This window comes from Laspinema sp. D2d (assembly GCF_025370755.1).
GTDB lineage: Bacteria > Cyanobacteriota > Cyanobacteriia > Cyanobacteriales > Laspinemataceae > Laspinema.
Map to the genome: position 1 here is coordinate 1 of NZ_JAMXFC010000027.1, position 57671 is coordinate 57671.

Sequence of the window (57671 nt, forward strand, 5' to 3'; positions counted from 1 at the left end):
ACCCGCTTTTTTACGACTTCTTCATTATCTCAAACAATTGCCCCGTATGGGTTTCCCCTGCCTTGTCACCCTCTCAGCTTCTACCCAGTCCCGTAGTCAAAGATTTATGAACTCTTTAGCCTCCGCATCAGAGAATCCCCCCAAATGGCCCCATTCTTGCTCGGGGTGGGTTTGGGCTGACCCGATTGCTCTTGCAGCACTTATATTTTGTGACCTAACTCCGTTTGTCTACCTTCTCCTGTACTCACCTCCTAGCCAAAAATATAGGTGGATCAGATCGGATCGTATCATCGGATTCAGTTGCCAGTAAACCTATTGAATAGTTCCCAACTCCACTAAAGCCTATCTAGCGGTTCCCAGTCCAGTGAGGTACAGATTTGAGGCTTTAAAATATGAATTTGGTCTCCAGCGAGTAAGTTACAAAGCCTACGGCCTAGCCTCGATTACCGCCCTCTAAAAATGTAGGGGAATAACTGTGGGAACCGCTAGAGTAATCTTAAATAAGTGGTAACAAAGCCAGGGATCATCGGGTTTGTTAGTTGGGTTATCCATGATTGAGGAGGGCGATCGCTAGATTTAAAGAAGGGGGTTTTAAAATAAAAGTTATGTAAAACAAATTTTATTGATGCTGGGAAGGTAATCCTAAATATGGACTATCATTGCATCCGCAAAAGTTGGTTCTCAGCAGCCGGATGGCAAGCAAGGAGCAGGATTGTACAATCTTAAAAGTTTCTAGTAAAATGAAACCCCTAAATGATTCTAGTCTGGGATGCTCATCCCGCAATAGGAGAATCGAATTGAGGCGATTAGGGGGTAACTTGGCTCATTCTTTGCCCCTTGGGGAGTCAGGTTGATCCAGGGCAGCATATTCGGGTTGCTCGACTCAGAAAGGTGGCTTCCGAGGTGATGGGAATCCGATCGCCGCTTTCAAGAAGGGGAAAGTCCCGAAAGGGTGGGAAAAACCACTCTTTTGGTACAGGGCGACTCACGGCGATGCCCTGTTAGGCTATGAATTGATGAAAGGGTTGCACCCGAAACCTTGACCTGCACTAGATTAGAAGAAATCCCCTCGGGTTTTGAGGGCCTCTCTCTAATCCGGGATAAATGAAGTACAGTAAAGATTGAGGAGATGGTAGGAGTCGGAAAGTTCAGGTGGGTTCGCATAGGGTGTCAGAGGCGATCGCCTCAAACCTGAACAGTTTTCCAAGTCCCTAGGTCATATAGACAACCGTCGAAGCGATGGGCAAGGGTAAAAGGGGTGAGGTTCTGTGGGTACAATTCGTTAACTTATTTTGACTAGAGGTTGACAGATTACCCCAGCTTTTATGCTTATTGTCTAGTGGGAAATTTTACTCTTTTTTGTTAAGAAACATTACATTTAAAGGGGTTGGGGCAATCCTTTAAATACTCCGGAGGAGTTAGGGAATCATTAACTTAGGCAACGCCAAAATTGAACAAATCGGCCCAATTCTCTCTAAAACTATGGAAACTCTAAATTCTAAAATAAATATGAATCATCGGTTACCCAGCCAAATTATCCTATATTTGGACCGCGAACATTTGTTCTCTTTATTTCAACTGCTGCGCCATGCCCTAGAAAGTAGTGGTTGGTTACGGGCTTTATTAGTAGTCGGAGATAATTTAGAACGGTGTCAAAAGCTACAAGAAATGTGGTATAAAACTGGGCAGAGGATTCCAGAGAAGGTGGAATCTGAAGTGGTGACATATCCGGTAAAAACAGCAATCACGCCTAGTCGGTTCTCCGTAGCTGAAATGGAGGTGCAATCCATGCCCCATGCCGCCAGCCCGCCCAACTATTCCCTAAGTAAGCCCCAACGATTTGCGCCGGTTCCGGTGATTGCCCTAGGGGGAGTGGAAACGAGCATTCTGGCCCTGAGTTCTCATCTGAATGTCTGGATTCAAGTGGAACTGAATCAAGCTTACACAGAGGAAGAATTTGCAGCCGTTGAGGAAGGGAATGAACCCCGTACTCGGGTATCGGTGGTGTTCGATCCCGGGGCGATCGTTAAATTGCTCCGAAGCTCAACCCTGGCGACAGCAGTCCCTCATTGTTCCGGCTTGGAAGCAGTGGATTTAGAGAATGATGAGCGGGTTTTGCGGCGGTTTTGGTTACATACCCTCCATTTAATTTCTTCCCAAGACTCATCGATCGCTGTTGCTCAAGAGCGTCCCAACCTCGGCGAGTCTAACCCATTAGGAGAGAGGACGGCTCAAAACCGGCGATTTTCCCGGGGGAGAGAGGCGGTGCGATCGCCCGCTTATAATTCTCTACCCCCGGAGTCACCTTCCGACGGCATCGAGCAACCCTCCTCCTGGATCTCGTTTCCAAATCCCGGCTTTGATGGGCTGTTTTGGGACTGTCCCACGGGAATTGTTTACCACAGCATGGATGGCGGAATCCTCAAAGCCAATCCCGCCTTTTGTCAAATGACCGGGTATAGTTCCAGTCAACTGCGCTATTTAGATTACCGGGCAATTTCCCATCCTGAAGATTTCGCAGCCTTGTTGCGACTGATTCAACAAATGGTGCGAGAGGGAGTCAAACGGCAAACCCTCCGCCAGCGCTATATCTGCGCCAATGGTTCCCTATTGGCAGCAGAGGTGACCCTCTGCCTCGTGGGGGAAGAAGAGGACGATAGCTATTTTATGACCTTTGTTACGGATTTGAGCGATCGCGCCCGAGCTGAACAGGAAATTCAACAACGGCGATCGCGGGAAATGCTTCTGAGCCGAATTTCCGCTAAAATCCGCTCCACTTTTGATCTGCCCACCATTTTAAAACTCGGGGTTCAGGGTCTCCGACAAGCCCTAGATACTGATCGCGCCCTTGCCTTTCAGTTTTTGGCGGATGGCAGTGGGGTTTGTATCGCTGAAGATGTGCAAACGCCTTATCCATCCATCAAAGGACAGTGGTTTCCTGCCGACTGTATGCCTCTAGCCCATCAAGATGCCTATCGCAATGGACGTCTCGGCTCAATTCCAGATATTCAAAATGCAGCCCTGAGCGATTGCCATCGCAAAATGCTCAACCAGTTTCAAGTCCGCAGTTTTATGGGAGTTGCGATTGGGCGGCAGAAAGACGAGTCTATTATACCTGATAGTCTCGGCGTGAGAGAACTGCCGAACTCCACGGTGGAAATTTCTGAGATTGACGCCACTGTACTCAAATCGGCGAGTGTTTCTAGTCTGTGGGGATTGTTGGTTGTCCATCACTGTCATGGTCCCCGACAATGGACTACGGATGAAAAGCAACTGGTGCAAGCGGTGGCGACTCAGATGGCGATCGCGATCGAACAAGCCAATCTGGTCCAACAATTACGCACCTACGCGCGGGAACTCGAAGATCGGGTACAGCAGAGAACTACAACCCTTGCGCGATCGCTCCAATTTGAGCAACTGATTCGCCACTTAACCGAAACCCTCAGCAGTGCCACCAATGAAGATAGTGTAATCAATGCAGCGGTACAAGGCATCGTAGAAACTCTCGGGGTCGATAGCTGTCATGCCCTGTTATGGGATGAGGCACAAGGAGTATATCAGGTCCAGGCATCGTTTCTCAATCCCCTGTCGGAAAAAGCCTTGCCCATTGCTACTCGCTTGGACTTTAATCAGATTCCTTCGGACTGCCGTACTGTCCTCTTACAGGGGGAACTGTGTGTCTTAGCAGCGGTGAATTGTGAGGAACTCAGCGATCGTCCTCTACCTGGGGATGAGAATTTCAACGAGTTGCCTCAAAACCAATGTTTCCAACAAACCCTAGTTCCGATCGCCGACGATAGCGGTTCCATTGGTGCGTTAGGCATCATTCAACCCCAACACAAAGACTTTAATAGCGACGAGATTGAACTGGTGAAGCAAGTCGCTAAAGTTTGTGCGATCGCCATCCGGCAAGCCCGCCTACTGAGAAAAGAACAGTCCTCCCGCTTGAGTGCGGACTACTTTCGGTCTTTTCTGCGTCAATCCACTGATATTTTTGTTGAATATGATACCCAACTGCGTTATTTATCCATTAACGCAGCAGGTGCGACCTTCTTTGGCCTGACTCGTGAACAAATCATCGGCAAAACTAATCGAGAACTAAACGCCAACGCTGCCGATGCGATCGAACCCTTGCTGCATCATGTCTATGAAACCGGCGATCGCGTTTTAGTCAGTCACGATATTAGTTTCCCCATTGGCAACAAAACCCTAGAAACCGTCTACTCACCCATCTCCGACGAAACCGGCTCAATCCATCGAATCATTGCGATCGCCCGAGATGTGAGTGAATTTCGTCACCAATGGCAGCGCCTGCAAGAGCAAAATCAAGAACTAGCCGCCATCAACCGTCTCAAAGAAGAATTTATTGCCACCACCTCTCACGAACTCCGCACCCCCTTAACTGCTATTCTCGGCTTCTCCAGCGTCCTGCTCGAAGAATCCTTCGGGTCATTAAACGGTAAACAAAAAATTTACCTAGACCGGATTCATATTAGCGGACAACACTTATTATCCTTGATTAATGATATCCTCGACCTCTCCCGAATTGAAGCCGATCGCCTGGAACTCGAACCCCAACTGGTGTATATTTGCGATATTTGTCAGGGTCTCGTCAGCTTGATTCAAGAGCGAGTCGCTAATCACGGCTTACAATTTCAAATGGAAGTAGACCCCTCCCTAGAATGTATGGTGGTTGACCCCCGCAGACTCAAACAAATGCTGCTTAATCTTCTCACGAATGCGATTAAATTCACCCCAGAAGGTGAGGTTGGGTTAAAAATTTATCGGTCTAGTGCCAACGAAACTCCCGAGGGTTGCGATGGGAACTCAAAAGCGGAAGACAAGGGCCTATCTAAGCCTATGCGGAACACAGTGAGTCGCCCTCATGATTGGATTCACTTTGTGGTCTGGGATACGGGGATTGGCATTGACGAGCGCGATCGCCCGAGGTTGTTTTCTCCCTTCTCTCAAATTGATTCCTCTCTCACTCGCAAATATCAAGGCAGTGGGTTGGGGTTAGCCATTACCCGAAAATTAGTCGAACTCCACGGAGGATGGATTTCTGTCACCTCTCACCCCAATCAAGGCTCGACTTTTAGTATCACCTTACCGTTATACGAATCCGCCACGGAAATTCTCCTAGATGCCCTCAAAAATGGCACCGTCTAATCTGAAGCTGGGTTCTGCTCGTTCAGAACCCACACCCTTTCCGAACGTAACCCTACGCCCGGTGCGGGTTAAACCGGGCAAGAGACCGCTACCGGCGGGGTAATCCAATTAAGTGACCCTCCCCCACTTGAATCAACCCCTCTGCCCGTAATTTGCCCATTAATCTCGTCACGGTTACCCGAGTTGAACCGATCGCACTCCCAATTTGAGCATGAGTTAAATTCCAAGGCAGGTAATACCCGCTTACCCCCTCTTCTTTCGGCTCATCCCTGATCGCTTGACCATGTTCTTCAATCAGTAAGCTCAAAAATCCCAACAGTCTGGCGATCGTGCGTCGCTGTCCCAAAATTCCCAGCCACAGAAGCTTGCGCTGGTGCTGATACCGAAACGCATCCAGGACCTGTTGTCGAAATAACGGCCACTGATCTAAGTCCGGCCAGTACATCCACATCACAGCGGTTTGGTCAATGTGAGCGTAAGCTTCAAAGGTAAAAAACGTTTCGCTGACTACTTCAAAGGGTTGACCCTGACTCACAAATCCTAAAAAGGTTTCAGCGTTTTCCCCTTTGTCTTCCCCTAGGACGGGGAGGGTATTGAGTTTCGAGCCTTGAGAGGCCATTTCTCCATGCGATCGCTCAGGGGAGGCAACTTCCACAGGAGACAAATCCGCGTAAGGGAGACTTTCCCGGGTCCTTTTCCGGGATGAAACCGGAAGGGAACAAGGGCTATCTTTGGCAATTCCCACCAACCGGACGGCTCCTGATATCACCAAATATACTAATCCAGGACGAGTGGGGATTCGTTCTTCTTTCCGAAAGGTCCGACATCGATAGTGTTGTTCAGCCCACTCCAAAATCGGTTGGTGAGTTAAAAAAGGCCGAGAGGGTTGGGCAGGTTCAGATGAGTACATATCTAAAATTTTTGCAGAGTTTGGCTCGACGCACCAAAGCTGATGATGCAGTGGCGATGCAAATACTCCCTTCTCTAACTAAAGCGACCCTAAATGAAAGTGACCTAGAGACAGCGAGCAAGATACAAAGTAAGTAGGCATAGCTCCGATGTGCGAACAAGACGATGAGCCTTGTATCCATTGTCAGAATGATTTAGACGCGCTATAAAGCGTCATAAACTGTTAAAAACCGTTCATGTTGACCCTCAGTCTGGTTCAACCTCATAAAAATAGGCGGTTTCTGCCCCACCTGTAGCCTTCTCGATTTGTAGCGCCTAAACCGACTTGACCTTGAAACCGGGTCAGAGGAGTTAAAACACTAGAGAGTCCAGAATAATGGGTCATCGGTTGGGAGCGATCGCCCTTGAACAGGTCTCGGTTCATATAAAATAAGCTGGGATCCAACAATTAGGGTAGCCAATATTACTTAATCCCCTCTGACTTGTCCGGTTACTTTTTGCTTAGTTTTGTCTGGTGAGGGATCGGCAGGCTTGCGGCTATCTCCTGAATTTTGGAGACCCCACTGGACCGCATCAACTCACCCTCTCACTCCCTCACCCGATCATGGTTGAACCCTTGGCGATCGCCTCCGTACTCCTACTCCAACTTCAACAAGCCATCCCCTCACGGTTCACCCCGGGCCAGCTTTCTGGTGGGTCCATCCCCGTGACTGGACCCCAGTCTATCCCCCTTTATCGCTCCAAAGATACCCAACGGATCCTTTATATTTCCCCAGTCGCTCTACAACTGGCAAAACAGGGGTCTATACCCCCGATGGAAATTGCCCAGGCGATCGCTGAGAGTTTCCGGAACTCCAGGCCCCCAGACCTCCCTTCTCCCCTTGGGGCCAACCTCTGGAACCTGAGCGTAATTCCACCGGGCAAACTGTACCTCGAACTCACAGACCCCGGGATTGCGATTTGGTTACAACGGGCGATCGCTTGGGACCTTGAATCGGATGCCACTCCAGACCCGGGACCCCTTCCCCCCTCTGAGTCCCTGGATTTATTTGCAATTCAGTACGCCCATGCCCGGTGTTGCGCCCTGTTACGGTTAGCCCACCGCGAGGGCTTGATTACCCTGGAAAACCCCACCCCTCCTGGAACCTCTACCAATATTGGCTCAGTAACTGCACCAGATCCGAGCGCCTGGTTGGAGTCCCCAACCCGCCTCAAGCCCCATCATCCTGCGGAACGTACCTTAATTTCCCGGGCGATCGCCACCGTCGATGCCCTCAGTTGTCCCCTTTCTCCGTCCCAAATTACTAGCCGACTTGCGATCGCCACCCTGTTAAGTCAGGACTTCCTGACTTTTCACGCGCAATGTCAAATTTTTGGATCCGTGCAATCCCAAGATTTGGATTTAGCCCAAGCCAGATTAGGGCTAATTTTCCTCACTCAAAAATTGCTGAAACGCTTGCTAGAAAAAGACTTTAGTAGTTTGGCCCCCTTGGAACTTTAGGCCAAATGCCTCCGTCTGGGAATTGGAACTCAAAAAAATGTCACAAAATTCTCAAGAAAGTTTGTTGAGGGGGGTGACAAATCCGCTTGGGTTCGATATATTAACAGGTGTGTGAGGAGCGAACCAGATAAGGGCACCGAGACGAAACACGGCCAGTCGTCGGTGCCCTTTCTGCTGCAAATTTTTAAAACTCTATAACCCAGAGGTTTATAGGGGAGATGGGGGAGATAGGGGAGATAGGGGAGATAGGGGAGATAGGGGAGATAGGGGAGATAGGGGAGATGGGGGAGATAGGGAAGCAAAATTTCTCCAATCCTCCCCATCCTCCCCATCCTCCCCATCCTCCCCATCCTCCCCATCCTCCCCATCCTCCCCATCCTCCCCATCCTCCCCCATCCTCCCCATCCTCCCCCATCTCCCCGAGTCAGAGTTAGAGCAAAAACCGCTCGATCGCCCGGGCAACCCCTTCTTCTTCAACTGAGGGACTCACCCAATTGGCGACTGCTTTGACTCCTTCGGGGGCGTTACCCATTGCCACCCCGACTCCGGCATACTCCAGCATTTCCACATCGTTGAAATTATCTCCAATACACATGACGTTCCCTGGGGAGAGTCCGAGGATATCTTCTGCTAGATAACGCACAGCAGCGCCTTTATTCACCGCTGGATTTCCCGCTTCTAGGAAGGTGGTATGGGATTTGGTGAGGTAGAGTTCGGTGGGGGTATAGCGCAAACTAAAGGCTTGCAGTAACTCGTCGATTAAAGCGGTATTTTGGCTGAGGGCGAGGAGTTTTGTGGGCGCAGATGCGGCGATGAGGGGTCTCAAGTCGCCATAGGGAATGGGTGTCACTCCGGTGCGATCGCCATAAGCTTGGCTGTCTGCGGTGAGTTCCCGAACGTAGAGACAATCGTCAATATAGCAGTGAACTGAAAGCTGTGATCGCACGGTGGAATCATCAAAGTAGTCTAATAGTTCCAGGGCGATTTCTGATGCAACTGGGGTGTGATAATGAAGGGTTTCCGTGGCGGGGTCTTTGATTAATGCCCCTTGGTAAGCAATTAAGGGTAAGGGGGAGACAATTTCCTGGTGGAACCGAAGGGCCGATCGATACATCCGTCCCGTGGCGATCGCGACAGGGATGCCTTTTCTATGGACTGCGGCGATCGCTTCCTTCACTGATTGGGTGATTTGATTTGAGACTCCGGCAATGGTGCCATCAATATCAAGGACCAGCAATTGGATATCGGCATTGGCGATCGCCGGTTCACCCAATTGGGAGGGGTTGGTTACAGGAGTTAGCATGGCTTGTTGGGTCCCTTGAGTGTTACGGATTGACCTATTGTCTGAGTATGGAAGCAGTTGCCCCCCGATGGCAAGGGTAATTTTTCGGCCCTAGAGTATCGGTCCAATAGGAGATTCTAGGGACCCAAAATCAGAGTTTTGGTCCAGATGAGGTGCTAACGGCTACAGGGTTTTTCTCGAATCCCTGTTGGTGGTTTCCATGCTGTCCCTTCCGACTTCCCCAGGCGATCGCTTGGAGTCTGGGAACTGGTAAAGTTAGGGGTTTTTCCGAATAAATCTGGGAATCAGCCGTCCCACTCCCACCCATTGCTACAGTGATTTCCCGAGTTTATAGAAACAGGAAACTCTCTTTTGCACCCCTCTTGCGATCGCCCGAATCGAGTCCTCTGGTTTGAAAACCAAAATGTTGTCCAAGTGGGAGCGTTTCCTAGATAATTAAATTTTTATTAAGTTCAGAAACCCCTTCTTCAATTGCTGATAGAATTAATTTATTATAGTTTAACAAAATATTTTATAATAATCTATAATCTAAAAAATTGCAAAAATTTTTACGAATAAAATAAAAGAGGAACTGTTCAAAAAATGGGTTAAACTGAGAATTACCAGACTCATCAAGTCTTAAAACTCTCCCAAATTCAACTCAAACCCTGGACTGAACACCGACAAGAAACCTGCATCACTAGGGAATTGCAGAAGAGGAACAGGCTCTGACGAAGAAGCAAGGGGATTTCAGACCGAGTTTACTCCGTTATGCCAGACTCTCCAAGCAGTGCTAGGGATAGGGATTCAAGAAATTGACAATTTTAGAAAGCCCTGGGGATATTGTTTCATTTTTTGAAGAAATCCCCCCATTTGGAAAAGAACATGAGAAAATAGTTAAAGGGTTAGCCCAAAGTCAATTGGGCGCTGTCATTAACGAGAGTCTCATGGGTTATGGGAGGAATATTATATAAAGTTTAGAAAGCCCTAGGAACACGGGTTGACTATAAACTTCAGGCAACTCATAAAAAAGAATGCTTGGACATACAGGTTCAAGAAAAGGATACCCCGAACCCAAATTGTAACCACTCAACATCTTCAGTTCACCCCAAGGGAGAAAAATCACCCTTTTTACCTTTAATCACCGCATCCATATCAAGGAGTAAAGAAACGATGAAACGGATTTTAGTTGTGGATGATTCCGCTACGATGAGAAAAATGGTAATCGCATCCCTGCGAGACTTAACCAACGTCACTTTTCAGGAAGCCGGGAATGGACTAGAAGCGATCGAACAGTTAGCAGTTGCTCCCTTTGATTTGATGATTTTAGATTTGAATATGCCGGATATGCACGGGCTGGAAGTATTGAGGTTCGTTCTGGGACATCCCAGCTACAATGCAACACCGATTGTCATTTTAACCACTAAAGGGGATGAAGGCAGTCGGAGCGAAGCCATTCAAGCTGGGGCATCCTGTTATTTAACCAAACCCTTTGAACCCCGATCGCTTTCCAGTCAAGTGCATGATTTACTAACTCATTAAATCCTCACTTCTAATTCTACTCCCCCGCCAAATCCTGACAAATTTTGCCTCTAAAATCTAATTCATTCCTTGAGTACCAAGATATAAAAGAGAGAAAAACCTCGTGTCTACCCACCCAGACGCTACAAATTTTTTTAAAGATTTCTTAGACGACTATTTTGCAGAATGCGACGAGCATTTAACAGTAGTCCGTCGAGAATTATTGAATATTGAACCGTTTGTGGGAAAAGAGAAAATAGAGCGTTCGGTTTTAAATGAACTGTTTCGTAGCTTTCATTCCCTCAAAGGGTTATCCGGTATGGTCGGCGTGAAAGATGCAGAAGAATTAGCCCATGAAATGGAAAGCTATTTGCGGGTACTGCGGGATCAAGAAGTCATGCTGAGTCCCGAAGGATTTGATGCCTTATTGGGAGGAACGAAGGGACTAGAGCAAACCATTGCATCCCATCGTAACAAAACCCCGCCCCTGGATATTAAACCCGCGATCGCCGCTTTAAGATCTGTAATTTCCCAAGCTGAACCCGAACCTTCTATTGTAGAAGAGTCAGCCCCTCCAAAACTGCGACTCAAACCGGAAGAAATCGCCCACTTTGACCGGGCGATCGTTCTCCCAGGAGTTACCGCGTGGCACTTTATTTTTGTCCCCACACCGCAACTCTCGAATAATGGTATTAACGTCAATAAAATTCGCGATCGCCTACAAAGTGTAGGGGAATTAATTTATGCCGCCCCTCGAATGACCCGAGAGGGAAAAATCGAGTTTGATTTTCTAATCGTTAGTAGCCTGAATGTCAGCACCTTTATGGGGTGGGAAAATGAGGGACTGAGCTGGATGCCCTATCTTGATTCCGCCACCCCTTCCCCAAACCTAGCGCCCCCCGATGCCGCCCCTACCCCTCCTGTGGAGCCTACTCCGGTTTCCAACCCGTTACCACCCACCTCCGTGGAAAGTAACCCCACCCTCGAACGGGAAGAAAACCCTCTCCCGGCCTCTGCGATTACCCCAAGCGCTCCCTTAATTTCTCAGAGTTCCAACGTAGTGCGGGTAGACCTCCCCAAATTAGATGAATTGATGCGGATGATGGGGGATTTGGTGATTACAAGGGCGCGACTGGAAGATACCCTCACCCGGATGAAAGAGAAAGTCCCCCTGGCCGACTTGCGTCCCTTAATTGAAATCAACCAAATCCTGGAACGACAACTGCGGGATTTGCGGGAAGGGGTGATGCGGGTGCGGTTAGTGCAGATCGGGGAAATCTTTGCCCGGATGCAATTTGTCGTCCGAGACCTCGTGCGGGAGAGCCAGAAACAAGTCCGGGTTGAATTGAGCGGACAGGAAACTGAAATTGATAAATTTGTAGTTGAGCGGATGATGGATCCGCTATTGCATTTAGTCAGAAATGCCGTAAGTCATGGATTAGAGACCATTGAAGAGCGTTCCCTCGCGGGCAAACCCATCGAGGGAAAAATTGCCCTGAGAGCCAAAACTTGCGGGGAGATGGTGGTTATTGAAATCGAAGATGATGGGATTGGGATTGATCAACCCAAGGTGATGGAAAGGGCCGCTTCGCGAGGGTTGTTACCCAACTGCGAGAGTCGAAATATGCTGCATCAGGGTTATGACCCCACGACTATTTTAGAGATTCTTTGCACCCCTGGGTTTTCCACCCGAGATGTGGCCGATTTAGCCAGTGGTCGGGGAGTCGGGATGGCGATCGTCAAAAATACCGTTCAGGAACTGGGTGGAACCCTCACCTTTGAGAGTGTAATCGGTCAAGGAACGAGATTTATGATTGAATTACCCCTGACCTTGGCGATCGCCGATGCCTTTCTCGTCAGCGTTTGTCGCGAAACCTACGCCATTCCGCAAAGTTCAGTGCGCGAGGCGATCGCCCTCCCCTCCACCGCCGTCACCGTCTTTGAACAGACCGAAATGATTCCTTACCGAGGGAAAGTCATTCCCCTATTGCGCTTAGAATGCCTGTTTGACTTAACTCCCCTGGAATTAACCCGGTCTAACTCCCGGAATGGGCAACAGTCCCCTCTCTCCCCCAAGGCCAATTCCAGTCCCTCTGCCCTCACCGAATCCCCTAGAAATCCTACCCTCTTAACCCGCCAACCGCCACAAACGAACTCCTCCTTACGGGTCGTGATTGTCGGCAGTGGACCCAGTACCGTCGCCATTGCCGTTGATCGCATTATCGGACAAAGAGAAATTGTGGTGCGCCCCCTAAACGACCCCTTTGTTCAAGTCCTCGGCATTTCTGGAGCCACTGAAATCGGGGATGGTCGGGTCATCTTAATTCTTGATGCCCCCGCCTTAGTGCGAACCTCCAATCCCAAATAACCCCTGAACATCACCCCGGAGGATTTTTACCCCCTCGGGTTCTCCCTGACACTCCTGATTTCTACTCCCTTTTAGTCCAATGGTAAATACTCAAAATACCGACTCTACCTTTATTTTTTTTGAACTGGCGAATACCACCTATGGAATTCGTTCCGAAGTCGTGCAGCAGATGGAAATGATTGACCGAATTACCCCCGTTCCCAAAGCACAGGCTTTTGTGGAAGGCGTTGTTTTTTCTCGGGGACAAGTGATTCCCGTCCTGAATTTGCGCGTGAAATTTGGCCTAGAAAAAATTCCCTACGATCTTCGCACCCGCTTAATCGTCATTCACATCAATCAGCGCACAGTCGGATTGGTAGTGGATACAGCCCGCGAGTTCGTATCCGTACCGATGGAGGCCATACAACCGCCCCCAGAAGGAATGCCCGGATTGACCAGCCGTTATTTATCAGGAATTGCCACATTAGGAGAGCGAGTTGTTCTCTTACTCAATGTTGACGAGTTATTGAATGGCTCGGGATCCATAGAGCGAGTAACCGTAACGTGATTCACGGGTACATTTTAATTTAAAATTAATTCAGTATAAACCCGAAAATTTAAGGGTTACTGAATTTATTCCAAAACTATTTGAGAGAAAGTCATGGCAAAGAAAGAGCCTAAATTTAACAGCAAAAACAAAATCAAGAATGGTAAAGTCTCAGTCAAATCCGAAAAGGGTAAAATTCAGTTATCTGCCAGTCAGATGACTGAATCTGCCCATGAAATTTCTCGGATTGCTGAGGAGGTTTCCACCGGCGCAGTGAAGCAAATCCGATCGCTCGATGATAGTACGGTCCAAATCAATCAAATGGTCATCTCTCTGAAGGAAACTGCTACCCAAGCGGACTCCGTTGCCACCGCCAGCGAGCAGTTGGTCTCCTTTGTCAATGAAATGGCCGCCTCCATTGAGCAAGTCACCGCCAGCACCATCAGTTTAGCTACAGAAATTAGCGAAATCTCCACCAACACCCAGGAAACCGCCAGTTCCATCAAAAGTGTCAGCGCCACCACCGAGGAGATGGCGACCTCTGGAACCCAGCTCACCAGCTCAATGGGCGAAATCGCCGCCTCCATCAAAAGCGTTAGTCGAGATACCGACGAACTCGCCTCCGCCATCAATCAAACCGCCGCCTCCATTGAACAAATTACTACCTCCATCTCCGGCGTTGCGCTCAATGCCGATGACTTAAACACCGCCGCCGAAGAAACTACCCATTCAATGGATGAAATGGCCGCCTCCATTGAGGAAGTCTCCGCCACCTCGGAAAACCTCGCCGCAATGGTGGAACAAGTTTCCGTCTCCATCGAAGAAATGGCCCGCTCAGTCTCCGGTGTGGCGCTCAACAGCAAAGAAATTACCGACGCCGCCACCAATGCCGCCGTCAGTGCCGAACAACTGGCGCGCTCTATCCGCAACGTCTCCACCCTCACCCAACAAACCAACGAAATCACCCGCAAAGTTGCCACCGATGCCACGGTTGGGGGAGCCACAGTCCAAAAAACCATCCAAGGACTCAGCCTCGTGCGGGCCTCAATGGTCAAATCCGCCGATGCTATCCGGGAAACCGGCAAACGCACGGACGAAATTAGCTCCATCGTAGACACCATTAATTTAATCGCCGAGCGCACCAATCTCCTATCCCTCAATGCCTCCATTGAAGCCGCCCGTGCCGGAGAAGCGGGACGCGGTTTCGCCGTAGTGGCCGAAGAAATTCGCGCCCTGGCCGATCGCGCTGCCACGGCTACCTCGGAAATTGGCGGAATCATCAAAAGCTTACAAACCGTTGTTCAAGAAGCGGTCAACACCTCCAATGATGGCCTCAAAGTCGCGGACGATAGCGGGCGTCAAGCCGAAGATGGGGTCAATGCCCTCAAACAAATCCTCAGCGGTATTGAAGAAACCGCCCAACTGGTGAACCAAATCACCCGCGCCTCAGAAGAACAACTCAGCGCCGGACAAGCCGTCGTCACCAGCATCGATACCACTGCCAATCAAGCCAAACAAGTCGCTGGCGCAACCGCCGAACAATCCGAGACGGCTCAAAGCATCGTTCAAGCGGCTTCGCAAATGCGGAAAATTGCGATGGAAGTCACCAAAGCCATGAACGAACAAGCCCGCGCTGCCCGAGATGTCATGAAAGCGGCGCAAAATACCTCCCTGCTCACCGCCCAAATTCGCAAAGCTACCGCCGAACAGGCTAAAGGGGCAAACCAAATCGTTCAAGCGGTGGAATCCATGCGCCGTGCCGCTACCAGCACCTCCCGCGCCCTGGCCCAACAATCCACCGCTTCGGAACAAGTCAATCAAGAAGCCGGACGTCTGGCCCGCTTAATTTCTAACATTTCCCGAGGAATGCTTGAACAAGGCAGCGCCAGCGACTTTATTGCCAGCGCGGTCCAAAACCTCCAACAACAATCGGAACAAGTGGCTCGCGCCATGACTGAACAATCCCGCGCCATCAAAGAAATGACCGTAGCCCTCAACACCATTTCCAAACAAATTCAGTCGATGGTTCATGCTAATCAAGAACATGGCACTGTCTCCGAAAGCATCCTTACTTCCTTTCAACAAATGCGGGAAATTGCCGAATGGAACGCCAAGGGAGTGCAGGAAACCCAACGGGCCACCTCCAACCTCGTGGAACGGGCCATTAATCTTGCTGCGATCGCCGGTTCAATCCAAGACACCTCGGAATGAAGCCCCTGCTAACCCCTTCGCCCCCTTCGCGGCATACTCCATACGGTACTGATAGGGCTATAGAAACCCACACCCGCAAGGGTGGGGCTAAACAGACGGAGCCTGCCTTCGCTTCGCTTATAGATAAAACCGACTTGAGACAACCGGATTAAGTATGCCAACCCGCCAAAACCTCTGGCTTCAGCCCCCTCACCCCTGCTCCTTCCTTCCCATGCCACTCGTTCATCCTTACAACCCGGTGTCAGGCTCATGACTATTAGCATTTTTACAACCGACACGAATCTGATTGTACGCTCCTGGGACCCCCGCCTCGCCCAAATGACTGGCCTCAGTGGAGAAACCGCTGTCGGACTCCATTTAGCTACCCTGGCTCCGGACCTGATCTCCCGGGGATTCGCCACTCGCTTTGAGCGGGTTCTGACTGAAGGAGTGGTAGAAACTCTCGCCCCAGCCCTGCACCACTACTTGATCCCCTGCCCCCCCTTAGTCCCCTCCAAATATTTCGACCATATGCAGCAACGGGTGACCATTGGGCCCCTGCGGGATAAAGACCGCATCATCGGGACCATTGTCACCATTGAAGATGTCACCCCTCGGTTAGAGCGGGAACGAGAACTCGCCGAACAGCTTTCCCGCCCGGAATCGATATTGAGTACCCGGGAGGAAGCCCCGATCAGCAATGAGGTGTCCTCCTCCTTGACTTTTGCTAACTTTCCGCTCTTGCAAGCCTTACAGGATAAAAATTGGCAAGTGCGACGGGATGCGGTCGATCGCTTGGCTTCCGATACCGACCCCAACTTAACGGCTGAATTATTACAACTGCTGCGTAACGAACACCGCAATCCAGGCATCCTCAATGGCGTGCTTCAGGTCTTAGCCGTCTCCGAAGTCGATATGATTCCCGCCTTAGTGGAATGCCTGAGCGACTCCGACCCTGACTTACGGATTTATGCTGCCCTGGCCCTGGGCGAACGCGCCGACCCCAGAGCCGTCCAACCCCTACTCACGGCCCTAGAGGACCCCAGCCCCAATGTCCGCTATCACGCGATCGATGCCTTGGGCCAGTTACGCGCCCCTGAAGCTGTCGAACCCCTCGTGGCGATCGCCGAGTCCAATGACTTTTTCCTCGCCTTTCCCGCCTTAGATGCCCTGATGCGGATTTGCGATACCGCCATTGCCCCCCGTCTGCTTCCCCTGCTCAAAAATACCCTCAGTTGGCGGGTCCGTCGTGAAGCGGTCGATAGCCTCGCCCAACAAAATGACCCAGCGATCGCCATCGAACTCCTGCGAATGTTGCGCGAGCAACACCGCAATCCCAACGTCCTCAACAGCGTCCTCCAAATCCTCGTTCTCAGCGACGTTGACCCCATTCCCTCCCTGGTCGAATGCCTCAAAGATCCAGACCCCGACCTTCGGATCTATACCGCCCTCGCCCTGGGGGAACGTCATGATGACCGGGCCGTACCTGCCTTGATCGAAGTCCTCAATGACCCCGATACCAACGTCATCTATCACGCCATTGAAGCCCTGGGGCGCTTGCGGGGTGTGGATGCGGTGGAACCCCTGCTCACCCTTGCTGAATCTGAAGACTTCTTCCTGGCCTTTCCCGCCATTGATGCCCTGACTCGGATTGGCGATCGCACCATTGCCCCCCGCCTCGCCACCCTCCTGGAAACCAACGAACTCCTCGGTCCCCAAGTGGCCGATGCCCTCGGTCAACTGGGAGATGCCGATGTCATCAAGCCCCTCGCCACCTTATTAAACCTCGAACAACAGCCCATCAAAGAAATAGCGGTCGCGATCGCCGCCATTTACCACCGCTATGAAACTCTCTTTGGGGAAGGCATTCATATCGCCGACCTCACCCGCGCCCAAATCTTACCCCGAGGCCAAGAGAACCTGATCCTCGCCACTACCCTCAACCCCAACTCCCAAGAATTACCCGCCCTGGCCCTGATCTTGGGCTGGTTAGAGGGTCCCGCCGTCGCCCAAACCCTGGGACAGTTGCTGGGTAAACCGGAAGTGCGCGAAATTGCCCTAGAAGCCTTAGTCCGTTCCCGCAGCCCGGTTACTGACCTGTTAATTGAACAACTCGATGCTGAAGACCTGGAGACGCGAAAAGCGGCCATCATTGCCCTGGGCCGAATTGGCAGCAGTCAGTCCGTCCCCGCTTTAATGGAACAGTTGCTCAATCAAACCTCCGAGTTGGTGATGGTGACCACCACCTCCCTGGCGCAAATTGGCGATCGCTCCTCCTATGAAGCCCTGATTGCCTTATTAGGTCATCCCGATGTCTCCGTCCGCCTCGGAGCGATCGCGGCCCTCAACTCTCTGGGCCATCCGGCCATGCCTGAACGGGTCTTAACCCTCCTCCTGGATGCCAACCCCCTTGTCCGCGAATCCGCCATTAAAATCGCTGGATATTTTGCCTATGCCAACTGCATTGACCCTTTATTTAACCTCTGCCAAGACCCGGAAGAACGGGTACGCCGTGCGGCGATCGAGCATCTTCCCTACTTAGAACAAGAAGAGCGCGCCCTGAGCGTTCTCAAAAAAGTCCTCGACAACGATACCCCCCTCGTCCGGGCTGCAGCCGCTCGCGCCTGTGGGGAAATTGAACATCCCTTGTGTTATGAGTATCTACTCCAAGCCTTACAGGATGAGGACTCTTGGGTTCGCTACTATGCCGTAAGTGCCACGGCCAAGCTCACCCATAGCCGCCGCCGGGAAAATATTTCAGAGCAAGCAGCACAGTGGGACGAACTCAGCCCCATCTCCAACTTTTTTGCCATCCTGCAAAACCTCGCCTTGCACGATCCCGCCAATCCGGTGCGGGCTTCCGCTACGGAAGCTTTGGGCTATTTCGGCCAAGAACAAGCCGTCCCGATTTTAGCCGCCATTGCCGAAGACCCCGGCCAAGATGAAGATTTGGTCCGGGCCGCCCTGCGCGCCTTAGGGCGAATTGAGCATCCAATGGCTCTGGCCCCGTTATTAACTGCTTTAAATTCTCCCCAAGCCGAACGGCGAATGGATGCCTTGCAAGCGTTTAAAGAACGGGGCGGCACGGAAGCGGGAGTTGCCCTGCAATGGTTGGGGGCCGCCGACCCCGAAACCCGGGTGGTGCAGGCGGCGATCGATTCTTTAGCGCGGATGGGGACTCCCGAGGCGATCGCCTCCCTCTTGGATTTAACGGTGGACCCCACCTGCCGGGATACTTGCATCAAAACCTTAGCCACTCGCGGCGGAGTCCATGATAGCAAAGGGTTCAACCATCCTAATCCTTACCCGGCGATCGTCTCTATTGAAGCCTATATTGAGGCGATCGGGCGGGGTTTACGCCATGTCCATCCAGCGGTGCGCACTGCGGTGGTGGAAATTCTGACTCGCTTAAAACATCCAGAAGCCTCCGAACTGTTAATTTTGGCCCTGGATGATAGCGATCCTCAAGTCCGCCTCGCTGCCGTGACTGCCCTGGGTCATCTGGGTAACCATGCCTGTGAGGATAAGTTAGTCATTTTGGCGCGGACTGATTCGGATACTCGGGTTCGTCGGGCTGCCCGTAAGGTTCTGCAAAGCTGATTGGCAGACCAGCGGGGCCGGATGGGGAGATGGAGAGGGATTCTAGGGGTTAACGGCTTTTACCGTTATTCTGGTCAATTTCAGTTGAATCTCAGGCCCATTTTCTGCTTTGCCGGGGTTAGGTTCTGGGCAGGAAGACCCGGGAATGTGTGGAGAACAGATCTACTCTTAAAGTCCGAAGGGTTTGGACCTATTCCTGGTTTCTGCTCCCCTTGATCTAATCCTGACCCGGAAGCGATCGCTCATCTTGGACATCGAGGTATTAATCAACGTCCAGGATGTTGTGTCTCATGAAAGATTTCTATACTTTTCTATTCTAGCCATGAGATTTTTTCCAGAGCCTTTACAGTTGACGGATAGTGTTTTTACTATTCTGCGCGATTTGATTCATGAACGGACGGGTTTATACTACGACAATGATAAGCGGGAAATTTTAGCAGATAAACTGACTCCTCGCGTAATTGATCGCGGGTTAAATTCATTTTTAGATTATTACTATCTGCTGAAATACGATGCGATCGCTACCAATGAATGGAAGTCGGTCCTGGATGTTCTTTCAGTCCCGGAGACCTTCTTTTGGAGAGAAAACGATGCATTAACCGCTCTGGTTGAGGTGTTGTTACCCCAATATTTGGCGGAGCGTCGAGAGATGGTTGCTCGGGGGGGTTCTTACTCGCTTTCTTCCAAACCCCTGCGAATTTGGAGTGCTGCCTGTGCTACGGGAGAAGAACCCCTTTCCATTGTGATGGCATTGGAGGAAGGGGGATGGTTTGAACGCTTACCCATTGAATTGTATGCGTCTGATGCCGCTAGCGTGGCGATCGCCAAAGCTCAAACGGGAGTTTATCGAGAGCGGTCTTTCCGCAATTTTTCGGCATCCCTCCAAGAGAAATACTTTACCAAATCAGAATTCGGTTGGCAAGTCTGTTCTTCCCTGCATAAGCGTATTCAATGGAGTCTTGCCAATTTAATGAATGAGTCAGAAATTGAACGATTCAGTCAAGCTGATATCATTTTTTGCCGGAATGTATTTATCTATTTCTCACCAGATTCGATTCGGAAAACTGTTGATTATTTTTATCAGAAGATGCCCAGTCGTGCTTATTTATTTTTAGGGTCTTCTGAATCGCTGCTCAAACTGAATAGCGATTTTGATTTACGAGAAATAGGCGGTGCTTTTGTGTATGTTAAGGAGAAAGTTATTAAAGGGTAAAGGGCGAAAAATTAGGATATGTGGTTACTCATCCTTTAAATTAAAAAGAAGCAAATTGAATAATTTCTATTTTTAAGCCAAAAAAGGATTAAGCTGTTCAGCATTTCAATTGGGTGTTTGTAGAGAGCAAGATGTAAAGCAAGTAGGCAGGCTTCCAGGCATCACGCACAGGCTGTTTGTTGCGATCGCGAATGCACTCCAAAGGGTTCCTAATTTTCTAATCTCTAATTTAGACAAGTAACAGCTTAAATTAAGTCCAATTCATTAACATCAAGGGTTCAATCAATGGAGAGCTATATGAAGAAAGTTGTACGAGTTTTGGTCGTAGATGATTCAGCTTATGTCCGCAAGGTGGTCAAGCAAATGTTATCCCGTTCTCCCTTTATTGAAGTGGTAGGAACGTCCCGAGATGGTGCAGAAGCATTGGAGGCGATCGAACACCTCAACCCCGATGTGGTGACTTTAGACTTGATCATGCCGGAAATGGACGGGGTGGAATTCTTGCATAAACAAATGGCTCGTCGTCCCATTCCGGTGGTGATTATTAGTATTGCGAGTGAAGGGGGTGAACAGGTACTGGCTGCACTGGATGCGGGGGCGGTTGACTTCTTACAAAAGCCTACGGCGTTGGCAAATGAAAAGATTTTTGAGATTAGCAATGAGTTGATTGAAAAGGTGAAAGCGGCTGCTAATGTGCCCCTGAATCGCCTGCCGGTGATGTCGGAACGACCGATTCAATTGAGCAAGGCGATACCTTCTTCCCCCTCATCTGGGGTGGTGGACCTCGTGGCGATCGGAATTTCTACCGGGGGTCCCCAGGCCCTAGCTTTTTTAATCGGTCAGTTGCCTGCGGATTTACCTGTCCCTGTGGCGATCGTGTTACATATGCCTGTGGGTTATACCGCAATGTATGCCAAACGGCTGAATGAGATGTCGTTGATCAAGGTTGTAGAAGCTTCCGAAGGGGATGTACTTGAACCAGGGGTTGTGTTTGTCGCTGCGGCGGGACGGCATTTGACGTTTGTTCGCCACAGTGATGGCACGGTGAGGACGCATCTGGATGCTCGCCCGTTCGATACACTGCATCGTCCCTCGGTGGATGTGATGTTTCAATCCGCAGCGGAGATATATGGCGATCGCGTTTTGGGGGTGGTGATGACAGGGATGGGTTCCGATGGCACTCAAGGTTCGGCTTGGATTAAATCTCGTGGCGGATCCATTTTTACCGAAGCGGAGGAAAGTTGTATTGTCTATGGAATGCCGCGATCGGTTGTCGAAGCGGGCTTAAGTGACCGCTCTTTGCCTTTAGATGGCATGGCACAGGCGATTCTTGACCGGCTGTAATGGTCCACCGGGGTTGTTTCTTGTGAGGGCAAGGAAACGCCCCAAAGGGGTTCGGCAGTTGGGTTAGTTTCGGGTTCATCCGAAAAACTGTTGACTCGGGTTTCTCTGAAATTTCTGTTCTGGCGATCGATGACGAGGACATTTCAATTCCTCCATTTAGGGTCTCTCATTTCAGGGTTGAGAATTTAGGGTTTAGGGCGGTCATACCCCAGCGGGTTTTCAGGGAATATTACCCTTAACCATTTTGGATACTGGCCTTAGCCATTTAATTAGCAACATAGAGGTGAACAATGCTACTGACTGAAACACAAAAAAATGGATTAACTGAATTTACCAAAATGGCCTTAGCCCGACGCACTGCTGCCTCCCTTTCAGAACTGATTGGTTTCCCAGTCGTCGTCCAGGTCTCTAATGTTTCCCTCCAGCCGCTCAGTGGATTGGTCCCTGAATTTTCCGAACTTTTACCGAACCAAGTGGCAACAATTCATCAATTGTTTACGGGTTCTATCACCGGGGATGCTCTATTGTTAGTCGATTATTACTATGCCTTGATGTTGTCTAATGTATTCAGGCATGATTCGGATATCCTCCCTCATCGCCTCGATGCTTCAGCTTGTGAGATTTTAACTGAAGTCGGAAATATTGTTTTAAATGCTTATTTAGGGATGTTAAGCAAAATGCTTCAGCGACAACTTTCGTTTTCTATTCCCTGCTTTGATATTGAAGAACTCGTTTCCCTGACTGACTCTCTCACCATTGGCAAGAATGAATTTCGGTATGCTCTTGTGGTGGAGACTTTGTTACAATTTCATGATAAATCTGTACCGACTCATCTCGTTTTTGTATCCGGTGTTGTTTCTATTTCCTGTTTAATTAAAGCGATTGAAACTTGGGCCTCTCTTTCGGTTTCTTGTTCCTAGTATTGTATGAAATTTCTCGCGCTTTCCAAATTTTTCAAGTCTTTTCTAGCGCTACAATCAGGCGAAGAAATGATGTCTGGCTTCCCAGTCAATCCGGGGTTTCATCCCTACTATGTTTTAAATAAACAGTTCGGCAATAACTAAAAGAGTTTTTGTTGAAAAAAGCGAGCATTTCCGATATTTTTAACCTAAAAATACATGAAATAGCTCGCTTATTTAATAGAAAAAGACCTCTTAAGCAATTTTGGCTTGATTTTTTTGAACCCCTTTCTCAAAGCCTATTGGCTTGAGAGAATTTTCCCAAAAGCATAGTCCATTGATAGACTAATTTTAACTCAATTAAATGAGCTAAGTTGCAACGGAGAAATTGGAGAACTTCTTCTCGGCCTTGAGCACCTGTTTGACTTAAATTTTCCTTTGAATTTATAGCGAACTGCTCGGTAAACTACATGATAATCTACATCAACTCCGCAGGCTTCTTTCAACCAAGATTGAATCTCTCCATAACTGTTAAACCCTTCGTCGCTTTGAATTCTTAATTTCAGTTTTTCTAGGGCCTCGGCGGGAATGGTAATGGGTCTCCCAGCGGGTTTATAAACTTTGAGTAATCCCTCTAATCCTTCATGTTTGTATTTCTGAAACCAGCGATAGAGGGTTGAAGTATCTCTCGATAGCAGCCTTGAAAGGGATTCTAAGGTGGTGACTTTACCAGATTTTAGCAAGTACAATGCGTGTAGTCTTTCTTTTTTTTGAGCGTTCGTCTCTTTTTTGAAACGAGTTTTGAGTTCATCTGCTGGTTCTTTGATATCTAACTTGAGGGTGTTCGCCATTTTACAATCGCTCTAATTAAAATAACTCCAGCTTAATTTTGGCGAGATTAACACAAACCAGGAACTCGCCCTCGCTGCTATAAAAACAGTCGCAGGCATCCTCGCGGTTGCGATCGCCTTGAATAGTTCATGACGGTTCGTGATCGGGTTAAGTCCGCATCCGGTTGACCTAGGGTACTCTCTACTCAATGAATCAGCAGCGGGTCAATCCGGAATGGGTAGGGACGTAGGCATCTTTTCCTTATCCCATTTGTGGATTAAAATCAAATGCTACCCATATCTTATTCTCGACAGCCCGATGAGTCAATGGCAATCTGTCGCTACAATCACCCTTATCCTAAACTGGCTGTTTAGCTTTTTCTCATAGCAATTTCACCCCACCCGAGGTAACGCGGGTGAGGTGCTGTGGTTAAATTAGGCTTGATCCGGCGAGTCTTCTGTGCCAGGTGCGATCGCGGACCCTGCAACCAGATTACCCTCCTCTTGGATCTAATCTCTTAAAAAATGATTAAATTTACAGCAATCGCGCATCTTCTTGGGGATTGAGGACCCAGTAGAGGCAATCCCCCCGGAATGACCTCTACAGACTTTCTCCTCATGCCTAAAGCTTCTTCTAAGCTGCCACCAGTTCTTTCCCTTGCTCGGTGGTTGCCCAAGTTTTGTAATCTAATAATAACTGTTGCATTAATCCTTGTTTCATTTTCAGGAGGACATTTCCGAGTAAATTATTCCCCGTACTTTGAATCATGGATTTCGGCATCATCGAAAACGGTGGGGGTAGGTAAATGGTTAATCCTAACTCCGCATCCCCTCCTAAATAAGTCTTCCCTTGATTGCGATAGGCTTCCATTGTCCCACTCAGTTCTAACTGAAAGTGTTCATTAATGGTTTCAATCCCACGCAAATTACAGCCTACGGATTCTAAACAAATTGTACCATCCCCATCCGCCCAAACTTTCATGTCTACGGTGGGTTCGATTTTTAAACTAAAAAAGTTTAAGGGGCGCATTCTGAGGCGGTAGCAATTGCTACTTAACTGTTCGATGCAGCTTGGATCTGCGATCGCCCTAACAATTCGTTCAGGGGACTGCAAATACCTCTCAATCTCTACAGGTTGCTGTGGAACAGCCAGATCAACCGATTGGGTGGCAACAAACTGATAGTACATGGGAGAAGACTCTATGAATATTTGTTAAGCGGGTTTCATAAACCTTACAGTAGTTTACACCTATTGGCAATATTTTCTATGTACCCCAGGGCTGAACTCGCGATCGGCCTCTATCCCTTATGCGGAGGGTGTATTCGGGGACAGCACTTGACCCCCCAGCGCCAACTCCGACTCGGTGGCATCCGATGCCCAATGACGATAATCCAGCAACAACTGGTACATCAACCGTTGTTTAATCGTCAGCAACACACTCTTCAGCAATCCATTCCCTGTAGTTTCTAATAAAGATTTCGGGGCCATCCACAAGGGCGGTGGCAAATCTACTTCTACGACTAAATCCGCTTTTCCCTTCAAATAAGTGACCCCCCCTTCTTCCACTGGGGAAAGTTTCCCTACCAGATCCAGGCAAAAGCGGCGATCGATATATTCAATCCCTCGGATTTCACTCCCCACGGAAACCAAATGCACAGTTCCATCGGGTTTTGCCCAGACTCGGAGATCTACCGTCGGTTGAATCCGCAGCATCATAAATTCTAAGGGACGCATTTTTAATCTAAACCGCTCTTTCCCTAATTGTTCAGTGCGCGTCGGATCCACCAGCGCCTGAATTAACCGTTGGGGTTGCCGTAGATAATGTTGAATCGGAACAGGTTGCACGGGAACAGGTATGGACACAGATTGAGAGGCGACAAACCGGATATTATGCATGGGGGTTAAACTCAGGTTGAGGTTTCTTAATCACTACGCTATCAAAATTTACATTTATTTAACAAAGTGTAAACTTTCCTAGCTCAGGCTTTATTTTGGGCCATTTGGTGATTAAATACGGGAAATGACCCAGGCTATCTGTAGAATAACCGCTTTAACTTGCCGTTAATCTTACTCTATTTCTGAGAAACCCCCTCAAAAACTTAACGGATTGGGATAATCTCACCGATGAAAGTTTGACCAGCACACCCAGGGAAGTAGACCCAACTTTTTGGAGCTTTCTGGTGTTCACCCTTTTGCTATTTTTCAAAAAGAACTGAGTTAACTGAGGAAACCTGCGATGACTGTATCCATTGCCTATTTAGGGCCTCCAGGCACCTATTCTGAAGCGGCAGCTCTAGCTTATGTGGACCAGTTGCAGCAAGATACAGGGGAGGACTGTCTGTTATGTCCCTATCCCAGTATCTCCCAAACGTTACGCGCTGTTGCCCGATCGCAGGCTCAACGGGCAGTGGTCCCCGTGGAAAATTCCCTGGAAGGGAGTGTACCGATGACTTTAGATGCCATTTGGCAGTTAGATAGTCTGCAAATTCAACGGGCTCTGGTGTTGCCGATTTCCCATGCGCTGATTTCACCTGTCCCCGAGTTGTCAGCGATCAAAACGGTGTATTCTCATCCCCAAGCGTTAGCTCAATGTCAGGGATGGTTGGAACAGTTTCTCCCGGCGGTACAGTTAATTCCCACGAATTCTACAACGGAGGCGGTGCAACAGTTAGAAGGCGATCGCTTCGCTGCGGCGATTTCTTCTCAACGCGCTGCTGAACTTTACGATCTCCCCATCATCGCTTTTCCGATTAATGATCGCCCGGATAACTGCACTCGCTTTTGGGTAGTGAGTTTACAACCGTCTCCCGGGGGGGCTTATACCTCGTTGGGGTTTAGTGTCCCCGCGAATCTTCCCGGCGCGCTGTCTCAACCGCTCCAAGTCTTTGCCAGTCGGGGGATTAATTTAAGTCGGATTGAATCTCGTCCAACAAAGCGATCGCTCGGGGAATATTTGTTTTTTCTCGATTTAGAATGCGATTCTCGAAAATCCTCGGTGGAATCAGCATTCCAGGAATTACGCTCCCATACGGAGACGCTGAAAATTTTTGGCAGTTACGATTTTGTCGCGATTAAGTCGGATTAGGGGATGTCTCCTGGGGGTTGGTCAGGTTAGGATAGGCAGCATCTATCTCGAATCCTGACCTAAAGGGGTTCCACCCAATTAAAACGGTAGGTTTTCGTCAAAAAAAAGACCCCGCTCGGAGCTGTTGAGCGAGGTTCTCATGTGGTGTGAGAAGTGAACGTTATTGTTCTCTATAAAAAGAGTAGTCAGCAGATATGGCAGTGTTATGGCGATCGCATGACTAAAGGATGTCATTTCTTCCCGGGGCGATCGTCATCGGAGATGTAACCCTTCTGATCTAGTTTATGGATGCAACCAATCCGGTTCCGGGTCTGACTCCCTGGTGTGGCGATGGGGATAGATCGATAAACCTATTCTACCTTCCTTTAACCCTTTGAGAAGCTGGAGGATTTCAGCTTTACCCTGATTATGTATTCAATGGTTCAAGGCATTCCGGCATTACCCGATCTGACTCATGCTGATGAATTGATGCAGTTTGGCGATCGCATTCTCAGTCTATCCGTAGGCTTAGGAATTTTTTTAGTGGTTTTCGGATTGGCGATCGCTGCTATCAAATGGACTTACCGACAACCCGAACCCCCCTTCCCCCTCCTCGAAGATTGGGTAGGCGGTTATTTAGTTTTGCTCCACAAGTTACCCCATTTTATTTTAATTCTCGCCTTTTTAATCGGGGGATTCTTTTTATCCTCGACCTTAGCCAATCGCTATCATCACTGGGAACAATCCCGGGTTCAAGAGATAGCTGCCAGCGTTTCAGGAGAACGACTGGAACAGCCTTCTCCTCGGATTCGCTATGTGGTTGAAGAACCGTACAAATACAGCAATTGGATTAATGGTCAGTTAGTTGAAATCCAGGATACCCAAGAAGTCAATCGTTTCCTGGCCCTCTCGGGTTCAGAAATTTCCGTCACCCTTAATCAATCAACAGATGTTAGCAATAACAAAGCCATTTATCTGGCTGAATTTGAAGCAGAATACCAAGTGATTAACTCCCTGAGAGAACCTCGGAATTTTTTCTTTGAAATTCCTGCTCCTTATGGTTATTCCCTACTCCAAAACTTTAAAGTAGAGCGGGATGGGGAGCGGATGCTCCAAATTAATCCGGGAGATTATGGTTTTCCGTTCTCCTTACAACCTGGGGAAGAAACGCGCTTTCGGGTGACTTACAAGGCTCAAGGAGGACCTCGATGGGTTTACAATTCCCAAGGTGAGTCCCTCTCTAATTTCCGCCTCACCGCATTAGCAAATTTTCCCACAGCTGATTTTGCCAGTGGGATTATCCCAACCGCCACGAACCAAGAACGTTCGGGGACGCGCTTTAGTTGGGTGTTTGAAGATAATGTATCGGTTCGCGATCCGTTTGGGGTTTTTACTGCAACAGAGACGGTCCGTAAGACAGGGGTGCTGCCTCGGTTACTGTTGTTAGCACCGGGGGTATTTTTGTGGTGGATTGTCCTGCTTTATCTCTCGGTCCCGATGCGTCTGGTGGATGTCTCCCTGGCGGGGGGTCTATTTTTTGCAGGATTGTTGAGTTTGACTTATTTTAGTCGGGTGATGGATGTTACCCTGGCTTGGCTGTTGCTTTCTCTCATCCTGTTGCTGTTGGTATGGGGTTTGGGAAATCAGAAGCGCGCTTCGTTAGCTGCACTGATTTGTACCTTTACTGGAGCAGTTCTGCCAATCTGGGGATTAGTTGGCGGCTATACGGGTCTAACGTTGAGTGTTGCTGGATTGCTGTCCGTGGTTTGGCTGGCCCTTCGCCATTGGTATGGAGGAGTGGGACGGTTGAGATTTTAGAAACTTAGAAATCGAGAGATGTTGGATTTTAGAGGCGATCGCCGATCTAAAATCCAATATCCAAAGGCTTTGCTCACTCATTCAGGGTGTCTTTGAGGACGGTCCGTGCGGCCAAATGAGAGCGCGTGGAGGTGAGAATCTCTGATTCGCGTTCCAGTCGGGCTCCGGTATCTAACATTTCCAGAAGGGATTGCTGTTCGGCAGCGACGCCATAGAGATTACTGGCGACCCAATAGGAGAGTTCCACGGGGAGATCGGGGATGTCGTCGGGAAGTTCGATGGTTTGATCCATGAGTTTGCCAGAAAGACGGACCACATCTCTTAAGAGCCGATCAACTTCACTGGCGAGGGGTCGGAGGTCTTCCTCGGGGGGTTGATCTTCGAGCCACTCGACTAACCCAACGAGATAGGGTTTTTCTCGGACATATTCTAGGACTCGAAACCTCTGCTGGCCGAGGGTGAGCATTTTCATCCGGTCGTCGGGGAGTCGGACATATTGCAGAATTTCCGCACAGCACCCGATGGAGCTGGGTTGACCTTTGACGGGATCCCACATAAGTACCCCAAATCTGCGATCGCTCTCCAAAATGGTGTTCATCATAATTCGGTAGCGAAACTCGAAAATATGCAGGGGGAGGGGTCTGCCGGGAAAGAGTACGACTTCAGGTAAGGGAAATAAGGGGAGTTCTCGAACGGCGATCGAGGAGGAGGATTGCATTATGCCTCAGTTCAAAAAGTAACTTCGCTTTTATCTTAGCTGATAGGTTTGAACTGAACATTCCAGCACCCGCCGATCGCCGGTCCACCCTCCCGACTGAGTGAGGATTTTTTGATAATTTTTTGATTTAAAAGCTTGACTTTTTTAAAGTGTTATGTTAGGAAAATTTCAATTTTAAGGAAAGTTTTTTAAGCGTAATTAGAATTTTAAAGAATTTTAATAGATTGAAAGGCGATCGCTTTTAAGGTTGGTCTCCGCTTAAATGTTTAAAAAAGGAGAATTCTGAGTTCTCCTTTTTTAAAAGTATAGATAAAACAGTCCGCTGTAATGCCAGAAGCGAGGCGCTGGATTTATGCAGACCGTGCGATCGGCTGAGGAAGACCTTTAGAGTTTGACTTCAATATCTACACCGGCAGGCAAATCGAGTTTCATCAGCGCATCAATCGTCTTAGAAGACGGTTGATAGATATCGATAATGCGGCGGTGAGTACGAGTTTCAAAATGCTCCCGGGAATCTTTATCCACGTGGGGAGAACGGAGTAAACAGTAAATACGTCGGTTCGTCGGTAAAGGAATAGGGCCGACGGCTGTGGCGTTGGTCCGATTCGCGGTATCTACGATTTTTTCGCAGGAAGTATCCAGCAATCTGCGATCGAAGGCTTTTAGACGAATACGAATTTTTTGCTGTTGTAAGGTAGCCATTGATTTTTAGTTGTCTAGGTTCGGTTAATAAATGGGTCATTTGACCCGTGACAGACACAAGCAGAGCAGAAAAGCTTCTCAAGTTGGGATAGCTTTTCTGCTCTACCGTCAATCAGGACGCTTCTGCCTTAAAAGGCAGGAGCGCCCTAAGCCGGTTTACTTCTTGGCTGCTGCTGGTTGGTCGAGGATTTTAGAGACCACACCCGCGCCGACGGTCCGTCCACCTTCACGGATGGCGAAGCGCATCCCTTGTTCAATGGCGATCGGGTTGATTAGTTCAACCGTCATCTTGATCCGGTCTCCGGGCATGACCATTTCCACTTCGTCTCCTTCGTCGGAGGTGAAGGCTTTAATGGTTCCGGTCACGTCAGTCGTCCGAACATAGAACTGAGGACGATAGCCAGAGAAGAACGGTGTATGACGGCCCCCTTCTTCCTTCTTGAGAATATACACTTCAGATTCAAACTGAGTGTGAGGCGTAATCGAACCGGGTTTAGCAATCACCATCCCACGCTCGATATCTGCCTTTTGGATACCCCGGAGCAGGACCCCGACGTTATCTCCAGCCAGACCTTCTTCCAGGATTTTTTGGAACATTTCCACCCCAGTCACCGTGGTGCTGCGAGTGTTTTTGATTCCAACCAATTCCACGGTTTCGCCGACTTTGACCTTACCGCGTTCGATCCGACCCGTGGCAACAGTTCCCCGACCCGTAATGGAGAAGACGTCTTCTACCGCCATCAAGAAGGGCTTATCGATCGCCCGTTCCGGAGTCGGAATGTAAGCATCCACTTCATCCATCAAGGCGTAGATTTTATCAACCCACTCATTGTCACCTTTCTTGAGACCCGGAGTTTTGGTCAAGGCTTCTAGGGCCAACAGACCAGAACCGGAAACAATCGGAATATCATCACCGGGGAAATCGTAGGAGCTCAGGAGTTCGCGAACTTCCAGTTCCACGAGTTCCAGGAGTTCTTCATCATCAACTTGGTCTTGTTTGTTCAAGAAGACGACGATATTCGGAACCCCCACCTGTTTTGCCAACAGAATGTGTTCCCGGGTCTGAGGCATAGGGCCATCAGCAGCGGACACCACCAGGATAGCGCCATCCATTTGGGCAGCTCCGGTGATCATGTTTTTCACATAGTCAGCGTGACCCGGGCAGTCAACGTGGGCATAGTGACGATCAGTGGTTTCGTATTCCACGTGAGCGGTGTTAATCGTGATCCCCCGTTGTTTTTCTTCGGGAGCAGCATCGATTTCATCGTACTTTCTGGCTTTGGCTTGACCCAGAGCAGCAAGAGTCAGAGTAATTGCTGCGGTCAGGGTCGTTTTACCGTGGTCAACGTGACCGATCGTACCGATGTTAACGTGGGGTTTATTCCGTTCAAACTTTGCGCGTGCCATGTCTTCTCTAGTTCCTTTCTCAATCGTTCATTGTTCATTGTTCATTGTTCATTGTTCATTGGGAAAAAGCAATGAACAATGAACCGTGAACAAATGAACTACTATTATGCGTTCCCTTTACTCTTGGCGATGATGGGTTCAGCCACGTTGCGAGGCACCTCTTCATAGCGGCTAAACTCCATCGTAAAGATACCTCGGCCTTGGGTTTTAGACCGGATATCCGTGGCATAGCCAAACATTTCTGCTAATGGAACTTTAGCAGTCACCTTGGCAATTCCTTGCTCGGAGCCCATTCCTTCGATTTGGCCCCGGCGGGAATTGAGGTCGCCCATTACGTCCCCGAGATAGTTCTCGGGAACTTCTACCTCAACCTTCATCATAGGCTCTAACAGAACGGGTGACGCTTTCATCACCCCTTCTTTAATTGCCATAGAGCCAGCAATTTTAAAGGCCATTTCCGAGGAGTCAACATCGTGGTAGGAACCATCTACCAACGTGGCCTTGATGTCAATCATGGGGTAGCCTGCTAAAATCCCAGATTCGCAGGCTTCTTTCATCCCTTGTTCTGCGGGGGAGATGTACTCTTTAGGTACGGTTCCGCCCACAATTTTCGAGACAAACTCAAATCCGGTACCTGGCTCACCCGGTTCGATCTGGATGACGACGTGACCGTACTGACCTTTACCACCGCTTTGGCGAATAAATTTGCCTTCAGCTTTGACGGCTTTCCGAATCGTTTCTCGGTAAGCAACTTGGGGTGCACCCACGTTCGCTTCTACCTTAAACTCGCGCAACATCCGATCCACCAGAATTTCGAGGTGGAGTTCACCCATCCCGGCAATCACGGTTTGATTGGTTTCGGCATCAATGCTCACCCGGAAGGTGGGGTCTTCTTGGGACAAGGATTGCAGTGCTTTCGACAGCTTCTCCATGTCTTGCTTGGTCTTGGGTTCCACCGCCACGGAGATCACGGGTTCCGGAATGAACAGGGATTCCAGAATCACCGGACTATCCGGGGTACAGATGGTATCGCCGGTGAAGGTGTCTTTCAAACCGACAGCGGCACCCAAGTCCCCAGCTCGCAGTTCATCGACTTCAATCCGCTCGTCGGCTTTCATGACAATCAGGCGGGAAATCCGTTCTTTCTTATCCTTGGTGGAGTTGAGAACGTAACTGCCTTTTTCCAGAACGCCGGAATAGACCCGAATAAAGGTCAGACGTCCATAAGGATCGGCCATGATTTTGAAGGCTAATGCCGAGAGGGGAGCCTTGTCATCGGCACTGCGAGTGATTTCTTCCCCATTGGGCAAGGTTCCCTGAATCGGAGGCACGTCAATGGGAGCGGGTAGATAATCTACCACGGCATCCAATAGGAGCTGTACCCCTTTGTTCTTAAAGGCCGAACCGCACATGGTGGGGACGATCTTACCGCTAATGGTTCCTTGGCGTAATGCTTTGACGATTTCTTCCTCGGTGAATTCTTCACCTTCGAGGTATTTTTCGGTCAACACATCGCTCATATCTGCCACGGCTTCAACGAGCTTGGTGCGATATTTTTGAGCCAGTTCCATTAGGTCATCGGGAATCTCGGTCTCTTGGATATCAGTACCCGTATCATTGGTGTAGATCCGAGCCTTCATTCCTACCAAGTCGATGATGCCAGAGAATTGGTCTTCGCTGCCGATCGGGAGTTGGATCGCTACGGCATTAGTCCGCATCCGATCGCAAATCTGATCGTAAACCTTGTAGAAATTCGCCCCAGTGCGGTCCATCTTGTTGATAAACGCGATGCGCGGCACTTTATAGCGATCGGCTTGACGCCACACGGTTTCGGATTGCGGCTGAACTCCACCCACGGAGCAGAAGACGGCAATCACGCCGTCCAGTACACGCATGGAGCGCTCCACTTCAATGGTGAAGTCTACGTGACCGGGGGTGTCAATAATGTTGATCTGGTTGTCTTTCCAACTGGTGGTGATGGCAGCAGCCGTGATGGTAATGCCCCGCTCTCGCTCTTGCTCCATCCAGTCTGTCACGGTGTTGCCATCATGCACCTCACCGATTTTGTGAACCACACCGGAATAAAACAGAATCCGCTCCGTCGTTGTGGTCTTGCCCGCATCGATGTGGGCGGCGATTCCTATGTTTCGCACTTTCTCAAGCGGGACAGTACGTGCCACAGCTACCTCCTTGTTTGTGTTGCCGCAATTATCTTTGAATGATGCGTTAAACGCACTTTGATGTTCGTGCCTTTCCAAGCCTCCGGCACAATCCTCGATTCTACTTCACCAGACGCTTGGCGGTTTTACTGTTTAGACGCTTGGCGATTCTATTTCCTAAGCGCTTGACGATCGCGCTGGGAATGTCGCGTTCGACTTTCAGTAAGTCTTAGGGTTGAATGGGGTTGGGTGACCCGCCGTTTGCTGAAACGGGCTAACGTCATTTCACCGACTTACCTTCCCGAGAAGACAACACCTAAAAATTCTCCTCGGGTTGCGAAGTCACTCGCTGTTATTTTTTTAAGGAGTTTGACTTCTGCTTTGCCACTTTTCTAGAAGTCTAGAAAAAGGTTCACCTCGACATGACAGAAGGAATCCACCGTCTTAGAAGTCAACCCGAATGGGTCATACTCCTGTGGATTTTCCCCGGTCCTGTTACATTTTAATATTTTTTGCAAAATTTGTTTACATAGAACACCTTTTTTTTCCGCAATGGGTTTGATTCCGATTTTAGTAACGATAGTGCGCGAACGCTTTGTTAGCTTCTGCCATCCGGTGGGTTTCTTCCCGTTTGCGGATTGCGTTGCCCGTTTCGTTGGCGGCATCCATTAATTCGTTTGCCAATTTCATTGCCATCGTGCGACCCGCACGGGTTCTGGAAAAGTGAATGATCCAGCGCAAGGCTAAGGCTGTACCGCGATCGGACCGAACTTCCATCGGGACTTGATAGGTGGCCCCGCCAACCCGACGACCTTTGACTTCCACTAGGGGAGTCACATTTTTGACCGCCTTTTCAAAGACTTCCAGGGCATCTGCGCCGGTTCTTTCTTCGATGGTTTTCATGGCGTTGTAAACAATGTTGAAGGCAACTGACTTTTTGCCACTCTTCATTACGCGCCGCACCATCATACCAACCAAGCGGCTGTTATAAACTGGATCGGGAGCAACAGAACGTTTTTGACTACCAGTGCGACGAGACATACTAACTTTTCACCCAAACTAACGACTGTAACTAACTGTAACTAACTGTAACTAGCCATGACTAGCTGTGATTTGTGGCTGAGGCGATTCAGCTTGAATCCTCCCACTGTTGTGGGCAGGAAGGCGGTTTTGTTTCTTTGGAGTGTTCGGAGGTCCGCTTAGTCCCTGTGAAGTGACGGTTCGCGATGGGTTGGACAGGCTTGATGGTCTGGCCGATGCTTTAATTAGGTCAGGCGATCGCATCTTTTAGCTGTCCAAGGCGACTGCTCCCTCTAGTTTTCCTACCGAGTCCGTTGAGAACTACCTGAATCTTTCTGGGGATCGCTCATCCTGATATCATCCATTGAATCGATGGGGTTTTTCAGGCCATCATTGGGCGAGATGAGCGCCGTCAGATTGTACCTCTTTTTGTCGATCAACTTAAGGGTTGGACTCTCTGCATCCCGTGGGAAGCTTGTTAATCCTTGGGTTCAATACCTTGGATACCCCACATCAGCGATCGCCCTTCAACTTTCCAGCAGACCCTTGAAGGTTCTGATTCAGGCTTCGCGCCTCATTTAATATCTATTTAGGATTTAGGACGCTTCGCCCCATATTTAGAACGCCCTTGACGGCGGTCCTTGACTCCGGCAGTGTCTAAAGTTCCACGGATGATGTGGTAACGAACTCCGGGTAAATCCTTGACCCTGCCGCCTCGGATCATCACTACGGAGTGTTCTTGCAGGTTATGACCAATGCCTGGAATGTAGGCGGTGACTTCAAATCCAGAGGTCAGACGAACCCGTGCTACTTTTCTGAGGGCTGAGTTCGGTTTTTTCGGTGTGGTGGTATAAACTCTCGTACAAACGCCCCGACGCTGCGGACAACTCTTGAGTGCAGGCGACTTGGTTTTCTTTTCGATCTTCTGCCGTTCGGTACGAATAAGTTGTTGTATTGTGGGCATGAGTTATGGGGTATTCAGGTTTTCAAGGATCAAGTTGACAACAATCTACAATTATATCTTACCCTAGTATCCCGTGTCAATTTTTAGGGCAGAACAACAATCTTAAATGGCAGGGGATAAAAATCGCCGGGGGGCCATATTAAAGATTGAAGGGCTGACCTAAGCGGGTCCCTAGGGGGTGGAGGACTCAACAATTGAGAAGGAGTTACCACAACCACAAGTCTTTGCAGCCTTGGGATTATGGAAGCGGAACCCTCCTCCCATCAAATCCTGCGAGTAATCTAAAGTTAGGCCGTTGAGATAGTCGAGGAGGCGGCTATCGACCGTCACTTGAACGCCATCGCACTCACAGATGAGATCATCGGGGTTGCACTGTTCGTCAAACGCCATCGTATAGTACCACCCAGCACAACCCCCGGTTTCAACCCCGAGACGAAACCAGACATTTGGGTTGGACTGTTTAGACTGGATGCGTTTAATTTCGGTGACGGCTGCTTTACTCAGCTGAATCATGAATGGTGGACATTGGCTGTCGTGATCGGCGATCGCCATTTTACCGCGATCGCGACTCAAATGCTACCGCGATCGCCGGAGAATTTCCTCGAAAAATCGCCCTTTACTCGGATAAAAGGCGATCGCCTCTCATTTATAACCGATTCAAACCCCATTCCGCCCTATCACAACGGGAAGTTTTTTCTCCTTCCCCATTGACAACCCTTCCCCCAAAACTCCAATGGCGGCCTATTTTAGGCCGCCATTGAATCACCGCTATAGCGATAAAAACAAGAAAATCACAAGAGTTGCTGACCATCCCAATGAGGATTATTTAGTCCGGGCGTAGTCATCTTGGAAGCGCACGATATCATCTTCACCCAAATATTCCCCATTTTGAACCTCAATCAAAATCAAAGGAATCACCCCGGGATTTTCCAGACGATGATTCGTGCATTGCGGCACATAAGTAGACTGGTTGCTGGTGAGCATCAGTTCTTGGTCTCCGCAAACCACCCGGGCTGTTCCGCAAACCACGATCCAATGTTCGCTGCGATGGTGGTGCATTTGCAAACTGAGACGGTGACCCGGTTTGACTTCAATTCGCTTAATTTTATATCCTTTCGCATCTTCTAAAACCGTAAACGAACCCCAGGGGCGGAGTTCCGTTGCTGCCACCATCGCAGAGGATGAAGAGGTAGCAGTTGCTACGGGATGAAGAATTTCTTGAGCGTTAGCCATTGTTCGAGTCTCCATAATCGTTGATTGAGAGTGGGGAAGCGGCATCCAGTCCATCTAAGCGATCGCCCGGAAGGTTCGTTTGGGGTGGATCTGCACGATGAGAAATTTTCTGACATGAGTTGAGCTAACGAGTAGCTCGGATCTGCTTCTTAAAGATATATTTCCCCGAAAGCGCCCAATTAAAATAAAGCATTGAATTTCGTTACAGAACCGAGGGCCTTCCCGAACCCTCTTTACCCCACCATAACAAGCCAAAAACCCCTTGTCAGTCGTCCTCGGGATAGATTGGGGCAATCTATATCAAATCTTTAATCTCTAACCCTAGGGACTTTATCCGGGCTTTAATTTTCACCTCAACACTTAACCCTTAATCGGTATGAGCGATCGCACCCATCCCCCTCTACAGCTTGGGGCAACTCCGTTGGATGGCCCATCTTTTATAGATCTCATGTGTAAGTCCTGAGTATCTTCAGACCAGGGATTGTCAGATGAAAGTTATTTCTATATGATTTTTAATCCGGACCTATAACTGTGGCTTACCCCTAACATTCAGGGGTTTAATCTGGACTCCTCTGGTCCATCCTGGTTCAACAGGGCCGCCCTCAGCATCTCAAGACCGCAGGGAAGGAGAGCTAAATCAGAGGGAACCGAGAAAGTCCCCAGGTTCAACACAAATTTAGGGCCATTCTCAAGACAACCGCTCAAGTCAGACCGGAATTAACAATGGCCTGAAAACCTTCTAAAATTAATGAGAAAGAAGGTCAATTTACACAGATGCCCGATCGCCAGATTGGCTATTTCCGTTCGGGACTTGCATTCGGGTAAAAACGGATAGGCACCTCACCAGATCAAGCCAAACCCTTGAGGGTCAGAAGGGACAGCATTTAAATGCGATCGCGCCTACCCCAGACCGGCTCATTTCCATCCCAACATTGTTTACCCCTAATTTATAGAGAAATCGATGATTAAAAGCTGGCAGATTTAACCGGAAGAACCTCTAAAACCTAAACTCTAAACTCTACAATTCTCCATCCATCATCTACCCGAAAAGCAATGCCCAACCCAAATACTCAATCCAATTCCATCAATGAGTTCGGTTTTCTCGGTCAACCCTGGTTAGTGGAAGAACGAGACGCCTGTGGAGTCGGTTATATCGCCAATCCCGAAAACGTTCCCAGTCGGGAAATTGTTTCAATGGCGCTCAATGCCTTAACCTGTCTTGAACATCGGGGCGGTTGTTCTGCCGACCGGGATTCGGGAGATGGGGCCGGAGTAATGACCGCTATTCCTTGGCAACTCTTCCAGCCTTGGTTACAAGAGCATAACCCGAATTCCTATCCCCTCGAATCTATTGGGGTCGGGATGGTGTTTTTCTCCCTGGACCCGGTGTTGCAACAGGCAGCGCGTCAAATGGTTGAGGACACGCTCAAAACATATAATTTGCAACTGTTGGGGTGGCGTAAGGTCCCCGTGCGTCCGGAAGTGTTGGGGGTGCAAGCGCGGGAAAATCAGCCTCATATTGAGCAAATGTTTGTCCATTCGCCGGATAAAACCGGGGATGAGTTGGAACGGCATCTGTATCTGACGCGCCGCGCGATCGGTTCTGCCTTGAAAGTGAATGCAGGGGGGCCGAACCACCCAAATCCTATGATTTGGGGACAAGATTTCTATATTTGCTCCTTCTCTAACCGCACCATTGTCTATAAAGGCATGGTTCGTTCTGCGGTGCTCTGTGACTTTTATCTGGATCTGCTGGATGAGTCCTATACCAGTGCTTTCGCGGTTTATCATCGCCGGTTTAGCACCAATACCCTGCCCCGATGGCCGTTGGCTCAACCGATGCGGTTGTTAGGACACAATGGGGAAATTAATACCCTGTTGGGCAATATCAATTGGATGATGGCGCGGCAAGTGGATTTACAGTCGCCGCTATGGGGGGAAAAGATTGAACAACTTAAACCCCTAGTCAATCCCAACAATAGCGATTCTGCCAACCTAGATAATGTCATGGAATTGCTGGTGCGATCGGGGTCTCGCGCCAGCGAAGCCTTGATGATTATGGTGCCGGAAGCTTACAAAAATCAGCCTGCACTCAAGAATCGTCAGTCTATTGTCGATTTTTATGAATACTACAGCGGCATCCAAGAACCTTGGGATGGTCCGGCTTTGATTGCCTATAGTGATGGTCAACAGGTTGGGGCTACTCTTGATCGCAACGGATTACGCCCCGCCCGCTATGCGATCGCCCGTAATGGCTTAGTCATGGTCGCTTCCGAAGCCGGTGTCGTCAATATTCCCGAAGCCGACATCCTCGAAAAAGGCCGTCTGGGTCCCGGTCAAACCCTCGTTGTAGACCTAAGCACTCACGAAGTCCTCAAAAACTGGGAAGTTAAGGAACGGATTGCTCAAGCCCATCCCTATGGTGAATGGTTGGCCCAACATCGTCAACATCTCCAACGCCAAACTCCCCTGACGGCCAATCAACTGACTTCTGAACAACTCCTATCCGCCCAAACTGCCTTCGGTTACACCAGCGAAGACGTGGAAATGATCGTTGAAGAAATGGCGGCAATGGGTAAAGAACCGACCTTCTGTATGGGCGATGATATCCCCTTGGCGGTTCTGTCTCAAAAACCCCGTCTGCTTTATGACTATTTCAAACAACGGTTTGCGCAAGTCACCAATCCCCCCATTGACCCCCTGCGGGAAAGTCTGGTGATGTCCCTGCGTATGCATTTAGGCGTTCGGGGAAATCTCCTGGAAGTCAAACCCGAATTTGCAGGACAGCTAGAAATTGACTCCCCGGTGCTCAATGAAGCGGATTTACGCCAGATTGAATCTCGGTCCGATGCGGTGTCTCTGTCTACCCTATTTCCCCTGACAGATAGCCCCTCAGAATTGGCCGACTCGGTGCAAACCCTCTGCAATCAAGCTGAGTCAGCGGTGCGAAATGGCGCAACCCTGGTGATTCTGAGTGATGCACCGGGACCGAATGCGGAGACCACCTACATTCCCCCACTGGTGGCGGTTGGGGCGGTTCATCATGCCCTGATTCGGGCAGGATTGCGCTCTCATGCTTCTTTGATTGTCAATACGGCCCAATGTTGGAGTACCCATCATTTTGCTTGTCTGATTGGCTATGGTGCATCGGCAGTTTGTCCCTATTTGGCTTTAGAATCGGTGCGCCATTGGCATGAAGATGGCAAAACTCAGAAGTTGATGGAACGGGGTAAACTGCCGCAAGTTACCCTAGAGCAGTCCCAGGAAAATTATCGTCATGCGATCGAAGCGGGACTGTTGAAGATTCTCTCGAAAATGGGGATTTCCCTGCTGTCGAGTTATCACGGCGCTCAAATTTTTGAGGCGATCGGGATTGGTCGGGAGTTGCTGGATCTGGCCTTTGTGGGTACGGCTTCTCAAATTGGCGGATTGAGTGTCGCTGAATTAGCCTCAGAACTGCGGGCGTTCCATGAGAAGGCATTCCCCCAACCCGTGGGCAAGAAATTGCAGAATGAAGGGTTTGTCCAGTATCGCCCGGGTGGGGAATATCACATGAATTCTCCGGAAATGTCTAAGGCGCTACATAAGGCGGTAGCGGATACCAAGGGTTCTGGAGAAGGGTACGAGCATTATCAACTCTATAAGCAGTATTTAGCCGAACGGCCACCGACAGCGTTGCGAGATTTGTTGGATTTCAAGAGCGATCGCCCTTCGATTTCCATTGATGAAGTTGAACCTGTAGCCGAAATTCTCAAACGGTTCTGCACGGGTGGAATGTCCCTCGGGGCCCTGTCTCGGGAGTCCCATGAAGTATTAGCGATCGCCATGAACCGGATTGGGGGTAAATCCAACTCCGGAGAAGGCGGGGAAGACCCGGTACGGTTTGGTCGGTTGGATGATGTGGATGACCAAGGTAAGTCGCCTTCGTTACCGCATCTGAACGGGTTACAAAATGGGGATACTGCTTCCTCGGCGATTAAACAGGTGGCCTCTGGTCGCTTTGGGGTGACTCCCGAGTACCTGATGAGTGCCCAGCAAATCGAAATTAAAATGGCGCAAGGGGCCAAACCCGGTGAAGGTGGACAACTGCCTGGGAAAAAAGTTAGTCCCTATATCGCTATGTTGCGGAAATCTAAGCCCGGAGTGCCGTTGATTTCGCCCCCACCGCACCACGATATCTACAGCATTGAAGATTTGGCCCAGTTAATTTTTGACCTGCACCAAATTAATCCCAAAGCCGGGGTTTCGGTGAAATTGGTCTCAGAAATTGGCATTGGCACGATCGCCGCTGGGGTTGCCAAGGCGAATGCGGATATTATCCAGATTTCCGGCCATGATGGCGGTACCGGCGCTTCTCCCTTGAGTTCGATTAAACACGCTGGGAGTCCCTGGGAATTGGGATTAGCCGAAGTGCAGCGGGTGTTGATGAGCAATGGACTGCGCGATCGCGTCGTCCTCCGCACCGATGGCGGCTTGAAAAGTGGCTGGGATGTCCTGATTGCTGCCTTGATGGGGGCGGAAGAGTTTGGTTTTGGCAGTATCGCCATGATTGCTGAAGGTTGCATCATGGCCCGGATTTGCCATACGAACAATTGTCCCGTGGGCGTCGCCACCCAGCAGGAGAAACTCCGGGCGCGGTTTACTGGGGTTCCCGAGCACGTCGTCAACTTCTTCTATTTCATAGGGGAAGAAGTTCGCCAATTGTTGGCGATGTTGGGATATCGCTCTTTGCAAGACGTGATTGGACGCGGAGACTTGCTGACCCTGCGGGAGTCGGTGCAGTTGACCAAGACTCAGGGACTGAGTTTGGATGTGATTACCAAGATGTTGCCGGATACCCGGGGCGATCGCAGTTGGTTAAATCATGGTCCGGTGCATAGTAATGGGCCGGTGTTGGATGATGAATTGTTGGCAGATACAGAGATTACTCGGGCGATCGCCACTCAATCCCAAGTCTCCAAAACTCTGCCGATTGTCAATACAGACCGTTCCCTAGGGGCGCGTCTGGCCGGGGAAATTGCCTCTCGCTATGGCAATAATGGCTTTGGCGGTCACATTAACCTGACCTTCCAAGGGGCTGCCGGACAGAGTTTTGGGGCATTTAATGTCTCTGGAGTCACCCTGCGCCTAGAAGGAGAGGCCAATGATTATGTCGGTAAAGGCATGACTGGCGGAACCTTGGTGGTGGTGCCCCCAGCGGGAGCCACTTATAATCCGGCAGACAATGCGATCGTGGGGAATACCTGCCTTTATGGGTCCACCGGCGGATACTTGTTTGCCCGGGGTCAAGCCGGAGAACGTTTTGCGGTCCGCAATTCCCTAGGTAAGGCTGTGATCGAAGGGGCCGGGGACCATGCCTGCGAATATATGACCGGCGGCGTAATTGTGGTTCTGGGCAAAACGGGCCGGAACGTGGGGGCCGGGATGACCGGAGGATTGGCCTATTTCTTGGATGAAGAGGGCAGTTTTGAGGAGTTGGTCAATCATGAGATTGTCCAGGTTCAGCGGGTAACGACGCCTGCCGGAGAGGCGCAACTCAAGGAGATGATTCAGATGCACCAAGAACACACGGGTAGCGAGAAGGCATCTCAGATTCTGGACAACTGGACGGAGTATTTACCCAAGTTCTGGCAAGTCGTCCCGCCTTCGGAAGCCGATAGTCCCGAGGCATCCGCTGAGTCCACTGTTGAGAAGGTGCCCGTGAAGGCATAAGGGAGATGGGGGAGATGGGGGAGATGGGGGAGATGGGGGAGATGGGGAGGATGGGGAGGATGGGGGAGATGGGGAGGATGGGGGAGATGGGTTGGGGGTTTGAGTGAAGTCGTTACCCCCCTTTCAACGTCACGACTTCAGCCATTTCCTGTCCCCACCTCCCCTATCCTCCCTATCCTCCCCATCCTCCCCATCCTCCCTATCCTCCCCATCCTCCCAGTAACCAATAAGTCATCATCTCTCCTCTTCCTTTCACCTCAACCAGTCCGCGTGGCTCAAAGTGGAACTGATGTTTTAAGCGTTCGTAAACGGTTTCTGTGACTTGAATTTTGCCGGGGATGCCGGATGATTCCATGCGCGAGGCGACATTGACGGCATCTCCCCATAAGTCGTAACTGAACTTTTTGACGCCAATCACACCCGCAACAACGGGTCCGGTGTTGATGCCGATTCTAATTTGAAGCGTGGACCCATAGTGGGATTGAAATTGGGCGATGCTGGATTGCATTTCTAAGGCCATTTGAGCGATCGCCTCAGCCGAATTGGGGTGTTTAACAGGAAGTCCACCGACTACCATATAGGCATCACCTATAGTTTTAATTTTCTCTAACCCCAGTTTTTCGCTGAGGGTATCAAAGGTGGAGAAAATTTCATTGAGTAGGTTGACTAATTCGGGGGGTTGCATTTTGGCCGAAAGCGGGGTGAATCCAACAATATCGGAAAATAAAATGGTGACTTCCTCAAATTGTTCAGCAATAGCGCTAGTGTCGGTTTTCAAGCGATCGGCAATGGCTTTGGGTAAGATATTTAATAATAATTTTTCGGTTTGTTCTTGACTTTGTTGCAAGGCAATATCGGTGATTTTTCGCTCTAATTCAGCCCCGGCCCTAGCCGCAAAAATTTTCAATACGAGCTTGCGGGTGTCGTCATCGATCATGGGGTGGGTATCTAAGACGGCAATATGACCAATCACCTCCCCTGTGGTGTTCATTAAGGGGATTCCGGCATAGCTTTGCACATTCAACGCGGCCAAATCGGCTCGCTCGGGAAACCGAGCCGTAATATTTTCAGGATAGTAATAATATTGTCCCTTGGCAATCACTTCATTGCAAGGTGTCCCCACTAAATCATATTCTAATTTTTCAGAAAAGTTTTGGTCTTTCCAGAAAGATAACATCCGAACTCGGTCTTTTTGCACGTTCGCACATTCCGTAATCAAGGCATAGCGAATTCCCAAAATTTCCGCCAAATATTGAACACAAGACTGGAAAAAGTCTTGTCCAGTTTTGGAGGCAGTGCCTTCAACAATGAGTTTGAGGGCTTCTTCTCGCCGTTTGCGATCGCTGATATCTCGGACGACACAGAGAACTGAGTTTAAAGAAATGGGGGAAAGGCTTGCAGATGCCTCTATTTTAGTTTGTCCGAGGGTGAAACTATATTCGACTTCTCGCGTTTCTTGGCGCGCTAAAGCTTCTCGAACTTCAATTAAGAATAACTGAGCAGTTGCTTCGGGAAGTACATCATAGATTGTTTGACCTAATATCTCTTCAGCGGGTTGGGAAAGCAGCTTAGTATTGGTGTTGGCAATTTTTAAATACCGGCCCTGAGCATCTAAAACATAAATCAATTCATTCATGCTTTTAATGAGGGCTAATAATTCGTTTTGAGAGGTCTCTAAATCAGTTTGGGCTTTTTCTAGGCCAATAATTGTTCCCTGCAATTCTTCATTTTTAAGGGTTAATTGTTGTTGGAGGTTTTTTAAATTGAGTTGGGTTTTAACTCGGACTAACACTTCTTCCAATTGAAAAGGTTTGGTAATGTAATCTACGCCTCCAACTTGAAACGCTTTAAGTTTATCCTCCACTTCATTTCCAGCGCTTAAAAAAATCACAGGAACCTCACGGGTTTGAGGGTCACTTTTTAAATGTTCACAGACTTCATAACCTCCCATTTCTGGCATATTAATATCCAGAAGAATTAGGTCAGGAGGAAGCATTTTGGCAGCATTTAACGCATATTTTCCATTAGTCGCTTTACGAATTGAGTACCCTTGACTCGATAAGAAGTTTGCTAAAAACCGGATATTTTCTAGCTTGTCATCTACAATTAAAATATTGCCAAGCTCTTGAGGGGTGGGAAATTCTGTCATAAGGTTACCTAACAATAAAGTTCAGTTACTTTTAATTCTCTAAATTGCGAGATTAAATCAGGCTAAAAATCCGTCCTGATTAATGAAATTGTTAAAATATCGGAAGAGGTTTAAGGGGGTAATTTCATCAGTTGCATAGGGGGAATTTTATTATTCATCCCGTAAAATCCGGTTAATATCTCATTTTTTCTCAAGTTAAGGTGTGGGGTATCTAAATAGGAGATTAGAAACGCCCCAAATTTTTGAATTACCCTAAGCGATCGCTCTTCCTCCTAGGTATGAGACCCGTAAGCCATCCCCTAGGCTTTGCATCAAGATTCAGGGGTAGAATTAAAGTCAATTCTTAATTCCTTAAACCCTAAAGAATTGCTCTGTTGGCATGAGAGACCCATTTCATCAATCCTTAATAACTACGATAGGGGACTGACAATTACGACTATAGAGGGTGTGATTTAATGTCATTTAATGAATCAAGAAAATGAACTGTAAATAATTGAAATAAATCAGATAGATTTAATAAATGGAGGCTGTTTCTATCTGTTTTTTGATAGCCTCCATGAGTTTCTCTATATTAAAAGGCTTAGAAATATAGTCGGCTCCTCCTGTACTAATAGCTTTCCGTTTTTCGGAAGGATCATCATTAGCACTCAAAAATATGATGGGAATATCAAGGGTATTGGGGTCAGATTTAATGAGATGACAGAGTTGATAGCCACTCATATCCGGCATTTGAACATCTAACAGAATTAGACGGGGTTTAGAGGATTCAATCGCCGTCAGTGCCATTTTCCCATTGAGCGCTTTTCGAGTTTGATATCCCCGTTTCACTAAAATCCGAGAGAGTAGGCGAATGTTATCGGCTACATCATCTACGATTAAAATATCAAGGGGATGGGCTAAATTTGAGCCGGGGATTTGAGATTGAGTAACCATGAAATTTAAGTCGATAAAGTTGGGGAGGGAGGTTGAGCCAATTCCATCAGGCGATCAAATTGGTAGTTTTCTAAGAGATCAGTTAAAGTTTCGATTAGCTCAGAGTGTTCCCGTGGAATCCTATTCAGGAGTTCTAAAGCTAGGGTATCGCTGCCTTGGGCGACGGCATTGTAAAATTGGTTCACCCAATCTGGGGGCATAAATTGTAAGGCATCAGCCTCAAGTGAGCAAGTTGATTCTTTATTCTGGGAACTGGGACGAGTGGGGGTAATTTTCGTCTCCTGGTAGGAGTATTTTGCCCCAAGATAATGGGAGAGGGTCTCTAAAATTTCTTCTCGCCGGAAGGGTTTGCTGACGAAATTATCGCAACCAACTTGTAAACACTCTTCTCGATTTTCTGAAAAGGCACTGGCAGTAATCGCGATAATCGGAGGAACAGGGGCTAAATCACGGGAGGGGTTCCTGCGGGTTCCGAATTGTTTAATTCGTTGGGTTGCCTCATATCCATCCATTTTGGGCATATGCATATCCATAAAAATTAGGTGAGGATGCCATTGTTGCCAACTGGCGATCGCCACTTCCCCATTTTCGGCTTCGTTAACTTCCACGCCGATATCCTTTAACAAGGTGACTAATAACAATCGGTTAATCGGGTTATCTTCTACTACCAAAATTCGATAGTTCGGTTGTCCTGGTGCTAACCGAATAGCACCATTGAGATCGCAAGAATGTTCCATGCTGGACCCTTGAACCAAACCCACGGGAATCTCAAATTTAAAACTACTGCCTTCCCCTACAGTACTGGTAACGGTAATCAGTCCTCCCATTAATTGGACAAATTTCTGAGAAATTCGCAGTCCTAACCCTGTTCCTTCTTGGGATTGGCGTCCTACCCGAGTTTGCTGAAAGGCTTGAAATAGGTCCTTGATGTCTTCGGAACTGAGTCCGGGACCCGTATCTTCTACTTCAAATTTCAAGGTAGATTGGTAGGGGTTCTCCTTTTGATCTGAAAATTCTGGGCGAGATATCCGCAGGGTAACTAGCCCGGTGTTGGTAAATTTGATAGCATTTCCCAGCAGATTAATGAGCACCTGGCGCAATTTATTTTCATCCCCGCGAATAAATTGCGGTAGGCTGGGTTGCAGTTCAAATTTCAGGCTTAAACCCTTAGATTTGGCTTTGAGTTGCAGCATGGATTCCAAGCTGTACACCAGTTTAGGGAGGTCAAATTCCACCTCATTCAGGGTGACTCGCCCCGCTTCGATTTTCGACATTTCTAAGACATCGTTAATCAGAGCGAGTAAATGGGAGCCACTTTTGTTGATAATGTCAATATATCCTTGATGCAGATCCGCAAGAGAACTATCCCGTTGCATCAGTTGAGTAAACCCTAAAATGGCATTTAGAGGTGTTCTCAGTTCGTGGCTCATATTGGCTAAAAATTCACTTTTAGCTCGGTTGGCTGCATTGGCAGCTTCAGCGGTGCGATGCAATTCTTCGGCTTGTTTGTGGGTTTGGGCAAATAGTTCGGCTTGTTGGACGGCGACTCCCAATTGATTACCAATTTGGATAACAATTTTAACTTCCGCCTCTTTCCAATCTCGGGGACCGCTATTTTGATACACTCCCAGCAAGCCCCAAAGTGTACTTCCGGAAAAGATGGGTGCAATCACATAAGCCCGGGCGCTTAATTGCTCTAAAAATTTGAGATAGCAGGAGCTAAAACCGGCTTGATAAATATCAGAAACTGAACAAAATGTTTGTTTCTGACGATAGATTCCTCCTTCCTGTTCTTGCAGGTAGGTGTCTTTAATCAACAAATTTGATGAATTCATTTGAGTGAGGACACAACTGGGTCCATCGGTGGTGACTTGTGTCAGGAGAGGGTCGTCTGCTTGTTCGGGCAATAACATATCCCAACCCGGGGTAACAGACTCGGAAACTAATGCACCACTCCAATCAGGATTAAAGCGATAAATCATGACGCGATCGCAGTCAACGGCTTGGCGCAGTTCGTTAGTGGTGGCATGAAAAATTGTTTCTAAATTTAAACTTTCCCGCATCCGTTGGATGATCAGAGAAATGGTTTTTTCCCGTTCTGCCATCACCCGCAGTTCGGCTTCCATCTCAATCCGTTCTTGAATTTCGGTTTCTAAAGTCGAGTTTACAGCGACCAATTCAGCAGTGCGCTTCTGAACCCGAGATTCTAACTCTTCATAAGCCAAATGTTTCTCTTCTTCCGCCCATTTTCTTTGCAGTTCCGTAGCGGCTCTGGCCGCAAATACACTCATAATTGCTCGGGCTTGATCCTGCTCCTCTAAGGGCTTGACATCGAGAATACACAGGGTCCCGATCGCCTGGTGATTGCCATCTAATAAAGAAACTCCCAGATAGCTTTCGGCTCCAATTTCTTCCAGCAAAGGATCATTGGGAAAATGTTCCTGCAATTTCTCGGGATAGCAGGCAAAGTCTTGATTATAAGTAATAAAATCGCAAGGTCTTCCGGTAAAGTTATAAGTAAAATTATTACCCAAATCATCCCCAGCCCAAAAACCTAGACTCTCTAAAGTTTGGTCTTGCTCGTGATTTTTTTCTGAAACAATTACATACTTGACATTTAAAGCCTTGGCTAAGTTCTTAACGAGGGCCGGAAAAAAATCTTGTCCTGTAACGGAGGCAGTTCCGGACACAAGCGCTTGCAGAATTTCTTCCGTTCGTTGCCGTTGTAGCACTTCTTTCTGCAATTCGTGATTAACGGCTTCGAGCTGTTCTGGGGTGCGGAGGGCCAGAAATTGGGGCAGCAGTTCCACCAGTCGCAAGGCGGTATAGCAAGAAACAATGGCGGTGAGGGCTCGCTCAATTCCCGAAACCCAATAATCAGGATGCCACAGGGTCCAAATATCTAATAAATGACCCACTCCACAGAGAACAATAAAGGCTCCAAACATCGCAAAGATGCTAGAAAACGCAATGTCTCTGCGTTTGTAGATGAAGTAAATCAGCATCGTGGGAATGGAGAAGTAGGCGATCGCAATTAGCGCATCGCTAACCAGATGCAGTGCAACGAGGGGAGTTTGCCAAAGGTAACAATGGCCGTGTGGAATATAGTAACGTGGGGTCAGAAAATCGTTCAAGAATTCCAGCACTGTTCTCTTCTCCTTGCAACTCTTAATTTGAGCAATATCCAGTCAACATTTATAAAAATAGGAAGGGGAGTCTAGGCTCAGAGAGTGTCACTCTAAATTGAATCGTCTCTGATTCAATTTCCAGAGAGTTTTTAACCCGGTTCAGACTCTATCCAAGATGGAGCGGTCGGTTGGAACCTATTTCCTGGCTGTTCGGTTTCTTTGCAGTGGAGGAACTTCTGCCTTCAGACTGCTTTTGAAACTCAGCTCTCTCTCCTGAAGTTTATCCTGCCATCGGACAAGCGCGATCGCCACCCCCGATGGAACGTTAAGGCAGTAACTTAGGCATGGAAGCAGGAATCTTAATGGGAAGGGGTTGATAACCCCTGTAAAATGGGTAACGAATGGATTGAATTGAGATCAATAATTTTAGATTGGTTACAAAGTGTTAAGTGTGGTTTTTCCTGATAGCCCATTGGAACGAACAACAGCTCAAAAACGTAGAAGAGGGGTGATTCTCAGCTCTCAGGGTGCTCAACGCTTACAAGCGGCGGAGCATTTGTCAGCCGCACGGGATAATGGTGGCAACTCCTACACCTTGGAAGAGTTAAGCGATCGCACCGGACTGAGTACCAAAACTCTGACAAAAGTCCGGCATCGACAAAAGCCGGTCGATTGTGTCACCTTAGCCGACTACTTCACCGCATTTGGCCTTTCCCTCCAAACCCAGGACTATGTTAGCCAGGAGCCCGACCCCGAGGCATCAATGGCCGCTTTAACGGGTTTACTCAGGACCCCACTGAAGGGACAGTTAGTGGTTGATTCTCCATTCTACATCTATCGATCCCCGGCGGAACAGCTTCTGAAAGCTGAGAGTTTGCAACCGGGGGCCTTAATTCGGATTCGAGGGCCTCGACAGTTTGGCAAAACTTCTTTAGTAGTGCGGGGATTTACGCCTGTAGAAGAAAGTGATTTTCGCATCGCGATCGTCAGTTTGCAACTGGCCGATAGCGGTGTTTTTGACAGTTTAACAGTTTTCTTGCAATGGTTGTGTGTCATGATCACCCGGAGCCTGGGATTACCCAATCGCCTAGACGAATTTTGGAATCCGATGTTTGGCAGCAGCTATAGTTGCAATGATTATTTTGAAAGCTATTTGCTGCCTGCGGCTGAAAATCCACTGTTGCTCGTCTTGGATGAAGTAAATTTAGTCTTTAGCTATCCGAAGATTGCCACGGATTTTTTTGGAATGCTCCGCGCTTGGTATGAGCGATCGCGTCACAGTACCGAGGGAAGTGAACTCTGGCAAAAACTCCGGTTAGTTATTATCTATTCTACGGATGTTTTTCTGCCGTTAACGGTGCATCAATCGCCGTTTAATGTTGGGTTATTAATTAATTTATCAGCATTTACGGTAGAACAGGTTGAGGAGTTAGCGGTGCGTTATGGATTAATGCCCCCCGAACACTATGCCACTCGTGCGATCGCCCTGCTTGGCGGCCATCCCTACTTAACCCAATTGGCCTTTTTTCACTTAAGTCAACAAACCGTCACCCTCGAAAGCTTGCTCGAAACTATCACGACTCCCGATAGCATCTTTGAGAGTCATTTACGGCAACAATTCGCCTATTTAGAGCAGCATCCTGACCTCAAGGATGCCTGGAAATCAGTGATTTTGGCCCCAACGGGTGTAGAATTGCACCCCACCCAAGCTTTTAAATTGCAGGGATTGGGATTAATTAAATTTGAAAATCAGTTAGCCTTCCCCAGTTGTCTGCTTTATCAAACTTATTTTTCCCGATTCTTGAAAGACTAGACTTCTTGCCAAATTCTCTTAAGCCCCCCAAGAATTAACTATTTATTCCTCGGGCTTTCCCCTTCTTAAGGGGGACGGGAGGGGGATTCAAGGGGGTTGGGGGGATCAATCCGGTATTCTGCAAGAATTCTAATAATTGAGGGAGAGAAAAGAATGATTTAAAAATTTTATTTCCTCTCCCTTTAATTTAAAGTCACCCCTTTATTTACCTGACCCTTTAAACTATTTTATTCTTAGTTAATGTACCCATGCCACTTCTCAAAAACTCAGATTTTTCTTATCAAGTTGGCGGGAGTTTACCCTTTAATGCTCCCACTTATGTGCGCCGATTAGCGGATGAAACCTTATTTCATGAATTGGTTAAAGGAGAATTCTGCTATGTGTTTAATGCACGACAAATGGGCAAATCCAGTTTGCGGGTGCAAACGACCCATCGCTTACAATCGATTGGGATTCGTTGTGGGGTAATTGATGTAACTGCAATTGGCACCCAAGAGGTCACCCCAGAACAGTGGTATGGGTCGATTGTCGGATTATTGACTAAGGCATTTCGACTGCAAGTGAATCTGTTAAGTTGGTGGCGCGATCGCGCTCATTCCTCCTATGTCAATCGCTTAAGTGATTTTTTGGAAACTGTTCTGCTGGCGCAAGTCCCTGAACCCATTGTTATTTTTATTGATGAAATTGATAGTGTTCTCAGTTTAAATTTTTCTACGGATGATTTTTTTGCCCTAATTCGGGCCTGTTATAACCGCCGCGCCGATCATGAAGAGTATCGCCGGTTAGCCTTTGCTTTATTTGGCGTGGCAACCCCGGCTGATTTAATTTCCGATGGCAGTCGCACTCCTTTTAATATTGGAAAAGGGATTGAATTATCGGGATTTGAATTTCAAGAAAATTCGCCATTATTGGGGGGATTGTCTCCGCAATTTGCCGATCCTCACTTAGCATTAAAGCGGATTCTCTATTGGACCGGGGGTCAACCTTTTTTGACTCAAAAACTCTGTCAAATGATTTCCAGCCACTCCGGGGACAATTATCCGGAATTAACACCAGATTTTATCAATCGTTTAGTAGAGACGAATCTGATTGGAAACTGGAAAGCCAATGATGAACCCGAACATTTTAAAACCATCTGCGATCGCCTGCTTTATAGTGAACAGCGAGTTGGGCGGTTGCTAGGACTCTACCAAAAAATTCTCCTGCATTCGGAAGAGGATGAAACTTCCTCGGGGTTTGAAAAAGTGGCGGCTGATGATAGTTCGGAACAAACTGAATTAATGTTAACCGGATTAATCGAAAAACGCGAAGGTATTCTACAGATTAAAAATCCCATTTATCAGAACATTTTTAGTTTTGATTGGGTCGCCAACCAACTGGCAAATCTCCGGCCCTATTCTCAGGCGATCGATGCTTGGATAGTCTCCGGATATCAGGATAAATCCTGGCTATTGCGGGGAAAAGCCTTACGGGATATTCTCGATTGGTCCCAGGGGAAAAGTCTGAGTAATTTGGATTATCAATTTCTAGCAGCTTCACAAGAATTAGACCGGGAGGAAACGCAAAGAACCTTAGAAGCGGAACGACTCCAAGAAGTAGAAGCGCGACTACAATTAGAACAGCGTCACTTAAAGCGCCAAACTCTCCTGTTAGGAATTCTCAGCATGGCGACTATCATTGCCAGCAGTTTGGGTGGGTTTGCGTATCAGCAATATCAACAAACAGCACTAAGTGAACTACGAGCGATTACGTTATCTTCAGAAGCATTATTTGCCTCTAATAAAAGTTTAAATGCGCTGCTTCAAGCTATTAAAGGAAAAGAACGCTTAAAACAGCTTAAAATTCTCGATTCACAACTGAACAAAAGCCTGGATGATGCCCTTTGGCAAGTGATTTTAAGCATTCAGGAATCTAATCGGCTCAATGGTCATACCGCAGCCGTTTTAGCGGTGGATTACAGTCCCGATGGGCAAGAAATTGTCACGGCTGGAGTTGATGGAACCCTCAAACTTTGGAATAGAGATGGCAAACTGATTCAAACCTTAACTGGACATCAAGCTGTGGTTCGGGTGGTCAAATTTAGTCCCAATGGAAAATTTTTAGTTTCATCGGGTGATGATAAAACCCTTAAATTTTGGAACCGAGATGGAACCTTATTAAGTTCAGTTCAGGCGAATACTTCAGGCATTTGGAGTCTTGACTTTAGTCCTGATGGTGAGCAGGTGATTTCTGGAGGGTCTGATAGTACCGTAGAAGCCTGGAATTCTCAGGGTGAATTAGTGAGGCGATTTGAAGGAGAAACCACGGGAATTCGGGCTGTAGCATTTAGTCCTGATGGTCAAACCGTTGCAGCAGGTAAAATTGATAATACTATCCAGTTATGGAATGCACAGGGGAGTAAACTCCGGGAATTAGTTGGACATCCAGCCCCAATTTATGCGATCGCCTTTAGTCCAGATAATACCCTTTTGGCCTCGGGTACCGTGGATGGGATGATTAATATTTGGACCCGAGAAGGAACCCTCCTCCATACTGTAAAAGCCCATGATGCCACCGTTAAAGAACTGAGATTTAGCCCAGATAGCAGCATTTTAGCCTCGGTAAGCTGGGATAAAACTCTAAAACTTTGGAAACGGGATGGCACGTTAATTTCCACTCTGCGCGGTCATGATGCGGCAATTTGGGGAATGGCTTTTAGTCCCGATGGTAAAGAAATTGCTTCGGCGGGTGCAGAAAATGTGGCAATTCTTTGGAAAACAAACAGCATTTTTCAGCAAAAATTATATGCCTTAAATGGGTTAGTACGGGGATTATCATTGAGTGCCGATGGCAATTTTATTGCTACATCAGGCAGCGAGAAAACTTTTCATATTTGGCAACTCGATGGAACAAAGGGACAACCCGTAGAAGGTCATACTGCATCGGTTGTTAATATCGATTTCCATCCTCAGCAGGAAATGATCGCATCAGTGAGCGAAGATAAAACCCTCAAAATCTGGAACTTGGATGGCACTCTTTTAAAAACTTTTGATGATGCGAATGCCGCTTTATTATCGGTTAATTGGGACTTTAATGGTGAAAGACTGGCTGCCGGAGATGCCAATGGAGTCGTTTGGTTGTGGAGTCGCCAAGAGGGTTTTATAAAACCTTTAAAGGGACATACTGCCCCCACTTGGAGCGTTGAATTTAGCCCCGATGGTCAACTTTTGGCGTCGGCGAGTAACGATTCCACGATTCGACTTTGGAACCGATCCGGACAGCTTTTAAAAACTCTGAACGGTCATAATTCGGCAGTTTGGAAAGTTACCTTTAGTCCCGATGGGGAAATGATAGCCTCGGGTAGTGGCGATATGACAGCTAAACTCTGGCGGAAAGATGGAACATTACTCAAAACTTTGACGGGACATACAGCGGCAGTGTGGGGAATTGATTTTAGTCCAGATGGTTCTTTAATTGCGACGAGTAGTATTGATGAAACGATTAAAATTTGGACCCAAGAGGGGGTTTTACTCACGACTTTGACCGGCCATCAGGCGGGAGTTCGGGCGGTGGCTTTTCATCCAAATTTGCCCATTTTAGCCTCGGTCGGCGATGAACAAGTGATGACCCTTTGGCATCTCGATCGCCTCCTTAATCTTGACCCCCTGACTTATGCTTGTAATTGGGTCCGAGATTATTTAAAAACTAATCCAGCAGTGCCAACAGATGAAGCGAAACTCTGTACTCGCAAATTCGGTAAAATTCTATCAAAATAGGTGAGTTTTTCCCGGGGAAAAATCTCACCTATTGGATTAGAGTTTAATCAATCCCATCGGGTACGGGAGTGGGATTAGTAGTGTTTTCAGCCAGACTGCTTTGCTTGTGCTGTTCGTAAAGTTCTAACAGTTCGGGTAAAGTAACAAATTTATATCCCCGTTGTTTGAGTTCGTTAATAATAATAGGTAAGGCTTGCACCGTGGCCGTGCGATCGCCTCCGCCATCATGTAATAGCACAATTCCTCCAGGTTTAGCGCTATTCAAAACATTGTTCACTAAGGCTCCAGAACTCGAAAAGAAAGACTCCCGAGCATCAGAAGACCACATCGCTACCGCATAATTTTGACTCAAGGCATAGTCGTTTAATCCGTTGGTCAAAACCCCTCCCGGAGGCCGAAACCACTTGGTGTTACATCCGGTTTTTTCATAAATGAGTGCAGCGGTATTTTCAATTTCTTGGGCGGCTATTTCTCGCGGGACATTATGATACTGATGACTCCAAGTATGGTTACCCAAGGCATGACCCGCTTCGACTACTTTTTGAGCAATTTCTGGATGATTTTTTAAGTGTTGACCAATCAAAAAGAAGGTGGCTTTAATATCCTGTTCTTTGAGAATATCTAAGACTTGTTCAGTATAAATCGGCCAAGGACCATCATCAAAGGTGAGGGCGATCGCTTTTTCACTGTCATCTAAAGCGACCTCATACAATGTGTTTCCTTGAAACTCCGGGGTAACAGCAAAATTAAACTGGTTTTCTTTGTCGGTCTGCTTTTGAGCGATCGCTTTGGTAAACCCTTCCAGTCTAATCTTCATTGCTTCCTGAACTCCGAGAGATGCTAAGACAATCTCTGGGGATTTGCCACTGGCTTCAACGATTCCTCCGGATAAGATCAGGGTCGGCAAAAATGTACCCATAATAATCGTACTAATCGCAGCGATCGCCGCCATTAACACCATCGATTTTGAAAAAAAGGGCTTCAGTTCATCCACACTTATTTCTCCCGCCCTATTTGGCGAATTATATCGTGATGCTTTAGTAGATTTTTCCTGAAAAATTTAACGCTTTCTTTCACCCTAATTGAAAAAAAAGCTCAATTAAAATTTTTTGGCTTCCCTAATGACTTGCGGATAATCTTCAGGGTTTTTAACTCCTGATTTTGATATAGATAAGGCTCAATTAACCCACCCGATTTAATTCCTTACAGGAGATTGACCCAGCTACCGATAGTAGCCCCGGGTCAATCAGTATTCGGTAGGCTGAGCCCTCACAAACATTTCCCATTCAACCCTTTATTTCTAAAAAGAATCAGGGTTCTAAACCCCTCCTAAACCTTCACCACTGTTTAGGAACGAGTCAGGTTTTCTAGTTCTTGACGGTTAGTCCATGATTCTGCCAATTCCTTGTTCTTATTCTTCAAATTTAGGGCGAACGATTGTTACATAATGGCTGACGATTTCATCGATAACTTCATCGATAGTCCGATGGTCTGTCTCAATTTCAATTGCATTCTCTGCTTTTGTCAAGGGAGAAATTTGGCGAGTGCTATCGAGGCGATCGCGCAAGGCAATTTGGCCTTCAAGCTGTTCTAGGGTAATCCCTTCTTCCCCGACATTTGTCAGGTCTTGTTGACGTCGCCGGGCCCGTTCTCCCACAGAAGCAGTTAAAAAGATTTTTAACTCCGCATCCGGGAAGACATGAGTGCCAATATCTCGCCCTTCTGCAACCACTCCACCGCGTTCTCCAAAGTGCTGCTGCTGTTTGACTAAATGAAGTCGCACGCTTTTGAAGCTAGACACCTGGGAAACATTAGCGGTAACTGCTTGCGTTCTAATCGCCTCAGTCACGTTCGATCCATCTACCCAAACTTGGGTCGGAATTGCCGGGTCCTGACTGGTCTCGATAAATTCAATTTTGGCCTGACTGACGACTTCAGCGATCGCCGGTTCATCGTCAAAAGCGATCCCTTTTTCCTGAACCAACCAAGTAATCGCCCGATACATCGCCCCTGTATCTAAATACATCAATCCCAGTTGTTTCGCCACCCGACGGGCTACAGTAGATTTCCCTGCACCAGCCGGACCGTCTATGGCTACAATCGGTTGACGGTCTTTCAGGATAATATTATCAATTAATCGGGTGTTGCCAATTTTTGCGGCGATCGCCACTAATCCCGCAGATTCTATCTGTTCAATCGGTCTAAGACTTGTCGGTTCTACCAATTCACAATACTCTAGGTTAAGGTCCGGTTCGAGGCCCACTTCGGCTTGAACCGCAGCAATTATATCCTGACGAGTCACCTCCCCCCTGAGAAAAATTTTCTCAGCTTTTTGTAAGCCACGATACAACACCGCTGCACGCACTTTTTCCGAATCGCTAAGGTACTGATTTCTAGAACTCATTGCCAATCCCGAAGACTCTCGAACAATCTCACAGGGGACAATTTCCACCGGCAGGTTCAAATCCCGAACCATCCGCTGTAAAATCGCCAGTTGCTGGGCATCTTTTCGGCCAAAATAAGCGCGGTCCGGTTGTACCACATTGAAAAGTTTGGTAACAATGGTCGCGACTCCCTGAAAGTGACCGGGACGCGATCGGCCACATAACCCGGACATCATGGACTCGGGAGGCACAACCTGAGTTAAACCAGTCTCTGTTTCTTCCCCAATTCCCATCTCTTCCGGCATTGGCGCAAAGATGATATCTACTCCCGCTTGTTCACACAGGAGGCGATCGCGCTCTAAAGTCCGAGGATATCGCAGCAAATCCTCATTCGGCCCAAATTGCAGCGGATTGACAAAAATACTAACGACAACACTATCATTGCCTGCTCTAGCCCGTTCAATTAAACTCAGATGCCCCCCGTGCAAGGCTCCCATCGTCGGAACCAAACCCACAATCTGACCCTTAGACTGTAGGTCTAAGTAACAGCGCAACGCAACAACCGTTGTAAACAGGCGCACCACAACCCCCAAATCCTGACCAAACATACTCTTTGCAAAGTAGTTTATCCCAGGAAAGGATACAGGCGGAAGTCAGGACGAGGAATTTTCCGCAAAAAAACTCCGGTCCCCTCCCCTTGCTAAGGGGAGGGTTAGGGTGGGGTCCGACGGGTGGCGATTCCCTACGGGATAGCTCCGCTTACCGCCACATAAACCACTCTTAAAGGTTTAAGCGCCTGTATAGAGTCTCGTCCAAGCTCTTTCTTCGTGAGGTGGCAAAGCCATGTCACCGCCGACACCCTCCACCCAGCCATTCCTCTTGAGGTGCTTAAGCACCTCAATAGGACCCCACCCTAACCCTCCCCTTGCCAAGGGGAGGGAACCGGAAGTAATCTTAAATGTTAGGCAAATCCCCCTGAACGTAAAAATTCTACTGTTGTAAGGGGTACCCAACTCCCGATCACTCAGCAGATGAGGTGGTGGTGGACCCTAAAATCTCCAAACGCACCTCGGCAACGCCACTACTGATCATGCCCAGATTCTCAGCGGCGGCGGCTGAAACATCAATGATGCGTCCCCCGGTATAAGGTCCGCGATCGTTGATTCTAACGACGACAGAGTTCCCATTATCTAGGTTGGTTACCCGGACTTGGGTCCCAAAGGGCAAATACAAATGGGCCGCAGTTAACGCATTTTCGTCAAAGATTTCTCCACTGGCACTCATTCGACCATGAAAGCCAGGGCCATACCAAGATGCCATCCCGTTGATTTGGTATTGAAGATATTCCGGGGTGGCAGC

The 57671-nt window shown here is 48.3% G+C and carries 36 protein-coding genes (1 of these 36 running past the window's edge); 16 read left to right on the forward strand and 20 right to left on the reverse strand.

Annotated elements, in window-relative coordinates; genetic code table 11:
• Positions 1–1509: 1509 nt before the first annotated feature.
• The gene (locus NG796_RS17620) at positions 1510–5169 is read left to right on the forward strand and encodes an ATP-binding protein (RefSeq protein ID WP_261208181.1); all 3660 of its coding nucleotides are present in this window, start codon (positions 1510–1512) and stop codon (positions 5167–5169) included.
• A gap of 88 nt (positions 5170–5257) precedes the next feature.
• Here the strand turns inward: NG796_RS17620 and NG796_RS17625 are convergent, their stop codons facing one another.
• Positions 5258–6079 carry a Crp/Fnr family transcriptional regulator gene (locus NG796_RS17625; RefSeq protein WP_261208182.1) on the reverse strand — a complete coding sequence of 274 codons (822 nt, stop codon included), beginning with the start codon at positions 6077–6079 and terminating at the stop codon, positions 5258–5260.
• 261 nt (positions 6080–6340) lie between these two features.
• Complete coding sequence (locus NG796_RS17630) at positions 6341–6502, reverse strand: hypothetical protein (RefSeq protein ID WP_261208183.1); 162 nt, start codon at positions 6500–6502, stop codon at positions 6341–6343.
• A 90-nt stretch (positions 6503–6592) separates the two neighbouring features.
• On the opposite strand from NG796_RS17630, the gene NG796_RS17635 reads away from it, so the two are divergent.
• The gene (locus NG796_RS17635) at positions 6593–7579 is read left to right on the forward strand and encodes a hypothetical protein (protein ID WP_261208185.1); all 987 of its coding nucleotides are present in this window, start codon (positions 6593–6595) and stop codon (positions 7577–7579) included.
• A 430-nt stretch (positions 7580–8009) separates the two neighbouring features.
• On the opposite strand, the gene NG796_RS17640 is transcribed toward NG796_RS17635, so the two are convergent.
• Positions 8010–8882 (reverse strand): Cof-type HAD-IIB family hydrolase, encoded by an 873-nt coding sequence (locus tag NG796_RS17640; RefSeq protein WP_261208187.1) that lies wholly within the window; start codon positions 8880–8882, stop codon positions 8010–8012.
• A 1152-nt stretch (positions 8883–10034) separates the two neighbouring features.
• Here NG796_RS17640 and NG796_RS17645 point away from each other — a divergent pair.
• The 8 genes from NG796_RS17645 (at position 10035) to NG796_RS17680 (ending at position 22543) form a co-directional block, all read left to right on the forward strand.
• Complete coding sequence (locus NG796_RS17645; protein ID WP_261208188.1) at positions 10035–10403, forward strand: response regulator; 369 nt, start codon at positions 10035–10037, stop codon at positions 10401–10403.
• 103 nt (positions 10404–10506) lie between these two features.
• Positions 10507–12750, forward strand: a complete 2244-nt coding sequence (locus tag NG796_RS17650) for a chemotaxis protein CheA (RefSeq protein WP_261208190.1) — start codon at positions 10507–10509, stop codon at positions 12748–12750.
• Between the two features lie 79 nt (positions 12751–12829).
• Entirely contained in the window at positions 12830–13297 is a 468-nt protein-coding gene (locus NG796_RS17655) for a chemotaxis protein CheW (protein ID WP_261208192.1), read from the forward strand.
• Positions 13298–13390: 93 nt separating this feature from the next.
• Positions 13391–15487 (forward strand): methyl-accepting chemotaxis protein, encoded by a 2097-nt coding sequence (locus NG796_RS17660; protein WP_261208194.1) that lies wholly within the window; start codon positions 13391–13393, stop codon positions 15485–15487.
• Positions 15488–15736: 249 nt separating this feature from the next.
• The gene (locus NG796_RS17665; RefSeq protein ID WP_261208195.1) at positions 15737–19066 is read left to right on the forward strand and encodes a HEAT repeat domain-containing protein; all 3330 of its coding nucleotides are present in this window, start codon (positions 15737–15739) and stop codon (positions 19064–19066) included.
• A gap of 184 nt (positions 19067–19250) precedes the next feature.
• Entirely contained in the window at positions 19251–20279 is a 1029-nt protein-coding gene (locus NG796_RS17670) for a CheR family methyltransferase (protein WP_261208196.1), read from the forward strand.
• A 297-nt stretch (positions 20280–20576) separates the two neighbouring features.
• Complete coding sequence (locus NG796_RS17675; RefSeq protein ID WP_261208197.1) at positions 20577–21623, forward strand: chemotaxis response regulator protein-glutamate methylesterase; 1047 nt, start codon at positions 20577–20579, stop codon at positions 21621–21623.
• 290 nt (positions 21624–21913) lie between these two features.
• Complete coding sequence (locus NG796_RS17680; RefSeq protein WP_261208198.1) at positions 21914–22543, forward strand: chemotaxis protein CheC; 630 nt, start codon at positions 21914–21916, stop codon at positions 22541–22543.
• 335 nt (positions 22544–22878) lie between these two features.
• Here NG796_RS17680 and NG796_RS17685 read toward each other — a convergent pair whose 3' ends face one another.
• The 3 genes from NG796_RS17685 to NG796_RS17695 all read right to left on the reverse strand — a co-directional run bounded on the left by NG796_RS17685 (position 22879) and on the right by NG796_RS17695 (position 25249).
• Complete coding sequence (locus NG796_RS17685; protein ID WP_261208199.1) at positions 22879–23373, reverse strand: helix-turn-helix domain-containing protein; 495 nt, start codon at positions 23371–23373, stop codon at positions 22879–22881.
• 613 nt (positions 23374–23986) lie between these two features.
• Complete coding sequence (locus tag NG796_RS17690) at positions 23987–24541, reverse strand: DUF1997 domain-containing protein (RefSeq protein WP_261208200.1); 555 nt, start codon at positions 24539–24541, stop codon at positions 23987–23989.
• A 117-nt stretch (positions 24542–24658) separates the two neighbouring features.
• Positions 24659–25249 carry a DUF1997 domain-containing protein gene (locus NG796_RS17695; protein WP_261208201.1) on the reverse strand — a complete coding sequence of 197 codons (591 nt, stop codon included), beginning with the start codon at positions 25247–25249 and terminating at the stop codon, positions 24659–24661.
• 340 nt (positions 25250–25589) lie between these two features.
• Between NG796_RS17695 and pheA the strand changes: the two genes are divergently transcribed.
• On the forward strand, positions 25590–26438 hold the full coding sequence (gene pheA / locus NG796_RS17700; protein WP_261208202.1) for a prephenate dehydratase: 849 nt from the start codon (positions 25590–25592) through the stop codon (positions 26436–26438).
• A 408-nt stretch (positions 26439–26846) separates the two neighbouring features.
• Positions 26847–28235: a hypothetical protein gene (locus NG796_RS17705; RefSeq protein ID WP_261208203.1), complete on the forward strand. Its 1389-nt coding sequence runs from the start codon at positions 26847–26849 to the stop codon at positions 28233–28235.
• 73 nt (positions 28236–28308) lie between these two features.
• Here NG796_RS17705 and NG796_RS17710 read toward each other — a convergent pair whose 3' ends face one another.
• The 7 genes from NG796_RS17710 to NG796_RS17740 form a co-directional block, all read right to left on the reverse strand.
• Positions 28309–28953 carry an LON peptidase substrate-binding domain-containing protein gene (locus NG796_RS17710; protein WP_015150338.1) on the reverse strand — a complete coding sequence of 215 codons (645 nt, stop codon included), beginning with the start codon at positions 28951–28953 and terminating at the stop codon, positions 28309–28311.
• 384 nt (positions 28954–29337) lie between these two features.
• On the reverse strand, positions 29338–29655 hold the full coding sequence (gene rpsJ / locus NG796_RS17715; RefSeq protein ID WP_015150337.1) for a 30S ribosomal protein S10: 318 nt from the start codon (positions 29653–29655) through the stop codon (positions 29338–29340).
• A 156-nt stretch (positions 29656–29811) separates the two neighbouring features.
• Positions 29812–31062, reverse strand: a complete 1251-nt coding sequence (gene tuf, locus NG796_RS17720; RefSeq protein WP_261208204.1) for an elongation factor Tu — start codon at positions 31060–31062, stop codon at positions 29812–29814.
• Between the two features lie 104 nt (positions 31063–31166).
• Positions 31167–33242, reverse strand: coding sequence for an elongation factor G (gene fusA, locus NG796_RS17725; RefSeq protein WP_261208205.1), 2076 nt, complete (start codon positions 33240–33242; stop codon positions 31167–31169).
• Positions 33243–33791: 549 nt separating this feature from the next.
• A complete protein-coding gene (gene rpsG, locus NG796_RS17730; RefSeq protein WP_261208206.1) occupies positions 33792–34262 on the reverse strand; it encodes a 30S ribosomal protein S7 in 471 nt (156 codons plus the stop codon).
• 568 nt (positions 34263–34830) lie between these two features.
• Positions 34831–35205: a 30S ribosomal protein S12 gene (gene rpsL, locus NG796_RS17735; protein ID WP_261208207.1), complete on the reverse strand. Its 375-nt coding sequence runs from the start codon at positions 35203–35205 to the stop codon at positions 34831–34833.
• A gap of 171 nt (positions 35206–35376) precedes the next feature.
• A complete protein-coding gene (locus NG796_RS17740) occupies positions 35377–35718 on the reverse strand; it encodes a HesB/IscA family protein (protein ID WP_261208208.1) in 342 nt (113 codons plus the stop codon).
• Between the two features lie 2 nt (positions 35719–35720).
• Between NG796_RS17740 and NG796_RS17745 the strand changes: the two genes are divergently transcribed.
• Entirely contained in the window at positions 35721–35966 is a 246-nt protein-coding gene (locus NG796_RS17745; RefSeq protein ID WP_261208209.1) for a hypothetical protein, read from the forward strand.
• 61 nt (positions 35967–36027) lie between these two features.
• Here the strand turns inward: NG796_RS17745 and NG796_RS17750 are convergent, their stop codons facing one another.
• Positions 36028–36438, reverse strand: coding sequence for a phosphomannose isomerase type II C-terminal cupin domain (locus NG796_RS17750; protein ID WP_261208210.1), 411 nt, complete (start codon positions 36436–36438; stop codon positions 36028–36030).
• A gap of 1053 nt (positions 36439–37491) precedes the next feature.
• Here NG796_RS17750 and gltB point away from each other — a divergent pair.
• Positions 37492–42150 (forward strand): glutamate synthase large subunit, encoded by a 4659-nt coding sequence (gltB, locus tag NG796_RS17755; protein WP_261208212.1) that lies wholly within the window; start codon positions 37492–37494, stop codon positions 42148–42150.
• A 199-nt stretch (positions 42151–42349) separates the two neighbouring features.
• Here the strand turns inward: gltB and NG796_RS17760 are convergent, their stop codons facing one another.
• The 3 genes from NG796_RS17760 to NG796_RS17770 all read right to left on the reverse strand — a co-directional run bounded on the left by NG796_RS17760 (position 42350) and on the right by NG796_RS17770 (position 48378).
• Entirely contained in the window at positions 42350–44299 is a 1950-nt protein-coding gene (locus NG796_RS17760) for an adenylate/guanylate cyclase domain-containing protein (protein WP_261208213.1), read from the reverse strand.
• Between the two features lie 513 nt (positions 44300–44812).
• Positions 44813–45232 (reverse strand): response regulator, encoded by a 420-nt coding sequence (locus NG796_RS17765; protein ID WP_261208214.1) that lies wholly within the window; start codon positions 45230–45232, stop codon positions 44813–44815.
• A gap of 5 nt (positions 45233–45237) precedes the next feature.
• The gene (locus tag NG796_RS17770; RefSeq protein ID WP_261208215.1) at positions 45238–48378 is read right to left on the reverse strand and encodes a GAF domain-containing protein; all 3141 of its coding nucleotides are present in this window, start codon (positions 48376–48378) and stop codon (positions 45238–45240) included.
• A 490-nt stretch (positions 48379–48868) separates the two neighbouring features.
• Between NG796_RS17770 and NG796_RS17775 the strand changes: the two genes are divergently transcribed.
• Both NG796_RS17775 and NG796_RS17780 read left to right on the forward strand, forming a co-directional pair.
• The gene (locus NG796_RS17775) at positions 48869–50173 is read left to right on the forward strand and encodes an AAA-like domain-containing protein (protein ID WP_261208216.1); all 1305 of its coding nucleotides are present in this window, start codon (positions 48869–48871) and stop codon (positions 50171–50173) included.
• Between the two features lie 248 nt (positions 50174–50421).
• Positions 50422–53928, forward strand: coding sequence for an AAA-like domain-containing protein (locus tag NG796_RS17780; RefSeq protein ID WP_261208217.1), 3507 nt, complete (start codon positions 50422–50424; stop codon positions 53926–53928).
• Between the two features lie 43 nt (positions 53929–53971).
• On the opposite strand, the gene NG796_RS17785 is transcribed toward NG796_RS17780, so the two are convergent.
• The 3 genes from NG796_RS17785 to NG796_RS17795 all read right to left on the reverse strand — a co-directional run.
• Positions 53972–54922 carry a polysaccharide deacetylase family protein gene (locus NG796_RS17785; RefSeq protein WP_261208218.1) on the reverse strand — a complete coding sequence of 317 codons (951 nt, stop codon included), beginning with the start codon at positions 54920–54922 and terminating at the stop codon, positions 53972–53974.
• A gap of 417 nt (positions 54923–55339) precedes the next feature.
• A complete protein-coding gene (locus tag NG796_RS17790; protein ID WP_261208219.1) occupies positions 55340–56920 on the reverse strand; it encodes a bifunctional pantoate--beta-alanine ligase/(d)CMP kinase in 1581 nt (526 codons plus the stop codon).
• A gap of 412 nt (positions 56921–57332) precedes the next feature.
• A protein-coding gene (locus tag NG796_RS17795; protein ID WP_261208220.1) for a septal ring lytic transglycosylase RlpA family protein crosses the window boundary here: on the reverse strand, positions 57333–57671 show its end. The gene runs 702 nt beyond the window's last position; 339 of the gene's 1041 nt are visible here — the last part of the coding sequence; its start codon lies beyond the right edge, outside the window; it ends in the stop codon at positions 57333–57335.

Coding starts and splice junctions, on each gene's coding strand:
- NG796_RS17690 (WP_261208200.1), bottom strand. CDS start 24,541: ATGTACTATCAGTTTGTTGCCACCCAATCGGTTGATCTGGCTGTTCCA.
- gltB (WP_261208212.1), top strand. CDS start 37,492: ATGCCCAACCCAAATACTCAATCCAATTCCATCAATGAGTTCGGTTTT.
- NG796_RS17645 (WP_261208188.1), top strand. CDS start 10,035: ATGAAACGGATTTTAGTTGTGGATGATTCCGCTACGATGAGAAAAATG.
- NG796_RS17750 (WP_261208210.1), bottom strand. CDS start 36,438: ATGGCTAACGCTCAAGAAATTCTTCATCCCGTAGCAACTGCTACCTCT.
- NG796_RS17740 (WP_261208208.1), bottom strand. CDS start 35,718: ATGATTCAGCTGAGTAAAGCAGCCGTCACCGAAATTAAACGCATCCAG.
- NG796_RS17655 (WP_261208192.1), top strand. CDS start 12,830: ATGGTAAATACTCAAAATACCGACTCTACCTTTATTTTTTTTGAACTG.
- NG796_RS17665 (WP_261208195.1), top strand. CDS start 15,737: ATGACTATTAGCATTTTTACAACCGACACGAATCTGATTGTACGCTCC.
- NG796_RS17660 (WP_261208194.1), top strand. CDS start 13,391: ATGGCAAAGAAAGAGCCTAAATTTAACAGCAAAAACAAAATCAAGAAT.
- NG796_RS17640 (WP_261208187.1), bottom strand. CDS start 8,882: ATGCTAACTCCTGTAACCAACCCCTCCCAATTGGGTGAACCGGCGATC.
- rpsJ (WP_015150337.1), bottom strand. CDS start 29,655: ATGGCTACCTTACAACAGCAAAAAATTCGTATTCGTCTAAAAGCCTTC.
- NG796_RS17705 (WP_261208203.1), top strand. CDS start 26,847: ATGTATTCAATGGTTCAAGGCATTCCGGCATTACCCGATCTGACTCAT.
- NG796_RS17625 (WP_261208182.1), bottom strand. CDS start 6,079: ATGTACTCATCTGAACCTGCCCAACCCTCTCGGCCTTTTTTAACTCAC.
- NG796_RS17745 (WP_261208209.1), top strand. CDS start 35,721: ATGGTGGACATTGGCTGTCGTGATCGGCGATCGCCATTTTACCGCGAT.
- NG796_RS17680 (WP_261208198.1), top strand. CDS start 21,914: ATGCTACTGACTGAAACACAAAAAAATGGATTAACTGAATTTACCAAA.
- rpsG (WP_261208206.1), bottom strand. CDS start 34,262: ATGTCTCGTCGCACTGGTAGTCAAAAACGTTCTGTTGCTCCCGATCCA.
- rpsL (WP_261208207.1), bottom strand. CDS start 35,205: ATGCCCACAATACAACAACTTATTCGTACCGAACGGCAGAAGATCGAA.
- NG796_RS17695 (WP_261208201.1), bottom strand. CDS start 25,249: ATGCATAATATCCGGTTTGTCGCCTCTCAATCTGTGTCCATACCTGTT.
- NG796_RS17620 (WP_261208181.1), top strand. CDS start 1,510: ATGAATCATCGGTTACCCAGCCAAATTATCCTATATTTGGACCGCGAA.
- NG796_RS17760 (WP_261208213.1), bottom strand. CDS start 44,299: ATGACAGAATTTCCCACCCCTCAAGAGCTTGGCAATATTTTAATTGTA.
- NG796_RS17630 (WP_261208183.1), bottom strand. CDS start 6,502: ATGAACCGAGACCTGTTCAAGGGCGATCGCTCCCAACCGATGACCCAT.
- NG796_RS17780 (WP_261208217.1), top strand. CDS start 50,422: ATGCCACTTCTCAAAAACTCAGATTTTTCTTATCAAGTTGGCGGGAGT.
- NG796_RS17685 (WP_261208199.1), bottom strand. CDS start 23,373: ATGGCGAACACCCTCAAGTTAGATATCAAAGAACCAGCAGATGAACTC.
- NG796_RS17765 (WP_261208214.1), bottom strand. CDS start 45,232: ATGGTTACTCAATCTCAAATCCCCGGCTCAAATTTAGCCCATCCCCTT.
- NG796_RS17710 (WP_015150338.1), bottom strand. CDS start 28,953: ATGCAATCCTCCTCCTCGATCGCCGTTCGAGAACTCCCCTTATTTCCC.
- pheA (WP_261208202.1), top strand. CDS start 25,590: ATGACTGTATCCATTGCCTATTTAGGGCCTCCAGGCACCTATTCTGAA.
- tuf (WP_261208204.1), bottom strand. CDS start 31,062: ATGGCACGCGCAAAGTTTGAACGGAATAAACCCCACGTTAACATCGGT.
- NG796_RS17790 (WP_261208219.1), bottom strand. CDS start 56,920: ATGTTTGGTCAGGATTTGGGGGTTGTGGTGCGCCTGTTTACAACGGTT.
- NG796_RS17675 (WP_261208197.1), top strand. CDS start 20,577: ATGAAGAAAGTTGTACGAGTTTTGGTCGTAGATGATTCAGCTTATGTC.